This window comes from Myxococcales bacterium (assembly GCA_012517325.1).
Taxonomy (GTDB): domain Bacteria; phylum Lernaellota; class Lernaellaia; order Lernaellales; family Lernaellaceae; genus JAAYVF01.
This window is the reverse complement of sequence record JAAYVF010000013.1, coordinates 57,672-108,027: the sequence shown is the minus strand read 5'-3', so window position 1 is coordinate 108,027 and position 50,356 is coordinate 57,672. Positions and strand designations below refer to the sequence as shown.

At 60.6% G+C, this 50,356-nt stretch carries 41 protein-coding genes and 1 riboswitch (1 of these 42 running past the window's edge); of the genes, 22 read left to right on the top strand and 19 right to left on the bottom strand.

What is annotated here, in order from left to right; translation table 11 throughout:
• Nucleotides 1–324 precede the first annotated feature (324 nt).
• The 4 genes from GX444_03540 to GX444_03525 all read left to right on the top strand — a co-directional run bounded on the left by GX444_03540 (nucleotide 325) and on the right by GX444_03525 (nucleotide 2,932).
• The gene (locus GX444_03540) at nucleotides 325–1,278 is read left to right on the top strand and encodes an alpha/beta hydrolase (protein ID NLH47659.1); all 954 of its coding nucleotides are present in this window, start codon (nucleotides 325–327) and stop codon (nucleotides 1,276–1,278) included.
• A gap of 246 nt (nucleotides 1,279–1,524) precedes the next feature.
• A complete protein-coding gene (locus tag GX444_03535; protein ID NLH47658.1) occupies nucleotides 1,525–2,280 on the top strand; it encodes a hypothetical protein in 756 nt (251 codons plus the stop codon).
• 131 nt (nucleotides 2,281–2,411) lie between these two features.
• Complete coding sequence (locus GX444_03530; protein NLH47657.1) at nucleotides 2,412–2,714, top strand: hypothetical protein; 303 nt, start codon at nucleotides 2,412–2,414, stop codon at nucleotides 2,712–2,714.
• 14 nt (nucleotides 2,715–2,728) lie between these two features.
• Entirely contained in the window at nucleotides 2,729–2,932 is a 204-nt protein-coding gene (locus tag GX444_03525; protein NLH47656.1) for a hypothetical protein, read from the top strand.
• A 55-nt stretch (nucleotides 2,933–2,987) separates the two neighbouring features.
• On the opposite strand, the gene GX444_03520 is transcribed toward GX444_03525, so the two are convergent.
• Nucleotides 2,988–3,563: a LysE family transporter gene (locus tag GX444_03520; GenBank protein NLH47655.1), complete on the bottom strand. Its 576-nt coding sequence runs from the start codon at nucleotides 3,561–3,563 to the stop codon at nucleotides 2,988–2,990.
• Nucleotides 3,564–3,769: 206 nt separating this feature from the next.
• Here GX444_03520 and GX444_03515 point away from each other — a divergent pair, with 206 nt between their 5' ends.
• Both GX444_03515 and GX444_03510 read left to right on the top strand, forming a co-directional pair.
• Nucleotides 3,770–4,726 (top strand): hypothetical protein, encoded by a 957-nt coding sequence (locus GX444_03515; GenBank protein NLH47654.1) that lies wholly within the window; start codon nucleotides 3,770–3,772, stop codon nucleotides 4,724–4,726.
• A gap of 67 nt (nucleotides 4,727–4,793) precedes the next feature.
• A complete protein-coding gene (locus GX444_03510) occupies nucleotides 4,794–6,095 on the top strand; it encodes a hypothetical protein (GenBank protein NLH47653.1) in 1,302 nt (433 codons plus the stop codon).
• Nucleotides 6,096–6,153: 58 nt separating this feature from the next.
• On the opposite strand, the gene GX444_03505 is transcribed toward GX444_03510, so the two are convergent.
• The 3 genes from GX444_03505 to GX444_03495 form a co-directional block, all read right to left on the bottom strand.
• The gene (locus GX444_03505) at nucleotides 6,154–6,921 is read right to left on the bottom strand and encodes a hypothetical protein (protein ID NLH47652.1); all 768 of its coding nucleotides are present in this window, start codon (nucleotides 6,919–6,921) and stop codon (nucleotides 6,154–6,156) included.
• A gap of 68 nt (nucleotides 6,922–6,989) precedes the next feature.
• Nucleotides 6,990–7,067: riboswitch (cyclic di-GMP riboswitch) on the bottom strand.
• A 312-nt stretch (nucleotides 7,068–7,379) separates the two neighbouring features.
• Entirely contained in the window at nucleotides 7,380–7,622 is a 243-nt protein-coding gene (locus GX444_03500; protein NLH47651.1) for a PQQ-dependent sugar dehydrogenase, read from the bottom strand.
• Between the two features lie 48 nt (nucleotides 7,623–7,670).
• Nucleotides 7,671–8,024 (bottom strand): hypothetical protein, encoded by a 354-nt coding sequence (locus GX444_03495; protein NLH47650.1) that lies wholly within the window; start codon nucleotides 8,022–8,024, stop codon nucleotides 7,671–7,673.
• Nucleotides 8,025–8,204: 180 nt separating this feature from the next.
• Here GX444_03495 and GX444_03490 point away from each other — a divergent pair, with 180 nt between their 5' ends.
• The gene (locus GX444_03490) at nucleotides 8,205–8,861 is read left to right on the top strand and encodes a hypothetical protein (GenBank protein ID NLH47649.1); all 657 of its coding nucleotides are present in this window, start codon (nucleotides 8,205–8,207) and stop codon (nucleotides 8,859–8,861) included.
• Nucleotides 8,862–8,962: 101 nt separating this feature from the next.
• Here the strand turns inward: GX444_03490 and pepF are convergent, their stop codons facing one another.
• A complete protein-coding gene (gene pepF / locus GX444_03485) occupies nucleotides 8,963–10,873 on the bottom strand; it encodes an oligoendopeptidase F (protein NLH47648.1) in 1,911 nt (636 codons plus the stop codon).
• Nucleotides 10,874–10,976: 103 nt separating this feature from the next.
• On the bottom strand, nucleotides 10,977–12,953 hold the full coding sequence (locus GX444_03480; GenBank protein NLH47647.1) for a hypothetical protein: 1,977 nt from the start codon (nucleotides 12,951–12,953) through the stop codon (nucleotides 10,977–10,979).
• Between the two features lie 234 nt (nucleotides 12,954–13,187).
• Between GX444_03480 and GX444_03475 the strand changes: the two genes are divergently transcribed.
• The 4 genes from GX444_03475 to GX444_03460 all read left to right on the top strand — a co-directional run bounded on the left by GX444_03475 (nucleotide 13,188) and on the right by GX444_03460 (nucleotide 17,952).
• Nucleotides 13,188–14,531, top strand: a complete 1,344-nt coding sequence (locus tag GX444_03475) for a hypothetical protein (GenBank protein NLH47646.1) — start codon at nucleotides 13,188–13,190, stop codon at nucleotides 14,529–14,531.
• Between the two features lie 21 nt (nucleotides 14,532–14,552).
• Nucleotides 14,553–15,311 carry a hypothetical protein gene (locus tag GX444_03470; protein ID NLH47645.1) on the top strand — a complete coding sequence of 253 codons (759 nt, stop codon included), beginning with the start codon at nucleotides 14,553–14,555 and terminating at the stop codon, nucleotides 15,309–15,311.
• The gene (locus GX444_03465; GenBank protein NLH47644.1) at nucleotides 15,280–16,059 is read left to right on the top strand and encodes an HAD-IIB family hydrolase; all 780 of its coding nucleotides are present in this window, start codon (nucleotides 15,280–15,282) and stop codon (nucleotides 16,057–16,059) included. Before GX444_03470 ends, GX444_03465 begins: the two co-directional genes overlap by 32 nt.
• 669 nt (nucleotides 16,060–16,728) lie before the next feature.
• On the top strand, nucleotides 16,729–17,952 hold the full coding sequence (locus GX444_03460) for a hypothetical protein (GenBank protein ID NLH47643.1): 1,224 nt from the start codon (nucleotides 16,729–16,731) through the stop codon (nucleotides 17,950–17,952).
• Between the two features lie 63 nt (nucleotides 17,953–18,015).
• On the opposite strand, the gene GX444_03455 is transcribed toward GX444_03460, so the two are convergent.
• The 4 genes from GX444_03455 to GX444_03440 are packed head-to-tail and all read right to left on the bottom strand — an operon-like array spanning nucleotide 18,016 to nucleotide 23,806.
• Nucleotides 18,016–19,233 (bottom strand): hypothetical protein, encoded by a 1,218-nt coding sequence (locus tag GX444_03455; protein NLH47642.1) that lies wholly within the window; start codon nucleotides 19,231–19,233, stop codon nucleotides 18,016–18,018.
• On the bottom strand, nucleotides 19,230–21,122 hold the full coding sequence (locus GX444_03450) for a hypothetical protein (protein NLH47641.1): 1,893 nt from the start codon (nucleotides 21,120–21,122) through the stop codon (nucleotides 19,230–19,232). Before GX444_03450 ends, GX444_03455 begins: the two co-directional genes overlap by 4 nt.
• A 58-nt stretch (nucleotides 21,123–21,180) precedes the next feature.
• Nucleotides 21,181–22,320: a DUF819 family protein gene (locus tag GX444_03445; GenBank protein NLH47640.1), complete on the bottom strand. Its 1,140-nt coding sequence runs from the start codon at nucleotides 22,318–22,320 to the stop codon at nucleotides 21,181–21,183.
• A 28-nt stretch (nucleotides 22,321–22,348) separates the two neighbouring features.
• A complete protein-coding gene (locus tag GX444_03440; GenBank protein NLH47639.1) occupies nucleotides 22,349–23,806 on the bottom strand; it encodes an aspartate aminotransferase family protein in 1,458 nt (485 codons plus the stop codon).
• A gap of 224 nt (nucleotides 23,807–24,030) precedes the next feature.
• On the opposite strand from GX444_03440, the gene GX444_03435 reads away from it, so the two are divergent.
• Nucleotides 24,031–24,660 carry a TetR/AcrR family transcriptional regulator gene (locus GX444_03435; GenBank protein ID NLH47638.1) on the top strand — a complete coding sequence of 210 codons (630 nt, stop codon included), beginning with the start codon at nucleotides 24,031–24,033 and terminating at the stop codon, nucleotides 24,658–24,660.
• Here the strand turns inward: GX444_03435 and GX444_03430 are convergent.
• The 4 genes from GX444_03430 to GX444_03415 all read right to left on the bottom strand — a co-directional run bounded on the left by GX444_03430 (nucleotide 24,657) and on the right by GX444_03415 (nucleotide 30,055).
• Nucleotides 24,657–25,916 carry a hypothetical protein gene (locus GX444_03430; protein ID NLH47637.1) on the bottom strand — a complete coding sequence of 420 codons (1,260 nt, stop codon included), beginning with the start codon at nucleotides 25,914–25,916 and terminating at the stop codon, nucleotides 24,657–24,659. The two genes, GX444_03435 and GX444_03430, sit on opposite strands and share 4 nt — an antisense overlap.
• A 266-nt stretch (nucleotides 25,917–26,182) precedes the next feature.
• Entirely contained in the window at nucleotides 26,183–27,385 is a 1,203-nt protein-coding gene (locus tag GX444_03425; protein NLH47636.1) for an alcohol dehydrogenase catalytic domain-containing protein, read from the bottom strand.
• Nucleotides 27,386–27,389: 4 nt separating this feature from the next.
• The gene (locus GX444_03420) at nucleotides 27,390–28,622 is read right to left on the bottom strand and encodes an aspartate aminotransferase family protein (protein NLH47635.1); all 1,233 of its coding nucleotides are present in this window, start codon (nucleotides 28,620–28,622) and stop codon (nucleotides 27,390–27,392) included.
• Nucleotides 28,619–30,055: an aspartate aminotransferase family protein gene (locus GX444_03415; GenBank protein NLH47634.1), complete on the bottom strand. Its 1,437-nt coding sequence runs from the start codon at nucleotides 30,053–30,055 to the stop codon at nucleotides 28,619–28,621. Before GX444_03415 ends, GX444_03420 begins: the two co-directional genes overlap by 4 nt.
• A gap of 273 nt (nucleotides 30,056–30,328) precedes the next feature.
• Here GX444_03415 and GX444_03410 point away from each other — a divergent pair, with 273 nt between their 5' ends.
• A complete protein-coding gene (locus GX444_03410; protein NLH47633.1) occupies nucleotides 30,329–32,032 on the top strand; it encodes a hypothetical protein in 1,704 nt (567 codons plus the stop codon).
• 20 nt (nucleotides 32,033–32,052) lie between these two features.
• On the opposite strand, the gene GX444_03405 is transcribed toward GX444_03410, so the two are convergent.
• Together GX444_03405 and GX444_03400 are read right to left on the bottom strand one after the other, a co-directional pair.
• Entirely contained in the window at nucleotides 32,053–33,018 is a 966-nt protein-coding gene (locus GX444_03405) for an ammonia-forming cytochrome c nitrite reductase subunit c552 (protein NLH47632.1), read from the bottom strand.
• 198 nt (nucleotides 33,019–33,216) lie between these two features.
• Entirely contained in the window at nucleotides 33,217–34,221 is a 1,005-nt protein-coding gene (locus GX444_03400) for a nitronate monooxygenase (protein ID NLH47631.1), read from the bottom strand.
• 190 nt (nucleotides 34,222–34,411) lie between these two features.
• On the opposite strand from GX444_03400, the gene GX444_03395 reads away from it, so the two are divergent.
• Nucleotides 34,412–35,281 carry a hypothetical protein gene (locus GX444_03395; GenBank protein ID NLH47630.1) on the top strand — a complete coding sequence of 290 codons (870 nt, stop codon included), beginning with the start codon at nucleotides 34,412–34,414 and terminating at the stop codon, nucleotides 35,279–35,281.
• Nucleotides 35,282–35,462: 181 nt separating this feature from the next.
• Complete coding sequence (locus tag GX444_03390) at nucleotides 35,463–36,209, top strand: methyltransferase domain-containing protein (protein ID NLH47629.1); 747 nt, start codon at nucleotides 35,463–35,465, stop codon at nucleotides 36,207–36,209.
• Between the two features lie 58 nt (nucleotides 36,210–36,267).
• Here GX444_03390 and GX444_03385 read toward each other — a convergent pair whose 3' ends face one another.
• A complete protein-coding gene (locus tag GX444_03385) occupies nucleotides 36,268–39,591 on the bottom strand; it encodes a PAS domain S-box protein (protein NLH47628.1) in 3,324 nt (1,107 codons plus the stop codon).
• A gap of 341 nt (nucleotides 39,592–39,932) precedes the next feature.
• Here GX444_03385 and GX444_03380 point away from each other — a divergent pair, with 341 nt between their 5' ends.
• Together GX444_03380 and GX444_03375 are read left to right on the top strand one after the other, a co-directional pair.
• Nucleotides 39,933–41,807, top strand: a complete 1,875-nt coding sequence (locus GX444_03380; protein ID NLH47627.1) for a serine/threonine protein kinase — start codon at nucleotides 39,933–39,935, stop codon at nucleotides 41,805–41,807.
• Nucleotides 41,804–43,828: a hypothetical protein gene (locus GX444_03375; protein NLH47626.1), complete on the top strand. Its 2,025-nt coding sequence runs from the start codon at nucleotides 41,804–41,806 to the stop codon at nucleotides 43,826–43,828. Before GX444_03380 ends, GX444_03375 begins: the two co-directional genes overlap by 4 nt.
• A gap of 38 nt (nucleotides 43,829–43,866) precedes the next feature.
• Here GX444_03375 and GX444_03370 read toward each other — a convergent pair whose 3' ends face one another.
• The gene (locus GX444_03370; protein NLH47625.1) at nucleotides 43,867–44,793 is read right to left on the bottom strand and encodes an FHA domain-containing protein; all 927 of its coding nucleotides are present in this window, start codon (nucleotides 44,791–44,793) and stop codon (nucleotides 43,867–43,869) included.
• A gap of 191 nt (nucleotides 44,794–44,984) precedes the next feature.
• Between GX444_03370 and rplU the strand changes: the two genes are divergently transcribed.
• From rplU to GX444_03355, 3 genes are all read left to right on the top strand, one after another.
• Nucleotides 44,985–45,296, top strand: coding sequence for a 50S ribosomal protein L21 (rplU, locus tag GX444_03365; GenBank protein ID NLH47624.1), 312 nt, complete (start codon nucleotides 44,985–44,987; stop codon nucleotides 45,294–45,296).
• A 15-nt stretch (nucleotides 45,297–45,311) separates the two neighbouring features.
• On the top strand, nucleotides 45,312–45,602 hold the full coding sequence (gene rpmA, locus GX444_03360; protein ID NLH47623.1) for a 50S ribosomal protein L27: 291 nt from the start codon (nucleotides 45,312–45,314) through the stop codon (nucleotides 45,600–45,602).
• Between the two features lie 99 nt (nucleotides 45,603–45,701).
• Nucleotides 45,702–46,814 carry a hypothetical protein gene (locus tag GX444_03355; protein NLH47622.1) on the top strand — a complete coding sequence of 371 codons (1,113 nt, stop codon included), beginning with the start codon at nucleotides 45,702–45,704 and terminating at the stop codon, nucleotides 46,812–46,814.
• 24 nt (nucleotides 46,815–46,838) lie between these two features.
• Here the strand turns inward: GX444_03355 and GX444_03350 are convergent, their stop codons facing one another.
• Nucleotides 46,839–47,615 carry an inositol monophosphatase gene (locus tag GX444_03350; protein ID NLH47621.1) on the bottom strand — a complete coding sequence of 259 codons (777 nt, stop codon included), beginning with the start codon at nucleotides 47,613–47,615 and terminating at the stop codon, nucleotides 46,839–46,841.
• Between the two features lie 152 nt (nucleotides 47,616–47,767).
• Here GX444_03350 and GX444_03345 point away from each other — a divergent pair, with 152 nt between their 5' ends.
• Together GX444_03345 and GX444_03340 are read left to right on the top strand one after the other, a co-directional pair.
• The gene (locus tag GX444_03345) at nucleotides 47,768–49,645 is read left to right on the top strand and encodes a sulfatase (protein ID NLH47620.1); all 1,878 of its coding nucleotides are present in this window, start codon (nucleotides 47,768–47,770) and stop codon (nucleotides 49,643–49,645) included.
• A protein-coding gene (locus tag GX444_03340) for a sulfatase-like hydrolase/transferase (GenBank protein NLH47619.1) crosses the window boundary here: on the top strand, nucleotides 49,642–50,356 show its beginning. The gene runs 1,211 nt beyond the window's last position; 715 of the gene's 1,926 nt are visible here — the first part of the coding sequence; its start codon is at nucleotides 49,642–49,644; its stop codon lies beyond the right edge, outside the window. The genes GX444_03345 and GX444_03340 overlap by 4 nt, the downstream gene beginning before the upstream one ends.

Sequence of the window (50,356 nt, the reverse complement as noted above, 5' to 3'; positions counted from 1 at the left end):
GGAACTGCGCGCACCTCTCAAAGCCAGATGCAAAACGGAAAATCGAAAGGGAACAACCAACTGGACGTGGGTCTATCAGGCCTCGGCTCCGAACTCTACGTAACCAAGGGGACATTTTTGCTGCACAGTTAAGGGGACATATTGCCTAAGTATAAACACGCACGGCTTGTTTTACCGATCCGTCGCGCCATGGCCGGATCGGCAGGCAATAACGCCGATGGCGCATCGCTCGTCCAATGATCTGCCGGCGGCCGCTCGCTTGACAATTCGCCGGCGGCTTAGAATGCTGAAAGCCACTGCCATTTGAAGCGAGGTCCGCCGAAAATGAAAAAATGTTATGCCCACCATGGCCGTCGAACGGCGTGTGGCCGCTGGTTTTTGGCATTGCTCGCCCTGGTCACGCTGTTCGCTTGCGACGTGCCGGTCAAGCATTACGGGGCGCTGCTCGACGCGGAAATCTCGAGCCTGCGGGTGCTCGATCATCATCCGCGTCAATTCCCGGATATCGCCTACGTTCCGAACGGCAACGATTTTCAGCGGCTCGACCTGTACCGGCCGGCCGGCGAGGATCCCGCGCCGGTGATGGTCTTCATTCACGGCGGCTACTGGATGTCGGGCAGCCGGAAGGAATACGCGGCGCTGGCGGGAACGCTCTGTCCGCGCGGCTTCGTGACGATCCTGGTGGATTATCGCCTTTACCCGGACGTGACCTATCCGGCGTTCATGGAAGATTGCGCGGCGGCGCTCAATTGGGTCATGGCCAACGTGGCCGATTACGGCGGCGACCCGGATCGCGTGTTCGTCGCCGGTCATTCGGCGGGCGGGCACATCGTTGCGCTGATGGCTACCCATCCGCGTTTTCGGGGAATGCTGAAATTCGACCCGTTAAAGCTGCGCGGCGTCATTCCGCTGAGCGGCGCGTACGATTTCGTCACCGGCAATCGGCTGGACCTGCAAATCGTGCGGCAGGTCATGGTGACGCCGGAAAACTTCGACGACGCCCAACCGATCCGCCATGTCCGCGCCGATGTGCCGCCGATGCTGATGGTCAACGGCGATCGCGACAACCTGACCAGCGAGCCGCAGGCGGCGGCCTTCGCGCAGGCGATGCAGCAGGCCGGAGCACCCTTGCGGTACGTGAAAATCAAGGGCGGCGATCATCACTCGGTCGTGGTGGACATGGCGCCCGGTCACGAAGGACCGGCGCTGCGGGCGGTGCTGCAATTCATGAACGAACAACTGCAACAGCGCTCGGATCCGACCAAACCGGCGGCCTGAATTTGGCCGCGGCCGGCTCCTCACCCGCACGGCGCTGGAGGACCGGACCTTGCAAAGGGAATTTACCCGGCTATCGCCAAAATGCCGAAATCACGCAGTATCGGTTGTTGCCGCGTGTCTGGTAAAAATGGCTTTAACTTTCGCGCCGCCGGCCGGCTCTAAAGTTTATGGGTATCCGGAGAGGATGGGTGTAAGCTGACGGGGGCTGAACCAAAGGCGGCGCGGTTGCCGCCAGGAGGAGAAAAAATGAATCGATTGAGCAAAACGCTCATTTTTTTGGTTATCGCCGGGTCGCTGTCGCTGGCCGGAATGACGGCCTTCGCTCAGGATGCGCCCCCGGCCGCGGCGCCGGCCCCGGCCGGCATACAGAAGCAGGTCGAATTGCCGTGGTTCATCATGACGGTTAAGCCGATCTTCGGCGGCGGCGCCGGCTCGGTGGATTTCGAATGGGAGCTTAATAATCGCGCCGCCGAACACGATGAAACAGTCAATTTCCGGGGCGTGGGATACCTCGGCCTGTCGCCGGAAGCGTTTTTCATGCCGACCAAGGGCCGCCATTTCGTCATTTCGGCTTCCCTGCCGTTGATATCCGGCACGGGTAAATTCGCGGAAACCGATGATCCGGCGAAACGCATCGACGGCGACAAACTGCGCTTCAATGCCATCCACCTGGCGCTGGGCCTTGGTTACCAGTGGTATTTCGGCGCGGAACAACGCACCAACCTGATGCTGCTCAGCCACCTGGGCGGCGGCACGTTTCGTTATGCGGTCGAACACGACGGTGAGGAATATGTTTCCGATCCGTTGCGCAGTTGGTACTTCGACATCTCGATCGGCTCGACCCATCGCTTCGCCAATAACTTCATCCTCGGCGGCTCGCTGGATTTCTCGAACCTGGGATTCAGCGGCCAGTCCGCCGATGACGAATTCCTCGATGCCTATACGGAAGGCGGCCTGGGGTCGATGCGGCTGAACGCGATTCTCGGCTACGCGTTCTTCTGATTTCTCGCTCGCCTGAATAGGCCTCGGGCGCGGTTCGCCGCGCCCGTTGTTTGTTATGTGAGGAAATGAGAAAATTACTCCGGCGAGATGAAAAGCATAAAGAGACTGAAATGATTTGGAGGAAATCGGAAATGAATACATCGGCGAAGTATTTTCTGATTTTTCTGTTTGCATTGTTCGTCGTGTCATTGGTGAGTAATTGCGAAAATGACGATGACGACAACGACAACGATAACGACAACGACTCGGCGGCCATCGACGATGACGCGTCCTGGGAGGAGTGCCGAGATAATCAACCGCCGGAAATCCTCGGGCTGCAAATCAGCGTCAACGGTGAGGTCGTGCAAGAACCAGTTGAAGTGGTATTGTATGACAAGGTCGAACTGGCTTTGGAATACGTCGATCCGGATTGCAATCTCGAGGGGGGGGCTTAGGGCTTGATAATGGCTTGGGCCTTGACGGTTTGGCGTTTGTTGAAAACGCGGGATGTTCTAGCGAGGAAGAAGGCGAACCGCTGATCATTGAAACCGAAGGCTGGCATTTTATGGATTATCCCGATGCGGCGGATGATTATTTCCTGATTCTCGTGGATCACTGTTACGACGAGAGCGAGCCGTATCCCATCGATATCCTTTGCAAAGGAGAGAAATAAGAAACCAACATCAACCGGCGGGCGCGGTTCGCCGCGCCCGTTTTCATTTAATGGGTCAGCCCAGCCGCATGGCGCCGAAATAAACGAACAGGCCGCCGAAGAAGAGCAGGGCGGCGCCGCAAAAACCGATCAAACCGCGATAGAGTTTGTCGCTCAGGAATTTTTTTCCTCGCGATACGCCGAGGCTGACGAGCGAGTACCAGGCGAGGTCGGAGGAAATGTGGCCGAGGAAAAACGCGATCACCCCCGGCGCGCCGAATTCCAGGCCGACCAGAATGTAGGAAAAGCCGATGGTTGCCCACCAGATCGTCCAGTAGGGATTGGCGAGCGAGGCCAGGATGCCGGCCAGCACCGGGTGCAGCGAGCGCCGTGTCGCGGCCGCTTCGGTCTGGAGGGTCAGGGTCGGCGCCGAGCGCAGCATTCCCTGGCCCATCCAAAGCAGCATGACGCCGCCGCCCAGGCCGATGACGCCGATGACGCGGTTATCGGTCAGAAAATGCGCCACGCCAAGGGCCAGTGCGGCCACCAGCGTTCCTTCCAGAATGCCGTGGCCGAGCACCATCAGGGGGCCGGTTTTCGCCCCGCGTCGCGGCGTCTGGCTGATCGTCAGCGCCAGCATGGGGCCGGGCATCAGCGCGCCGGACAGGCCGATGACGAACGAGGTGAAAAACAATCCGGCCAGCTTGACGAGCAATTCCACGCCGCTTTCCCCCCGGGTGAAGAATCTCCCTCTATCATAGCCGATCGCGGACGAAAAGGCCGAAACTCCGCCTCCTTTTTATTTGATCCGGCAAAAATTCGTTTGCTCCCGAACCGCCGGAGGATTATTCTTTTCGCATGCCTCCCAAGGATATGGGTTCGCTTCGCCGATTCATGGAATCGGACTTTGCCGTGCCGGTGCTCGGCGGCGGCGGCATTGGCACCGGCTTGTACACGCTGCTGGTTTTCGTCACGGGCAGCCCGTTTCGGCTTACTTCCTATCTGGGATTTTTGGCGGTCATCATCCTGATTTCCTATTTCGTTCACCGGCAGATGAACCGCGTGGGCAGCGGCATGGGCGACCTGCTGTTCGGCACCGGCCGCAAGGTCGAGGATTCGTTCTACGAGCGCGAGGTCTGGAAGGAACACATCGCCAAGGCCGAGCGGGCGGAAAACTACTACGAACAGGCCAGCTTGCTGAAGGGCTACCTGCAAAGCGGCCTGATGGAATACCCCGTCACGGCGGCCATGAAGCTGGCGCAACTCTACGAAGAGAAGCTCATTCGCCCGCAGGACGCGCTGTACTGGTATCGCAAGGCGCTGACGCTGAGCGAGGAGGCCGGGGTGCACCGGGCGGAAGCGGAGAGCGCGATCGATCGGTTGCGCCTCGCCGCCTCGACTTCCGATCTGGATTACCGGCAACGGGAAGAAAAAATCGCCAAGGCCCTGGAAAATTCGGAATTCGAAAGCGCCATGGAGCAGGCGAAGGAATTACAGCGGTTGTATCCCAAACTGTCGTCGCCGGTCTTCTACCTGGGAGTGATCGCGTCGCGGTTGAACAACCACGCGCTGGCGGCGGCGCATTACCGCGAGGTCTTGGAGCGCGAGCCGGATCACGAGCGGGCGGCCTTCAACCTGGCGATCGCCTTTCAAAAAGCCGAGCGCGACCTGGAAGCCCGCGACGCCTGGCAGCGCTATTTGGAGCGTTTCGGCCAGACCGATTCCATTCATATCGAAACGGCGAAAAGCGCGCTGGTGGAATTGGCCCAAAAGCTCCAATCCGACCTTTCCACCGCCATGCACGAACCGGAATAACCGGTTTCGCGGTTTTTCTCCGCGCGGCCAAGTTTACTTTCCGCGGCCCCCGGCCATAATGAGCGGCATGAAAAAAATTCCGGTATTCCTGCTTCTTTTCTGTCTCGCCGGCGCGGCCTCTGCGGCGGCTCACGCTCCCGGCCCGGAAGACCACCGCGTCATTCTATCCGTGCGGGGCGATCGGATCGCCGTCGATTACGAAATTTTTTTCACCGCGAACCCGAGCGCGGCCGACGTTTCCGGCGCGGCCCATCTCGACCGAAACGATCGCGCGGCGCAACTGGCCGGCTTGCAGCGGCTGACGATCGACGGCCGCTTGATCGCGCTGCGTTTTTTAATCAGCGAGGAACGGCCCTCGAGTTGGCATTTTCGTTTCGATACCGGCCCTGCTTCGCTTACGGCGGGCGAGCATGAAATCGGTTATCGGGCTCACACGGCCCTCGTGGCGCGGACCTTTCAGTTGCGCCGGACGGCCGAGGACGGCAGCCGTCTGCTGGCCGATTCGACGCCCGAGACCGGCGGCGCGGAGTGGCGGGGTCGCGTCGCGGCGAGCGGGCGGGAACCCGCGGTCGCGACGACGGCCGTCGAAACGCCGAGCGGCCTGTGGGCCAACCTGATCGAGCGGGTGCGCGCGGGCGGAGGGTGGCCGTTCTGGATGATTACCGCAGCGCTGGCCTTCCTTTTCGGGCTGTTGCATGGTCTGGGGCCGGGGCACGGCAAAAACCTGGCCCTGGCATACTTTCTCGACCGGCAGGGAAATACCGCTGACGTGTTGGTTTTTGCGCTGACCACGGCTTTGTCGCATACGTTTCTGGCGTTTTGTCTGGCGTTCGCGGCGCGGTGGTGGCGAGCGGATCTATCCTCGGCGACGCTTTTGCCATGGCTGCAACTGGGCGCCGGTGGGTTGATGGCCGTCCTCGGCGCGTGGTTGTTGATTCACCGGCTGCCCGGTGTTCACGGGCATTTTTTCAGCGGTCATCCCCACGTGCATCCGCATCATCGCGGACCGGCGTTGCCGCCGGACAGCGCCGCGCCACCGCGGATCGAAAAGGCCCGTAAAAGGAAAACTGCTTTATTGGGATTGGCGGCGGGCGCCGCGCCTTGTCCCGAGGCTCTGGCGTTGCTGTTCGTCGCCATCGGCGCGAACCGGGCCGGTGTCGGTCTGTTTCTGCTCGTTTTCTTTTCCCTGGGGTTGTCGTCCGTTCTCGTCTTGGTCGGTCTGGCGGTGGTTCACGCGGGTGGCTGGCTGGCGCGGATTTTTCCGGAGCGCGAGTCCGGGCTGGTCCGTTGGTTGTCGCTGTTCTCGGCCGGCGCGGTGCTGGCGATCGGTTGCTGGTTCATCGGCGCTTCGGTGGCCGGCCTATTTTAAAACACCTCGCCCCGAAAGCCGCCGGGGCCTTCGGGGCAAAGAGAGGGTTGGTCAGTCGCTATTCTTGGTCGGGGCCGGCGCCCGGGAACTCGCCTTCCTCGCGGCTTTCGAGAATGTAGAGCACCAGCCATTTCGGCAGTTGACGGCCGTTTTCATCGAAGAACCGCGGAGCATCGCGGCCTTCCTCGGCTTCGCCGTCGTCGAACTGGTCGTTCGCGCCCATCGACGGCTCGTCACCGTAAGGATCCTCGCCCGGCTTCTTGGGGTCCGCGCCGGTTTCCGGAGCGCTGGCCGCTACGCCACTGGAAGCGCCGCCGTTCGCGCCCATCGACGGATCGTCATCGTCGTCGCCTTCGACGAAGTCATGCGGTTTGTCCGGGTTCACACCGACGTACCACGGGTCCGGGTCGGTGCTTTCGGTGCCCATCGCGGGGGCGTCGTCGTCGCCTTCGACGAAGTCATGCGGTTTGTTCGGGTTGACGCCGAGGTACGAATCTTCCGGGTCGGTGCTTTCGCAACCCATCGAGGGGGCGTCGTCGTCGCCTTCGACGAAGTCATGCGGTTTGTCCGGGTTGACGCCGAGGTACCAGGCGTCCGGGTCGGTGCTTTCGGTGCCCATCGCGGGGGCGTCGTCGTCGCCTTCGACGAAGTCATGAGGCTTGTTGGGGTTGATGCCCATCGAGGGGTCTTGGTCGTCGACGCTTTGCGCATCGGCCTGCGAGTCGAGGGCTACATCGCTGCCGGAGTCCTCGGCATTGTCGCAACCGAAAAACAGGAAAGCGAATACTACTACTACGAAAGCGGCATAAGTGGTGTGACGAGACATGGCAATTCCCTCCATTAGTCAAAACAGTTTACGTTTTGAGGGAACGGCCACGTTGGTTTGACCGTTCCTTCGGCAGCTGAGCCGTCTCCTTTCGGAGATCTCCAGCTTTGCGCCCCAGCCTCACGGCTGGTTTGCCTTTGTCACGGAACGTTGCCTTCTACCCGGAAGGCTTCCTCGCGACTCATTATTAACTATCGACCGAGCGAGCCATTGAGATAAGACTTTTTTTCATTTTTTTTCGAAGGCCAAAAATCTGCCGGGATTTTGAGGTATTCGGGCTGTTTTAGCGCTCTGGGGGCGGCGGGAGCGGGGGTAAAAAGATAAAAAAGCGGCCCCGTCGCCGGGACCGCTTTTCGCCGGGAAACCAACCCGGCATTTTTGTCTACGGCGTCAGCGGACGCCAATCCAAGGGAGGTTATCGATGAAGGCCAGCGCCTTCGTCGGGGAAGCCGGATGGATCAGAGCAAGTCCGGATTGATCGCCGGCGGACCGCCGATCCGGTTGAGGTGGAGAATTTTAACCCCCTGGTAGCTCGGCGGTTCGGCGGTTTCCCGCAAACCGGCGAAATGGGGGCAGAGCCGGGCCCACTCGTACAGGCAGATCCAATCGGGCGCTTCGGCCAGATGTTGTTTTCCTTGATCGAGCAACACTTCGCAATGGGTGGCGGCGTGGTCGCCGCGTAGCAAGAACGGACAAGCCATGTCGGTCTCCTTCATTCGGTAAAGTCTGATTTTACGAACGAACGACGATTAACCGGCCTGTTGATTCGACGGTGGCGCGTGTGGTGGATTGCCTGGTTGTTGAATGGAATGAAAGCCCCCCACAACCGTTTGGGATGGTATGGGGAAAGAGGTGATGAAGCTTGTTTGTTTCGGCGGTGGAGGGCTCTCGATATCTTTGGCGCGATCGATTGAACGGATGACGACTACCGGCTGCGAATCGGCCGAGACGGCGTCCTCGCTTTCCCAGGCGGCGTTATCTTCGATCGCCGGGGAGGTCTCGGTCAGGAAGTAGCCGGTAAGCGTGAACGCTCCGAAACCCAAGATCAAACCGCCGACGAGCACCAGATAGGGTCGGGAGTATTGGGCGATTGGAAGTTTCATTTCGGGTCGTTTCTCCGGGTTCATTAATAAGGACACAGGCCCGCCGAAAAGGTTTTATCCGGCTTTGAAAAAAAAGACAGCTCGCCATCGATTTGACATAATGAGTCAATCTATGGTCAAATATCAAAGCGATGATCGGGATGGCGCAAACCAGCCGAGGGGAGATCAAGCATAGCCAAGATGGTTTGGATTACCGCGATTGTTTTGCTTCTGGCGATCCTGCCGGGAGCCGCATCCCCGACAAGATACGAAGCCGGCGCCGATAATCTTTTCGTTATTACGGGTACGGCCAATGCGGAGTTTCCAATCCTGCTGCTGCCGGAAACCGAATACACATTCGCCTTCGATGTGTTCAATACCGCGGGTGGGGATATCGCGATCAAGCAGGTGGTCATTCAGTTGCCGTCGAGCGAGTACGACCTCGTTGATTTTTCGATTCCCGACGCCATCCACCAATACCATGAATGGCAAGTGGAAGTTGACGAGGAACTGAATACCTTAACCTGGACCTGTTCCTCGAGCGAAAATCCGGAGGAACAAGGCGATATTGCAGAGGGAGATTTACTGACTTTTGCTTTTACGGCTTTTACCGACATCACAGCAACGGACGGTTTTGGCTGGATATTGACTGGTGACGATAACCCCGAAACCGCCGAATCCGGGGTTTGGACTTTCGGTGTCGGCGCCGACGATGACGATTCCGCGCCGATCGACGATGACGACACCACAATCGACGACGACGATGCCGGGTCCGATGACGATACCGGGTCCGATGACGATACCGCTGACGGTGGCATCGTTGCCGATAAAGGTAGCGACGGCGGGTGCGGCTGCTGATTTGCGGCATTCGGTGAAACGAACGACGAGGCGCGGCGGGAGATAGAAAAAAACGGGACAGGCGAACCTGCCCCGTTTTTTATTTGCCGCGATGCGATGGTTTATTTCCCCGCTTTTTTTGCCTTTTCCATCTTGTCGAGCAGTTTTTCCATCTCGTCCATATAGCGGTTGGCGCGATCCATCAGCGCCTGGTAGGCGGCGGGATTGGTCATGTCGGCGCCGGCCTGCTGCAACAGGCGCACCGGGTTGTCCGAACCGCCGGCCTTGAGCAGATGGTTGTAGTACGCGTCGCGCGCGCCCGGTTCGCCGTCCAGGACTTTTTGCGACAGCAGGCTCGCGGCGGCGATGCTCGTCGAGTATTGGTAGACGTAATAGTTGTAGTAGAAGTGCGGGATGACCGACCATTCGGCGGCGATGAAATCGGGCACGTCGGCGACACCCTGGTCGTGGCCGTAGTACTGGCGGGCCAGATCGAGGAACATTTTGTTCAGCACGTCGTCGGTCAGCGCCTCACCCTTTTCGACCCGCTGATGGATCATCAGTTCGAATTCGGCGAACTGAATTTGGCGGAAGAAGGTGCCGCGGATCGAGTTGTCCAGGAAATTGCCGAGCAGGTAGAATTTTTCCTGGTCACTGGTCACCTTTTTCAGCATGTAATCGTTCATCAGGTTTTCGTTGAAGGTCGAGGCCACCTCGGCCACGAAAGTCGAGTAATCGGCGGTGGGAAAGGGCTGGTTCTTGTTGGAAAAGTACGAATGCATCGTGTGGCCCATCTCGTGCGCCAGCGTCAGCAGATCGCCGTACAAATCGTTGTAATTCAGCAGAATATAAGGATGGATCTCGTACGCCCAGCCGTTGCTGTACGCGCCCTGGTCCTTGCCGTCGTTCGGATAAACGTCGATCCAACGCTGCTGGAAGGCTTCGCGGACCGTGTTCACGTATTCCTCGCCCAGCGGCGCCAACGCCTGGAGCAGCAGTTCCTGCGCCTGGGGATAGGGCGCGGGAATGCTCACGTCGCGCGTGAACGGCAGGTAGATGTCGGTGTAGTCCAGTTTGGTCTTGCCCAGGGCCCGCGCCTTCAGTTTCAGGTAGCGGTGGAAGGTGCCGAAGTTCTGATGCGCGGCCTCGATCAGGCTCGTATAAATCCGCGTGTCGATGCCGGGGTAATCCAGCGCCGCAGCCAGGGTGGAATCGTAGTGGCGGGCCGTGGCGTTGAAGCGATGCGCTTTCATCTGCCCGTAGAGGATTTCCGCCAGCGTCCGCTTGAAACGATCGTACTGGCCGAACAGGGTCTTGAACGCCAGCACGCGGTCGGAGTCGACCAGGCTCTGGCGGAGCTTTTCGTAGGCGGCGTAGCTCATTTTGACTTTCGTGCCGTCGGTGAGCGTCACGGTGTCCTGCGTCAGATCGGCGTTGGTGAACAGGCTGTAGAGCGAATCGGGCTGACCGGTCAGGTCTTGCGCCGCCGCCATGATTTTTTCTTCCGGCTGCGACAGGATGTGCTTTTGGCGGCGGAAAGTTTCGCTCAATCCGAAACGGTAGTTTTTCAAGCCCGGATTCTTGGCCAGAAAGCCGTTCACTTTTTTCTGACCGAGCGCCACGATTTCCGGATCAATGAATGAGGCGATGCCGGAAAACTTGGTGCGGATCGTTTCGATCTCGGACTTGAGCGCCTTGCTTTCGGAGACGCGGGTGTCGCTGTCCACCGCCATGTAGGCGTAGGATTCCATCCGGCGCAGGCGGTTTTCGAGGCGGTAATAAAGGTCGAGCGCCTCCTGGAATTTTTTCGCGGAAAGGCCGAGCTTGCCTTTGTAAGCGCTCAGTTTCTCGGCGTCGGCCAGGAACCGGCTTTGTTCCTGTTTCAAAGCCTCCAACGTGGGGTAGAGCGGGGTGAGGTCCCATTTGTATTGGTCCGGGAATTCGCTCCGTTCCTTGGCGAAAAGCGCGACGGCCGGCAACAGCAGGCCGAGCAGCAAAACCGCAATGAGCAAACGTCGCAGGTTGATGTTCATTCGTGCATCCCTCGTGTTTTCGGTAGAAAAAAACCATTGCCGCGTGAAGGCAAAAATACTCGGATCGGCCGGCCGCAACAAGCCCGACGCGGCGAAGATCCGGTCAGGCCGAGCCATTCGCCGCCGGCGGCAACGCCGGAACGGCGGCCGCCTTGGCGCCGTCGGTGAATCCGGTGATCGGGAACGAAAAACCGAATTCGGCCCACTGCCCTGGCGCGGCTTTCGCCCATACCTTGCCGCCGTGCAACTCGACGATCTGGCGGCTGAGAAAGAGGCCCAGACCACTGCCGCGTTTGCCGTGGGTGGTGTCATTCCGCAACCGGATGAATTTGCCGAAAAGCTGTTTGCCTTCCTCCGGGGTAAACCCGTCGCCCTCGTTCCAGACGGTGAAAATCAGTTGCCCGTCTTTTTCCTGGGCACGTACCACGGCCCGGCCGCCCTCCCGGCCGTACTTGGCGGCGTTGGTCAGGTAATTGGATAACGCGATGCGCAGCAAGTCGGGATCGGCCTTGAGGTGCAATTTTTCCACGCACTGCGTTTCCAGGGTAATGTTGCGCGATTCGAACAGGGGGCCGGAAAGGTCGAGGCAGGGTTGGATGACCTCCCGGCAAATCTCGATGTCGGCGGGATTGGAATTGAGTTCCCCGCGTTCGACCCGAGCCAGGTCGAGGTAGTTTTTCACCATGTCGAGCAATTCCTCGGAATTGCGCTTGATCCGCACCAGAAGCTGCTTGACCTGCGGCGGCACCTCGCCGGTCAGCCCTTGCATCATCACGTCGATCAATCCCTGGTTGGCCGCCAGCGGCGAGCGCAACTCGTGGGTGACGAAGGCCAGCGTTTCCATGTAATTCCGGTTGACTTTTTGCAGCTCCTCGTTGCTTTCGCCGAGCCGGCGGTTCTGGTCCTGCAATTGCCGGTCGCGTTGAACGATCGCTTGACGCATTCGTTCGAACAGCCGCGAAAGCTGGCGCAACTCGCGGAACGTGCGCGCGGGCTTGACCGGCTCGTCCCAGTGGCCCTCGGCGATCAACACCGCTTGCCGGCCGAGCTTTCCGAGCGGCGCGAGCAGGCGATTCAGGAAATAGATCCCGAGCAGCAGCGCCGCCAGGAAGACCAGCCCGAGCGGCCCCAGAAACCGCCAGAGCAGCAATTTTTTCAGGTCGGTGTACGGCGCTTCCAACATGCCGACATACGTCATGCCGACGATCTTGCCGTCCGGGTCCGACAACGGCTGGTAGCCGCTGAGGTACCAGGCGTCGATCACCCAGGCGCGGTCGCGCCAGACGCCGCCCTTTTCCAGGACCTGTCGCCGGACCTCGTCGGAAACGAAGGTGCCCATGGCGCGTTGCCCGTCCTCGCGCAGCACGTTGGTGGCCGCGCGCTGGTCCTGCAGAAAAAAGGTGACGGTGCCGCGCGGTTTGCCGCCGTAAAGATCGCCGCCGAACAGCAGGTTGCGCAGTTGGTCGACGAGCGCGAAATTGTAATTGATGGCGCGACCGCCGTAGAGCAGGCCGATCACCCGTTTTTGCCCGTCGAAAATCGGCCGGGCCATCCACATGAACAAGGCTTCCGAACGGCCGCGGGATGCCGGCGATTCGCCGGTGCTCAGCGTCACCGCCTGACGCAGGGCCGGACCGCCCTCGAAAGCCAGGCGATTTTCATCCAGCAAAACGGTGCCCCACTCGAGCTTGCCGGCCAGCGCGCGGCGCAGGATCGGATCGGCGGCGATCGGCACCCGCCCGTCGAACTCCGGGTAGGAACCGGCGAGTGGTTGGCCTTCGACGTCGCAAGCGTTGAGCACCGTCAGGTCCAGTTCCCGGCGAAGTTGCGCCAGAAAACCGGAACGGTCGGCCGCCGCGACGGCAGTGAAATCGGCGGTCTGCGACTGCACCCGGCTGGCCAGCAGTTCGAGGCGTTGCTGATAGATCGTTTGCAGCGTCCGCAGATCTTGATTGGTGCGTTGCTGGGCTTCATGCACCACGCTGCGCTCGATACCGGACACGCCGAGCAGCGCGACCACGCCGGAGACGAGAATCACCAGAATCAGAAAACCGAGGAAGGATACCGTGCGAATCGACATCTCACCCGCCTGGTTGGGGCTGTTTGTTACGCCACTAAAATAAGGATTCGTGAGCAAAAGAAAACCGCCGCGCGAACTTTTCCTTCCCGGGAGAAAGCGGAGGAGAAAAGCGAGTCCATCCGAACGGTTGAAGCCGAAAGGCAGCGGCCGGACGCGGCCGGACGCGGATTTGACACCGGACGCGCGCGCCCCTAAACTTGCCGCCAGAATACCCCCCGGTTCTGGAGGTCGTGGATGCGTTTACGCCTTGTCGCGGTTTTGTTGTTTTTGACCATTACCCCGCTGTTTCTCGGCTGTAGCGAAAAATTCGATACGCGCGAGGACCCGACGCTGGAAGAAATCCTGCGGATCGGCAAGCGCTATCTCGTCGCTGGCGACGGTGGCAACGCGTCCGATGCCTTCGAGGCGGCGATCAAGCTTTCGCCGACCTGCGACGAGGCCAAATTCGGCCTGCTCATCTCGCGCAATATGCAGTTCATGAACCTGCTCAATCAGTTGGTGGCGTTCGCGAGCGGCGGTCTGGCGCAAACGATGCCCGCTGACCCGGGCGCCGGCCTGGATATGCAGGTTCTGGCCGAAAGCTCGAACCTGGGCGATTACATCCAAGAATTTCTGGGTGAAAGCGCCGAGGTCTGGTACCAGGCCTGCGAACAGCTTTACCTCGATTTGATGAACGACCCCGATCCTTCGTTCGAGATCGAAGGCTTTACGATGAAGCTGGAAGGCATCGTCACCTTCCAGTTCGGCGGCCGCCTGGATCGTTCCGATCTGCAATTTTTCGGCGTGCTCAACTCGCTGGTCGAGGCGGTGGTCAACATCGCGATGGCCCACGATCTGAACTACGACTTTTTCTCTCTGCAAATCCCGTCGCTGAATTTCGACCTCGGCGGCCTCGAGGATCTGGACCTGGAAGCGATTCAGGATCTGCTGGAACAGTTGGACCCGCTGATCGACCTCGTGGAAAGCCTGATCACTTACGAGGACAACCCGGATTTCCTGACCCTGAAAGGCGAGGACGGCGTCAAGCGGATGCAGGCCGCCGGAGTGCAACTCGGGCAGTTGTTCTATCGCCTGCACCTGCTCATCGACACGGCGTACCGCGAAACCGGTCCGCAGGAAGCGGGCACGGTGCATTTTATCGACGACAACATGGACGGGCAGGGCGACCGCCAACTCGAATCGCTGTTCATCCCGGGCTTCGGCGCACTGGAACCCGATCTGGTCAACGGCATCGACTCGCTGTGCATTCTGACCGCTCCCGCATTCTGGGACGAGACGGCCTACGACACTGATCCGACCCATGCGAACCCGTTTTATATTTCGTACGCGAACGACTTGCTGACCGCGCTCGACGTGCTGCCGATCGTCATCGACAAGGAAATGATCGAGGACCTGCTCGGCATCGACCTGAATTTCCTCGGCGATAATTTCGAGATCGTCATTTCCGAAATTCCCGAAATTCTGCCGATCGACGTCGGCCCGTGGTTCGCCTATCCCTCGATGACCGGCATCAAGGACCTGCTGCAATCGCTCGTCGATTTGTGGGACCTCGTCTACACACTGGTCGAAGGGCTCTAAGGGTCGCCGGTGGGCGCGGCGGTGAAGCGCCTGCTGCGCGGTTTCGGACATGCCTTCAAAGGATTGAACTACCTGCTGGGCCACCGCGATTTGTGGGGTCTGGCACTGTTGCCGATTCTGCTCGATATCCTGTTGTTCGCGGGTGGTTTCGGCGCCTTCATTTATTATTATCCGCAACTGCTGCACGCGATCGTTCCCGATCCGCAAGTCTGGTACCAATGGATTCTCTACGCGCTGGCGGCGGTCCTGCTGGTCGCGGCGTTCGCCCTGGCGGTCGTTTTCGGCTTCACGGCGGTCGGCTGCGTCATCGCCGCGCCGTTTCTCGACGCCTTGTCCGAAAAGGTGGAGATCCAGGAAGGCTGGCGCGCGCCGGCGACCACCGTGCGGCGGATCGTGGACGGCATCGTCAACAGCCTGCGCACAACGCTGGTCGTGGTCGCGCTGTTTCTGGCGACCGAAGCGGCTTTGCTGCTGTTGCTGCTGATCCCCGTCGTCGGATCGGCCGTTTACGCGGTCTTGGCGCCGCTGGCCGGCGGTTTTTTCCTGGCCGTGCAGTTTTTCGATCTGCCCCTCAGCCGCCGGTCGCTGTCGGCCGGCGCGAAAATCGCCTACTTGTGGCGGCGCAAGACGGAAACCGTCGGCTTCGGCCTCGCGGTTTTTCTCTCGACGCTGGTGCCTCTGGCCAACCTCCTGATTCTGCCCGTGGCGGCGATCGGCGCGACCCTGCTGCTGCGGCAATGGGAAAAAGATGAACCACGAACGACCGTATCCGGCGAGTGACCTGCCCGAGGCCCACCTGCGCGCGCTGCGCCTGCTGGCCTCCGACGTCGATGACACCCTGAGCACCGACGGACGTATCCCGTCCGACATTCTGGCGGCTTTCGAGCGGCTGCGGCGCGGCGGCCTGCTGATCTGGCTGGTCACCGGGCGCTGCGCGTCGTGGGGCCAGGCCTTGTCGCGCTATCTGCCGGTGGACGGCGTCGTCGCGGAAAACGGCGGGGTGATCTGCCGGGGCGAACAATTGACGCCGCTGGCCGACCTGTCGTTGATCGGCGAAGGGCGGAGCCGCCTGCGGGATGCTTACGAGGCGATTCGACGGCAGGTGCCGCGCGTCCGCCGGACCGACGACAATCTCGGGCGACTGACCGACTGGGCGATCGATCGCGCCGCGTTGAGCGACGACGAGGTGAGCCGGGTCGCCGATCTCGCGAACGCCCAGGGTTTGAGGATGATCGCCAGTTCGATCCATCTGCATCTGTTCGCCGGCGAGCACACCAAGGCGACGGCGGTCGGTCGCGTCTGCGACGAGTTGGGTTTGCGGGATCGCCGGGAAGTGCTGACGATGGGCGACAGCACGAACGACGAGCCGCTGTTCGACCCCGCGCAATTCCCGCTGTCCGCCGGCGTCGCCAACGTCGAGAAGTATCTGCCGCGGCTGATCCACAAGCCGTTGTTCATTCTGCCGCGGCCGCACTCCGCCGGCGCGCTCTGGCTCTTGAACCGCATCCTGGTTTGCCGAGGATTGTAGACGGCTTGGTTCATCGTCGCCGACTTTCCGTGCGCCAGCCGGAACCCACATAACTGCCGACATGGATGCTTCATGCCATAGGCATGATTGAAAATAGCCCAGCGTTTCAACGCTGGGTTTCGGTTCGCGGTATTTTTCTTCGTGCCGTAGGTACGTCCGTATGATCTCCCATATTTTTCGTTGCGAACCATGTGTCGAGGCACGTCCCTGACGGGACGAAACAATCCGCGGCGTTCATCCCCAGCGTTGAAACGCTGGGCTAGATTCAATCGTCACTGACGGGATGTTAGGAAATATCGAAAACCCTTACCGTCGTTCCGTGCGCCAGCCGGTAACCACGCCGGGAGCGCAAGCGACCTGACTGGTGTAGGAGCGGCTTAGCAGCCGCGATAAAACCTTACGTCGTCTTTCCGTGCGCCAGCCGGAAACCACGCCGCCGCTCACCAACCCATCACTACCAATGGGCTTTGGAAATTCTCTGATTTACAAGCCTTGACTTTGACAACGCAACATAGTGTTATTTGTCCATGTGTTGGGGAATAATCGAAAAGACATTTGTGAGGATTCCGAGGGTGGTCGAAGAATGGAATTAAATAATGCTCCGAAAATTCCAATTTTTATATACTGCCCCCGGAAATCTCGGAATTCCCCTGATGGGTTTGGTGAATCATGATTAAAATCCGACCTATAGCAATACTTATACTGTTATTGCTGATTATCACCCTGGAAAGCAGTTGGGGAGATCAGAAATTTTATGTGGCCAAGTTGGATAAAAACGGTGATGTCGAATGGGAATTTTTTCCTCCCTCATCCGATTATTGGGATCGGCAGTTGCTGCTTTGCGCGGATGATGAAGTGTATTTGGCTGGCGAAAAATCGATCATGCGCATTAGTGAGAATGGCGACATGGAGTGGCTTGCCGATTACAATGGGCAATTCGGAAATTTAACCTGTGACGAGGATGGCGGAATTATTCTATTATCATCGACGATTGGGCCGACCAAGGTTGCGACGATTCAACGATTTACCGCCTCAGGCGATCTGACAATAAATATTGATTATCAAGCCAGCCAGCAGTGCGATTTCCGGGGAGAATTTTATCGGATCAACGAGACGACAAATGCGATGATATGGAAAATGAACGAACAATCATGTGCCGACGAATTGATTGTGCTCGATTCCGAAATGAATGAGAAATGGCGTCTTGAAGGTAATAATTCCGATGCCGATTGGATAACGCTGATTCGAGTGGTGCCGGCCGTTGACGGTTCATTCTTTTTACTGAGTGAAGGTGAGGACGGAGCAAAAATACAAAAATTCTCGGAAAACGGGGGAATCTTCTGGTCTTTGTTACTGCCATTTAACAATCTTTACCCGACCAAAACAGTAGTGGACACTGCCGAGTGGTATTCGGTATTGGCAGAATTGACAACGAGTCGTTTTTTCATCGGGGGCATTGACGAAGCGGAACTATTAAATAGTGGGGAGCCTATACCGATTCGCATTCAAGAGTATTCGCTGGAAGGATTGTTGCTGCGGCAAGGTGATTTAATAACCGATCATTCTTGGCTCAATCTTGTCGATATGACCGTAGGATGGGAAATGGATATAAACATCCTGGCGGAAGGAGGATATTTCTCGGACTCGGAGATGCCAATAACAAATATCATGGCAAGTAAAATGAATGTTGATGGAAACATGCAATGGATATATGAATACGACTGCGGCGATCAATTGGTTGACGTGCCTTACTATCTTCAAAATGACAGTCAGGGCAGCATCTACTTCAATGGGATTGTCTGCCGGGAAAATGACGAACCGAATTTCGACGATGATACAGCAGACGACAATACGGAAGAAGATAACGATGCCGACCAAGGCTGCGGCTGCTGATCCCGCATCCCTATCAAACAAAAAGGGCCCCTCGCGAGAGGAGCCATTGTTCGATCGAATTCTTTACCAAAATTTCATCAGCACGCGGGTGCCGGCGCTGAGCACGTCGGCGGCGCGGCAGTTCTTGCCCGGAATCCAGGTCAGGTTGCGGTAGGCGACGTACGGTTGCAGCGGTGCGCCGAGTCGCAGGAGGCTGAGCACCATCTGCCCGTTGAGCATGTTCTTGTAGCCGGGCCGCCAGAGGCGCTCGCGGTCGTAGTCCCAGATTTCGGAATCGGACTGCCAGTCGGTTTGCTGCAGGTAGATGAACGAATAGCGGAACGAGAACGTCAGCAACGGCGGCAGCGCTTTGGCCTTTTCGACGTCGCCCTTGGTCAGCCAGGTGCCGAGGGCCGGCCCCTTCCAGGGCACGATGTCGGTCTGGACCGACCCACCGGTGAAGTCGCCGCCGTCGATGGTGTAGTACTTGCCGGTGAACGGCCGGTAGTTCAGCAGCAGCGGGTTTTTCTTGCCTTCGGGCGACTCATAGCGGTGCGGCAGCAGGAATTCGTAAAACGCGTCGACGCCCACCAGCAGGCGGCCGTCGAGGCTTTCCTTGAACGACTTGTCGAGCGACACGTGGAAGCCGAGGTCGCCGTTCGAATGGAGATCCCACGAGGTAGTGCCGGCGGTGACGACTTCCTCGGGATCGGGCTGCTTGCCGGTTGGCAAGGCGACGGTCATCATGCCGGCCATGGCCAGCCCTAGCTTTTCCCAGCTCTGGTAACCGTCGGTGAAGCGCCAGCGCGTCCCGAGTTGGATGTCGCCCAGGACGCCTTCGTTGCCGCGCCACTTTCCCGGCTTGGGCTGGCCCATGCTGCCCGCCCAATCCCAAAAATCCTGCTCGCTGTAGCTGCGGCCGAGGTTCCAATTGTAATCGCCCTTGTCCCACTGAAAATCCGGGTCGATTTTCGTGTACAGGACGACGGGAACGCCGATGCCGGCGGAAAGGTTGTCGAAAATGCCGTATTGAAGCTGGCTGACGAGGATGCCGAATTCGGTCCGCGCCTTGGGAATCAGCGTGCCCTGCAGGCCGGCGCCCGGCTCGTAGCGCTTTACTTCCTCGATCAGCGGCACCTTGCGGCCGTCGTCGTCGTAGGCGCTGTTGAGGTAGGAATACAGGTAACTGACGTCGAGCATGAAGGCGCCTTGCGGCAGGGTTTCGGTGAAGCCCGCCCAGGCGGCGCCGGCGGTCAGGCAAAGCATCAGGCCAAGGAGGCCGGCAACGAGGCGTTGGTTCATCGCGCGGTCCCTCCCTGGAAGCGTTTTTTGAGATCGAAGGCGCGGAACCCGGCATCGGTGGCGGGAACCTCGCCGGCGGCGACGAACATTTTCAGCGTTTGCGGCTCGAAGACCGCGGCCACCATGCTGTCGCGTTGATCCGCCAGTGCCTTGCGGCCGAGGATGTTCATGATCCGCTGGCGGTCCAGTTGGCCGTACTCGGCCGCCAGGGCGTCGCCGGCGTTGTAGAAGGCGCGCAGGGAGCGGAAGTAAAAACTGCTCCAGTAGCGTTGCGGCTGAATGTTGAAAGTGACGAGCTCGTAACCGATCTCGTTGAGGTCTTTCTGGTAGTGCGAGGCGATGCGCAGGTCGTCGGGGCCGACGCTGCCGTAAAGGCGGCCCGCGGCGTCCCGATTTTCCGGGTTGTCGGGATCGGCGGAGTAGGTATAGAAACCGCCCTCCGGCCGCGCGGTGATGTCGGAATCGATTTCGGCCGCGGCCATGTCACCGTTCGCGTCGGCCAGCAGGAAGTTCCAGCCGAACGAGGCGGGGGTTGCGCGCAGGTAATCCAGCCCTTCGGCCACCTGGCCGTAGTATTTCAGCATTTCCCGGCCCATGAAGCCGGCCGGCACGCCGTGCGGGGTGAGTTTGGCGAAAATCAGCCCCTCGTTGAACGACTGCGTGAACGGGTTGTTGAGGGTGTCGCTGGTGTCGAAGAAATAGGTGAAGCCGCGGCTGTTGATGCCGCTGAGGCCCCAGATCACGCCGGTATAGCCCAATACCGCGAACGGCGCGCCGTCATTCGGGTGGTGGATGATCAGCGTCACGTGCTTGTGCATGGTGTTGCTGTCGATCATCGCGAAGTGATGGGCCACGTACAGGTTGCCGTCGCGGGTCGCCGAGCCGCGCACCGCGAACCCGTAGGACGGCGGCTGGGTGCGGCCGTCGTCCAAACCCCGGTTCGGCACTTCCGCCGGGCGGGCGCCGTAGCCGGCGGTGGTGAAGGTGATGCGTTCGTCGCGCATCGGGCGGGGGTGGTAGGGCTTGATCCGCTCGATTTCGGTCAGATCCGTCGCCTGCAGGATCAGCGAAACGACGCTGGCGGGCGGTAGGCCCTCGGGCGGGGTGAAGACGACCTCGATGGTCTTGCCGTCGCGCGCGTACGGGCTGGTTTCAATGCTCGGATCGCCGGCCAGATAGAGCTTGTCGTCGAGCTGAATCCGGATGGAATCGGGAGACACACCCGGCTTGTCGTCGTCGAGGATGAACCGCAGCTTCGCGTCGAGCGGCACTTCACTCATGTGCGCGAAGGGCGAGGGCTCGTAGGGTTTCTGCCGGCCTTCCGCCGGTTCGTCGATTTCACCGTCGCCGTCGTTGTCGATGCCGTCCTGGTCCAGGTCGCCGACGAACTCGAACCATTCCAGCCGCGGCCCCTGCACGAGACGGATGTAGAAGGTGATGCCGCGGAAGCCCATCAGCGTGTCGAAAAACGTGTTGAGCAGCAGGATTTCCTCGTAGGGCATGCCGGAGCCGTCGGCGAGCCCGCGCATCTCGTCCAGGTACTCCTGGGGGATGAATTCGGCGAAGATGCGCGCCGATTCGAGCATCATCTGGTGGGGGAATTTGCCGTCGCCGTACACATCCTCGTCCTGGTAGGGCATCAGCACCGAACTGACGTCGTCGCGGTCGCGGTTCAGGTAGGGGAAGATCGAGTTGGTGAGCAGCATGGTGTAGAACGACCGGATCTTGTCCGCGAAGTGAACGCCTTGTTGATAGCCTCGTTCATAGGGAGTACCGCTGACCTCCAGAACCTCGAAATAGTCCGGCTGTTTGGTTTCCGCCGCGCAACCGGTCAACAAGGCCGGGAGCAGCAACGCGGCCAGGGCGATGAGCAAATGACGCGAAAACAACCGGGACACCGGGTGGGTTGGAGTGGGCAGATGTTTCAGGGTCTTGCTCCTTTCGTGTTTAGAGCAGCAACCAGGTGACGGCGGCGCCGATGTAGTTGGCGATCGCGTAGCCGATCAAGCCGCTGGCGATGCCCGAAACCAGAATTTCCTTGTTGCGCAAAGCCATCGCGACCGACGGCACGAACGGCGGCGAGAAAATCGCGGCGACCGAGGTGATGATCGCGGTGTCGCGGTCGATGCGGAACAGCCAGCACGTCACCATGTGCAGCGCCACCGAGCCGATGATCACCACGGCGTCGAAAATGAAAATCATCAGCGAGGAGCCGAACAGCTTGCCCAAGTCGGCGGTGAAGCCCAGCGAGCAGAAAAATGAAACCATCAGGTATTGGCCCAGGCCCTGGGTGCCCGGCCAGGCGCGGATCCGCCGGTTGAACGACGCCAGAATGCCCAGCGTCGTGATGATCAGGACGAAGACCGCGTCCTGCGAGCTCGCCGGCAGATAGCCTTTGACGAGCAGGCCGGCCGCGACGATCAGCAACGTCAGACCGGTGATGAGCAGCAGCGGCCGCCAGGGCGGCAGGCGGTTGTCGAAGGCACCGTCCCACGATTCGCCGTCGCCGACCGGACCCGTCCCGGGCGCGTACGGAAAAGGCCGCAAAAACAGGCCGAAGAGCCGTCCCGCCACGGTCATCAGAAACGCCAGGTAGGCGAACGACCAGATCATGTCGGCGGTGTTGAGCATGACGAAGATGTCGGGCTTGGCGTTGACCATGATGCCGACGGCGTTCATGTTGCCCGTGCCGCCGATGTAGACGCCGGTGAGCATGCCCGCCATTTGCGCGGTGTCGGCCAGGTAGGGGCGGAAGGCGTAGTGCGCGCCGATCGCCGCGATCACCACCGTGACCGACGCGAGCGTGAAGGCCAGCATCGTCGAGCCGGCGAGCCGGAACCAGCCGATGAAATCGACGGAATAAAGCAGCATCGGGATGGCCAGGGCCACGGCGACGCCGCAGAGGGTCATGTTGAAATTCCGGTCGAAATCCACGAAGGGTTGATTGATCAGGATCATGCCGGCGAGGTAGCAGACCACGACCGGGCTGAGCGAGCGGATGATTTTGGAACGCTTGGCCAGCCGCAGCACGACGGCCGGCGTGATGAAACAGAAAGCGGCTTGAAAAATCCAGATGGCGATCTTCATTGCTGTCGGTTCCGCCGATCCCGGTTGGTTATCGTTTCAGGGTTTCGTTCCAGAATTTTTCGGCTTTTTTCTTCAGTTCCAGGTAATACAGGCCCGCCTTCATCGACCAATCGTCGGCGTTTTGCCCGGCTTCCGGATCGATCATCTTGGGCGCCGCGCCGTAAAGGTCCATGACCATCTGCAGAACCTTCTGGCGGATCATGCCCCGCAGCGGCACGTGCGAGATCAGGCCGTACATCGCGGCGCCGCCCTGGCCGGCCAGCTCGGGATGTGCTTTGACGAATGCCACGGATTCGCGCAAGTCCTTGAGGTACAGGTCGATCACCTTGCCGTGGTGCGGCGTGACCATCGCGTGGAGGCTGTCGGGCTTCTGCTGGCGGTCGATGTGCCAGCCCCGTTTTTCGAGTTGATCGCCGACCGCGAAAACGTTCAGGTCCGGCGACTTGGAACGGTAGGCGAGAATCGCGCCGTGCGGCTTGCCCAGCACCTCCAACTCGGGAATCGCGGCGATGCCGTCGCGCATTTGCTTCACCGAGGCCATGATCCGCCGCGCGTTTTCCAGATAGCCGGTCTCGCCCTGCGCCTGCATCGCCGCCCAGGCGGCGGCAATGCTGCCGCCCGGCCGGGTGCCGAGCAGCGCGGGGGAAAAGAAAATGCCGCCCGGCCAGTTTTCGCTGATGAAGAATTGGTGTTTCAGGTAGTCCATGTTCCGGTAGACGATCGTCGAGGCGCCCTTGGCGGCGAAGCCGTATTTGTGCACGTCGGCCGACATGGAGGTGACGCCCGGCACGCGGAAATCGAAGACCGGCACGTCGTGCCCCAATTTCTCCACGAACGGCAGCAGAAAGCCGCCCAGGCAGGCGTCGACGTGGAAGGGCAGGTTGTGCCGCAGCGCCACGCGGCCGATTTCCTCGATCGGATCGACGACCCCGAACGGGTAGCACGGCGCCGACGCCGCCAGCAGGACGGTGTGTCGGTTGATCAGCTTCTTCATCGCCTTGACGTCGACGCGGTAATCCTTGCCGAGCGGGGCGTGCACCAGCTTGACGCCGAAGTACTCGGCCGCCTTTTCGAAGGCGACGTGAATGGTTTCCGGCGCGACCATTTCCGGCCGGCGGACGCCGCGTTTCGCGCGGGCCAGGTCGCGATAGGTTTTAACCGCCAGCAGGCAGCTTTCGGTGCCGCCGGAAGTCATCGTGCCGACGGCTTCCTCGTCGCCGGGGAGCATGACGGCAGTCATGCGGATGACCTCGGATTCGAAGCGCTTGAGGCTGAGAAAGGCCATCGGGTTGAGTCCGTTTTCCGAGAAAAACAGGTTGTAGGCTTTTTGCAGAAAATCAGTGTGCTCGTCGTTCAGATAATAGACGAGGCTCCAGGTTTTGCCGCTCAGATAGTCGGCGTCCTTTTCGCGGTAGCTTTGCATCTGTTGGAGGATTTGCTTTTTATCCCGGCCGTGTTCCGGCAGACGCACGGTTGTTTCGCTCATTCCCTGCTCCTCGACGCCGATCCGGACCGGACCGTCGCGCGCTGTTTTTCACCGATCGCCGAGTCTGCCGAATCAGGCGGCAAACCGATGGCGCGGAATGGATGGATCGGCCGAAGCGGCCGACTCCGAAAAAAATAAGGATTTATGTTGAGCATCCGCTCGCGTTTTGCTATGTTAGAGTAATCGAAAATGGCCCAACAACTCGCATTTCCGGGAGATCTTCAATGAGCCGCACTCCCCTGATTCGCCCGCGCAAACAACCGAAGCAGCGACGTTCCATGGCCATGGTGGACGCCATTCTCGAGGCGACCGCTCAGGTTTTAATCCAAGACGGTTACGAGCGGGCGACCACCAACAAGATCGCCGCCAAGGCCGGCGTGAGCATCGGCTCGCTTTATCAATATTTCCCCAACAAGGAAGCCCTGGTCGCCGCCCTCAACACCCGCCTGGGGTTGTTGGAATTGGAGATGATCCGGGCCAAGTTCGCCGAAATCGAAGGGCAGCCGATTCCCCAGGCGATCGCCACGCTGGTGACGGCGATGGTCGAGCTGCATCGCCTGGAGCCGCGGCTGCACCGCGTGCTGGTCGAGCAGGTGCCGCGGGTGGGCGATCTGAAGAAAATCAGTGAAATCGATGAAAACATCCGCGACCTGATGCGCGACTACCTGGGCCGCCGGTATCCGAAGCTGCCGCCCGCCGAGTTGAACCTGACGATCTTCGTGATTTTCAATATCGTCGAAACCCTGACGCACAACGCGGTTTTGCATCACCCCGAACTGCTGACCGACGACCGCCTGGCCGCCGACATTTGCGGAGTGATCGAAGCCTATCTGGTGCAAAAAGCGCCCCGTTAGCGTTCCAACAAGCCGCGCAGGAAGTCACCCGGATTTTCCCAAACCGCCACGACCCATTCCAAAATCCGGCGCAACCCGTCGGGCGCCGGGTCGGCGAAAAACTCGCCGATGTCGATGCCGATGAACCCCGGAAAGCCGCTGATCGTGATCGGGCCGAGTTCAAACGGCAGCACACCCAGAACCCGCAACAGGTCGTTCAATTCGCTGAGGGTGAAGAGGTATTCGGTATTTGGCGTGGGATCGAGGGACGACCCTTCGTAAAAAACCAGCGACAGCGAATAGACCAGATCGCTGACCGCGAGGGCCAGATCCGGTTGCAACTCCAGCGTCTCGCCGACCTGCACGCCGTCGATGCCGAGGTCGAAACGGCCGTTGCCGTTCCGGTCGCTGAAGGCGATCGGCGCGTCGGGATCGAGCGGCTCGGTGGCGAGCTTGGCGAATGCTTCTTCGAGGCGGGCGCCGGCGTTGCCCAGTTGAATGCCGGCCTGTTGCATTTGCGCCACGCCGTCGAAGCGGTCGAGATAGAGAAAATTGGGATACGTCGGGCTGTCGAGCAAATCGCCGAGCAGCTCGAACACGAAGCTGATGATATCCATGGTGTCGGTCAGTTCGCCGGTCGCCGGCAAGCGCAGTTTGGTGTAATCGAATTCGAAATTGTGCGCCAGCAGGAGCCGCATCAGGCCGTCGGCGATCGCGTTGAGGCCGCCGATCACCGCCAGTTCCGGCGGGCCGAAATCGCCGCCGAAAGCCAGGATTTCGATGTCCGCCATGACCAGCCGATAGTCGTCCAGACGAATCCGGGCGTCGGTCCGGTCGCGCAATTGTTGATAATAGTAATCGCTTTCCGCGAGCTGGGATTCCACTTCCTGGAAAATGTATTCTTGGATGACGTTGCCGCTGGCGGGCGGCGCGGGCGGTTCGTAAGCCGCGTTGGCCTTGTCGTCGGGTTGGTCGGCGAAGGAAATGCTGTTGATGGTGCCGATGATCTGATCGATGAAGTTGAACAGGCGCATCGGGCCGGCCAGCACCAGGCCGTACTGCGCTTCGACGTTGGTCGGGTCCAGGGCCAGGGCTTCGTTGAACGCCCGGGCGGCATCGGCCGCCTGGTTCGCGGTCAGGTACTGTTTGCCGGTGGCGACGTAATCGCCGGCCGACGGCGAGGCGTCGTCCCGGCCGTTGTCGTCGGCGCAGGACGCCAGGAGCAGACAAAAAAGCAGAAACCACCAGCCTCGGCGTAACCAGGAATGTCGCGGCAAGGTTTTCCCCCTTCTCGTCGGGTTGACGGCCCGGACCCCGGCCGTTTCCCCCGCTGGCTCGAACCCGGCGACGAAATTGCAAACCACCGCCGCCGGCGTTTCATTTGTCAGAGAACTTCGATCGAATTTTCTTTATCTGCATCGTTGAATGGTTCTTTTTTATATCAGGATCGGGATCGATCGCCAAGGGGTTTGAACGAACAATCAAAAAAAAATTGTGATATTTCCCGCCGGCCGGGAAAGGAGCGGCGGCGCGGGTTGCGGAATCAGTCGTGTTCCAGGACGATTTTGATCGCCTTGGCGTGCGTTTTGTCGAGGAACGTACGTACCGCGTCCTTGTACCGGCGCATCGGAAAACGATGGGTGATGAGGCCGTTGACCGGGAATTTCGGATCCAGCAGCAATTGCGCCGCGTGTTCGAACGAAGTCTTCCCGTCCGCTTCGGTCGCGTGGCAGTTGATGCCCGTCACGCGGATTTCCTGATGCCAGATCGGCGAGTAATCGAGTTTACCCGGCTGAAAATTGATGCCCAGGATGACTACGCTGCCGCCGCCGCGCGCCCAGCGCAACGCGTCATGCAGGCTTTGATCGTTGCCCACCGTGTCGTAGATGACGTCGAAGCCGCCCAGTAGAATCCGGTTGCCGAAATAGCCCTTGAAGGCGCGGGCGTGCGTCAACCGCGCCAGGGCGTCGTAGGTGTCCTCGCGGTCGCTGACCACGTGCGCCGCCCCGGCCCGCGCCGCCGCCTCGGCCTGGTAGGGATACCGCGCCAGGCAGGTGATTTCCGCTTCGGGCGCCAGGGCCTTGGCGATGGCCGTGGTCAGCAGGCCGATCGTTCCCGCGCCGATGACCAAAACGCGATCGCCCGGCCGTGGCGTGCTTTTACAAACGCCGTGCAGAGCGCTGGCCGTGGGCTCGAGCAGCAGCGCCCGGTCCAGCGACAGCGTGGGCGGAATTTTAAACGGCTGTGAACGATGCATGACCATGAATGGCGAAAAGCCGCCGCCGACGTCGCGTAGCGGTAGATTTTTTTGCCCGAGGTTTTCGCAACGCATGTAATGGCCGGCCCGGCATTGGGGGCAGGGCGGGTCGATCTCCAGTTGAAAACACGAAGGCCAATCGATGCGCATCGCCACCCGGTCGCCCGGACGGAATTCGCCGGCGTCGGCGCCGGCTTCCACCACCTCGCCGACCAGTTCGTGGCCGAGAAACTTGCGCGCGATGCCGGGCGTGGCGGCGGGAAAACAGCCCGGATCCATGTCCATGAAAATCAGATGCATATCGGTGCCGCACAAGCCGCAGGCCTGGTTCTTCACCTTGAGCCAGCGCGAATTCGGCAGCCGGGGTTCCGGCACTTCCGCGTAGCGAACCGGTGAGATCCGGGATAATGGAGCCAGCTTGTCGAACTTGGACGCCGCCTTGACGGCCAGAATGCGCGGCAAATCGTTGTCGAAAAACAAAGCTTTCATGCGCTCAGACTCCGGCGGCCGCTTTTTCCACGGCTTGCAGCAGGCGATCCGCCTCGGCTTGGCCGATCGTCAGGTTGGGTCGCAGGACCACGGTGTTGGTCGCCACCTTGCCGGGCACGGCCAACACGCCATGCGCCGCGAGCCGGCGACAGAAAGCCTCGGCTTCCGCGGGCCCCGCGAAGGCGAGGGAGTAAAGCAACCCGTCACCCGCGATGGATTCGATCAGGCGCGAATGGCGCGCGGCGATGGTTTGCAATTTTTCCTGCAGGGAACGACCAAGGGCGGCGGCGTTTTCCCAGGGCGCGACGGCCGCGTAGATTTCCAGGGCGCGGGCGCCGATCCGGCAACCCAGGTCGCTGCCGCCGAAGGTCGAAAGGTGAATCAGCGGATGGGCGTTCATGAATTTGTTGATGGCCGGCGTGAAGAGGGTCGCGGCGATCGGGAAAACGCCGGCCCCCAACGCCTCGCCGATGATCAGCACGTCCGGTTCGATGCCGGCGTGTTCGAACGCGAAACGTTTGCCGGTCCGCCCCAGGCCGGTCTGCGTTTCGTCGAGCACCAAGAGCACGCCGGTTTCGGTGCACAGCCGCCGCAGGGCGCGCAGGTAATCGGCGGAGGCCGGCCGGCAATGGTTTTCCGTTTGTCTCGGTTCGAGGAAAACGGCCGCGGTGCGCGGGCCGATCGCCGCGCGCGCCGCCGCCGCGTCGCCGAAGGGGATGATTTTCGTTTCCGGCACCAGCGGCGCGAAATCCCGCTTATCGGCCCGGGTTGAGAGGCTGACCGCGAAACCGGTCTGCCCGAACCAGGAGCCTTCCGGGGCGATCAATTCCGGCCGGCGGGTATAGCCGCGCGCCAGCTTGCAGGCGAAATCGAACGCTTCGCCGCGCACGACGCTGAACATCGTGCATTCCAGGGCGCCGGGGACGAAAGCGGCCAGCGCGGCCGCCAGCCGCGCCTTCTCGCGCGAGATCATCGGAAAATTGCCCTGGTCCGTCTCGCGCATCGCCTGCCGCAATTCGGCGAGCAGTTCGGGCTGCCGCCGGCCCAGGTTGTAGATACCGGCCGAGGAATAGCAGTCGAGGTATTGCCGGCCGTCCTGATCGTAAACGTCGGGGCCCTCGCGTCGCGACTCGATGAAGTCGTGACCCAGCGCCCGCAGCCGCGCCACCTGCGCGGGCGAAACGAAGCGCGCATAATCGTCCAGCAAAGCCTGCCGGGTCGGTTGATTCGCGCTCATGGCCGGCCTCCTTTCCCCGCGCCGGGGCGGGTGAAGGCGTCCTCGACCTTGCGGATCCAGTTGAACAGCACGGTCTGGACGCGCTCGCTGTTGAGCATTTTGAGCACCGGCGGAATCTTCGCGGCGGGCAGCGCGAGCGGCAGCAGTTGCTTCATCGCCGCGACGGCCTGGCGGATGATGGCGATCACCCGGTCCATTTCCTCGTGCGTCACCACCAGCGGCATCATGAAGCGCATCACCTGCGGCGCGTTGCCGGAGTAGGCGGCGAAAATGCCGTTCTTGGCGAGCGCGTCGGACATCATCGGCCCCATGAATTCGTGCAGGTACTCGATGCCGATCATCAACCCGCGCCCGCGCACGTCCTTGACGATCGCCGGATTCTCGCTTTGCAGGGTCAGCAAGGCGTCCTTGAGACGGGCGCCCATCTGGGCGGCGTTTTCCCACAAGCGCTGCGTCGTCAGGAAATCGAGAACCGCCAGCGATACCCGGCAGGCGAGGTCGGAGCCGCCGGTGTAGGTGTAATGAAATTCCGGATTCCGCTCGACGTAACCGGTGAGTTGCGCGGTGTCGCGGTACAGCATCGCCGCGTTGGGAAAGATGCCGCCGCTCAGCGACTTGCCCACGGTCATGATGTCGGGCACGACGCCGGAATACTCGCTGGCGAACAAGCGGCCGGTGCGGCCGAAGCCGGTCTGGATTTCGTCGAAAATCAGCACGCTTCCCAGGCGGTCGCAGAGTTCGCGCAAGCCGCGCAGATAGTCGTCGTCGGCCACGAAGATGCCCGCCTCGCCCTGAATCGGTTCGATGATGATCGCCGCGGTGCGTTCCGAGGCCGCCTGTCGCATCGCTTTCAGATCGTTGAAGGGCACGAATTGGAATTCCGGAATCAGCGGCTCGCAATAGTGGCGGTAATGTTCCTTGCCGTTGGCGCCCAACGCGAAGCCGGTGTGGCCGTGGTAACCTTTGATCGTCGAGATGATCTCGGCGCGGCCCGTCGCGCCGCGCGCCAGCTTGATCGCGCCGTCCACCGCGTCGCCGCCGCCGGCCGCGAACAGCACGCGGTTCAGATCGCCGGGCGCCAGTTCGACCAGCCGTTTGGCCAGCGCGACTTTCGCCGGCGAAATCAGATGGTGGTCGCCCATGTCCAGTTCCGCGGTCGCCCGTTCCAGCGCGGCCAGCACCGCCGGGTTATGCCGCCCGACGTTGAAACTGCCCGCCGAGGTGAAGCAGTCGATGAACGGCTTGACGCTCACCGGATCGACGAATCGGATGCCGAGCCGTTCGGTTTCGAGCACGTCGAGATGGCCGGCTTTCAGGTACTTCACCTGACCCCGATTCAAATAGCGCCCGAACGTCCGTTCCAGTTCGGCCTTTTCCTTACGCGTCATCGCGGCGCCGGTTTTTTTCGCCGGCAAGGTCTGCTGGTCCGACATGGGAATCGCCCTTCTTTTCCGGTTGCTGGTAGGAGAGTTTGAAAATACCTTGCCTGCTCGTTCGGGGAAAGAGGGTGGCTAGGCCGGCCCGGAAATTTTCTCGTTTTTCCCCATCTCTGAAGGTCTATCTTGAAATAAGCATTGCGGGCGAATAATATTACTTCCGCAACCTCATCTTCGATGTCTCTTCATCAAGCTTGTCCGCCGGATGGTTGGCCCGGGGACGCGATTGTGCGTCGCGGCCCGATGTGATTTTTCGTGGAGAAATTCACAGTGCAAAGCATCCCGGTCTGGAATCACCTCCCCCGCGCGCGAATGACCCAGGCGATCCTGGTGGTCTGTGTTTGTTTGGTGGCCGGGAAAATCATCGGCCTGGGAACTTTCGAGGATGCGTACATCACCTTTCGTTGTTCCGAAAATTTCGCCCTGGGTCATGGCCTGAATTACAATCCGGGCGAACGGGTCGAGTCCTCCTCCACTTTCTTTTATGCCCTGTTGGTCGGCGCGGTCGAGCGTTGGTTGCGGTTGAATCCGATCCTAACCGGTAACGCGCTGAATTTCTCCGCCTTGCTGTTTATCCTCTGGATGTTGGCCCAGCGCGCCCGGCCACCGGAAGAGGGGATGTCGGCCCGAGCCGTCGCCGTCGGCTTTTGGTACGCCGCGACACATCCGGCCCTCTGGGCGTATGCACATTCCGGCATGGAAACCGTCTTTTTTACCGGCCTGATGTTCGCCGGCTTTCTCGGCTTGTTGGAGATGGTTGAAACCGGGCGTGGCGCCGGGCGCGCCGGTCTGCTGTTCGGCCTGGCGGCGATCACCCGAATGGAAGCGACGGCGTTCATGGGCCTGGCGGCCGGTTTGGCCGTTTGCTTTGGGCCAAAGGAACGCCGGCTGATCGGGCCGCTTTGGTTGCTGCTCTGCTTCGTGGCGGTTTTCGCGCCGGTGCTGGCCTGGCGGTGGACCTACTACGGCTATCCGTTCCCGATCTCGTATTACGTGAAGGTGGACGGCGGCGGCCTGTTGCTCGCCAAGCGAGGGCTTTTTTACGTTTTCACGTGGTTGATTCTCAACCCGTTCGGCACGGCGACCTTGGGGCTGGGCATCCGGTTTATTCATCGGCGGACGGCGTTGCCGCGACGGGTGACGATCGGATTGATTTGGATCGCGGCCTATCTGGCCTATGTCCTTTCCGTTGGCGGCGATTACCTGCCGTTCGGGCGCTTTCTGGTGCCGATCATTCCGGTTTTGTCGTTGATCGGCGCCGATCTCTGGCCGCGCTGGGTCGAGGAGCGGGCGGCTCAGGCGAACCCGTCGCGCCGCCTGACGCGCCGGCGGATCATCGCCTATCTCGCCGTCAGCCAGGTTTGGGCGGTGATTTTTCCGTTTCAGTTTTTCGGTCTCCTGCACGAATTGGGTACTGCCAGCACCTGGCGGCAGGTCGGCAAGGCGATTCACCGCCGGATTCCCGACCGCGACGTCACGCTGTTTTCCTTTACGGCGGGGGCGTTGCCTTATTACGCCAAGCTGAGATGCCATGACGGCCTGGGCCTGACCGATCCGGTCTTGGCCCATAAAAAAGTCGAGTTGGGCAAGGGGATCCCCGGTCATGAAAAGGCGGACGTCCGCCGGATTTTTGATTTGCGACCCGACCTCATCGCTTATCAGTCTTTCGGTAAAAAGGTCCGCATCAGAACGCTGCCGCACTATGTGACGGATGAATCCGGGCAAAAGGTGTTCGTCGATGCCGGCGGCAAGGCGCATCCGCTCAAGGCGCGGCCGAATCATCAGGGCGAAACGGACCTGTTCAGCCAGCATGAAATCATGATGAGTCTATTCGCATCCGAGGAATTTTTATCGCGCTACCAACTGATGAAACTCAAGGATCCTGCCTTGCAAGCGCTTTTCTTCGTTCGCCGCGACGCCAAGCCGCGGCTCAAGGCGGCCTTCGTGCCGTTCGCGGCGCCGGACGAAAACTGAAGGCCGGCCGGCGACTCATTTCAGAGGGCTTGTTTGGCCGCCGGTTCCTTTTCCGGTTCGTCCTTTAATTCCGGCGCGATTTGCGGAACGAATTTCGGATCGCGCAAGGCGACTTGCCCCTGCTGCGCGTAGTCAATCGCCAACCCGAGCAGCCGCGTCGTTTCCTGCGCGGCATGGAACCCCGTCGAATTCTCCGCCTCGACGAAATCCAGCAGGAACTGCGCGCGCCGCTGCAATTGCCGCGCGGTCGCCAATTCGGCGTCGCTCCGGCCGGCCTCGCGGGCGGCCTTGAGATCGCCGATCAACGCCACCAGCGAATCGAGGGCCGCGTCGCGCAGCATGAAAAAACGCCGCTGAATCGTCTCGACGCGCTCTTTCAATTCCTCTTCCGGGAACCGGTGGCACGATTGGCACGCGTTGTTGATGTTCAGCAGCGGACTGCGGACGTGATGGTCGCTGATTTTCATCGCGCCCTCGCGCAGATAGGGCATGTGGCAGTCGGCGCAGGCCACGCCCGCCTTGGCATGAACACCTTGGCTCCAAACCTCGAATTCCGGATGCTGCGCCTTGAGCACTGCGGCGCCGGTATCGGCATGAACCCAATCCTTGAACTCGGCTTCGTCGTAGTAGGCGAGAATCTGCTCGGCCTTGATTCCCTTGGCCCACGGGAAGGTCAGTTGTTTATCGGTTCCCTTGAAGTAGTACTCGACGTGGCACTGGGCGCAGACGTAAGTGCGCATTTCCTGCCGCGTCGCCGACTTGTTGACGTCGTAATCGACGATCCCCTGCGACGCCTTGAGGGCGCGGAGGCCCGCGATGAAAGCCGGCCGCGTGATGCGCAGTTGCATGGTTTTCGGATCGTGGCAGTCGATGCAGGCGATCGGGAACTTGACGAGCTTACGGGCTTCGTCCCACGGCATTTGATTGATTTTTTCGAATCCCTTGGACAGATCGCCGTCGCCGAGTTTCCCATAGACGACGTACATGGAAGCGTGACAATTCAAACAGGAACCCGGCGATGCCTTTTGGGGCGGGGCGATCAGACAGGGAGCGATCGTTCATGGCGGTCCTACCTCCTGATGCACGGCGAATGATGATGTCGCAATAATAAAAGGATAAACATTCCGTCGGCGGGAATCAACCAATTGCGGTTATTTCGGTATTGTCCGGTCCGAAATCGGCGCTCAGGCCATGGCGCGTCCGGCAGCCTCGCGCAAATGCGTCTGGGCGTCGGCGACGATCCGCTCGATCAGTTCGGCAACGGGCGGGACGTCGTGGATGCGGCCGATCGACTGGCCCACCGTCAACAGCGCCTCCTCGGCATTGCCGTTTTGCCAGACTTCCCGGGCGCGTTGGCCCGAGATCAGCGGGAATAGCTGCGAGAAGTCGGCGCCGCCCGCTTTTTCGATTTCCTCGATCTGGCGGACAATGCCGTTGCGCAGGGCGCGCACTTGCAGGCCGAAACTGCCCAGCAATTCGCGCAGGTTCAGCGAGGTATCCATTTCGTTCTTGTCCAGAATCATCTGGTGGATGTTCGGGTGCACGGCGCATTCTTGCGTGGCCAGGAAACGCGTCGCCATCATGATGCCGTCGGCGCCCAGGGCCAATGCAGCGGCGAGACTGCGACCGTCGACCATGCCGCCCGCCGCCAGGATCGGGAGATCCACTTCCTCGGCGACCTTCGGCAGCAGGACGATCGTGGAGACGTTGTCCCGGTGCGGAAAGCCGCCCTCCTCGAAGCCGGCGACCGTCACGGCGTCGTAGCCGACCTTCTGGGCGTGCACGGCGTGTTTGACCGTGCCCACCTTGTGCAGCACCTTCACGCCGCTTTCCTTGGCCAGCGGCAGCAGATCCTTGCCCAGGAAGCTGTCGACCGGCGCGCCGGCGATTTCGATCGCCGTTACCTGGCGTTCGCAACAGACGCGGAAAAACTCGCGCAGCAGTTCGACGGGCAAGCGGATCGAGGGCATGGTGGTGATGTTGACGATGAACGGCTTGGCGGTCAGTTCGCGCGTGCGATCGATGGCCGCGCGCAGTTCGTCGCCGCTGTTGTAATTGCCCGAAGTCAGATTGCCCATGGCGCCGGTGTTGCTGATGGCCGCCGCCAGTTCCGGCGTGGCCAGCCACAACATGCCGCCGCATTGAATGGGATATTGGATGCCGAACAGTTCGGTGATGCGAGTCTTCATCTGGTCCTCTTTCCGCGGATGGTTGCTTGATGGAGCCCATTGCTGTTGAAAGCGATTTTGCGTCGTTTGTCAACAGAATGAGATCACCGGCCGGATGAGGTGGATTGTCGCTTGCCGATCCGGCGTTTTTCTGGCATCTTCAATCTTCCGGTTACTTGAATCGCCAATACCGTCACCTGAGGAGACACCGATGAACCGCACTTTTTGGATCTTTCTGTTCACCGCGATCATTTTGTTCGGCGGCGCGATCCTGGCTTCGGCCGAGGACGCCTTTTATATCTATCAACCCGGCAACTTTTTCGGCGCGCAAGGCGATCTGACCTTGGAAACCGAAACGGCCTACGGCACGCGCGAGGCGCGGCTGTTGGGCGAGGACGCCTTCGAGCAAAGTCTGCGGCTGCGGGTCAGCGGCACCGATTGGCTTTCCTTCGAGGCTTGGGGCGGCATGGTGTTCCAGACCAACGAGGAAGTGAAGGAAGAAAATGGCGCACAGGACGCCGCGTTTGCGGGCGACGTCTACGCGCGGGCACTGAATCAGGACGATCACTACATCAACCTGAGCCTCGGCCTCGGCTATCTTTACGACTATCAGCAAACCTCCATTCCGCGCGCCCGGATCGCCATCAGCCGGTCCTGGGGTAACTTCGACGTGACCTTGGGCGCCGTGGGCGAAATCCCGCTCGAAGGCGAGGAAGAAGAAGAGGAAGAAGAGGGCGAGGAAGGCGAGGAAGCAGCCGAAGAAGAGGAAGGGACTTACGACGAAGTGGACCTTGCCTTCAACGCCGCGGCTTCGTATGGCTTCACCGACTGGTTCCGGCTCGGCGCCGAGGCAGTGCTGGAAGACACCGAGGGCTTCTGGGAAGAAGAGGAAGCCGAGGGCGGCGCGAAACTGGTGACCGGTCCGACCGCGTCTTTCGCGGCGACCGATCAGTTCCACATCCGCCTGAACACGGCGGCCGTGGTGCCGATCACCACCAACAATCAGACCCGCGTGGTCGGCGGCTCGAACCAGAACGACACCGGCTTCATGGGCCGCATGACGCTGGCGTATCGGTTCTGACCAGCGCTTAATTTTTCGAACGCTCGGTGGGGCGGCCGGTGACGGCCGCCCTTCTTCTTTGGCGTCCCGAACCGCGCGCCCTTTCAAATTGACCCAAGCTTTGCCCGGCATTACGCTGATTCTACTGGTTTTTATAAACGTTGCCGAAGCCTGACAAGGTTCAGTAAAAGGAGTAGCCATGTTGGATATCCCGCGTATCTTCAACATTTCCGAAAGCGCTCACCGCATCCATAACCCGTTCACACCGGAAAAGCTCGCCACTCTCGGCGCGGTGTTGCGCCTGGAATCGGGGACTCGGGTGCTCGACCTCGGCAGCGGGTCGGGCGAGATGCTGTGTACCTGGGCCCGCGATTACGGAATCCGCGGCATCGGCATCGACCTGAGCCGCTTGTTCTCCGAGCAGGCGAAACGCCGGGCGGAAGAACTCGGTGTCGCCGATCGCGTCGAATTCATCCACGGCGACGCGGCCGGCTACATCACCGATGAAAAGGTCGGGGTGGCCGCCTGTGCCGGCGCGACGTGGATCGGCGGGGGAGTCGCCGGCACCATCGAGCTTCTGGCCAAGAGTCTCCGCTTCGGAGGAATCATCCTCATCGGCGAGCCCTACTGGCTGCGGTTGCCGCCGACGGAAGAAGTTGCCAAAGGATGCGGCGCCGAATCCATCGCCGACTTTCTCATGCTTCCAGAACTTGTCGCGTCTTTCGGCGATCTCGGCTACGACGTGGTGGAAATGGTACTGGCTGACCGGGAGGGCTGGGATCGGTACGAGGCGGCCAAGTGGCTCACCATGCGTCGCTGGCTCGAAGCGAATCCCGACGATGATTTCGCAACGGAGGTTCGAACCCGACTGACCTTGGAGCCAAAACGCTACGTCGCGTACACGCGTGAATATCTTGGCTGGGGCGTGTTCGCGCTGATGGCGCGGTGAGGTGAAGCGGCAGGCGTCGCAACGCGGATGTCAGGGGGGCGGCCGGCGGCGGTCGCCCTTATACTTTGGCGTCCAAGACCGCGCGCACTTTCTTCAGCAGGTTTTCGAGGGTGAAAGGTTTTTGAATGAAATTGGCGGCGTCTTCCAGTACGCCATGGTGGGCGATGATCGCCTCGGAATAGCCCGACATATAGAGCAGCTTCAGTTGCGGGCGCTGGGTTTGGAGGATTTTGAATAGTTCCTTGCCATTCATCTGCGGCATGATCACATCGGTCAGCAACAGGTCGATGGATTCGGGGTGCTGGCGGCTGATCTGCACGGCGGCCTCGCCCTGCGAGGCTTCGACGACGTGATAGCCGTGCAAGGTCAACAGCTTCCGGGTCAAGCTGCGGACCATGTCCTCGTCCTCGACCAGTAAAATCGTTTCTTTGCCGCGCGGCAGGTTGCTCGCCGGGGCCGCCGGCCGCGCCTGCGCCTCTTCCTCGTCCTGGCGGGGCAGGTAGATTTTGATCGTCGTGCCGAGGCCGGCTTCCGAATATACGTTGATATACCCGTCGTTCTGTTTAACGATGCCGTAGACCATCGCCAGACCCAGCCCCGTTCCCTTCCCCTGCGCCTTCGTGGTGAAAAACGGTTCGAACAGGTGCTTGATCGTTTCCTTGTCGATGCCGCTGCCGCTGTCGCTGATGCTGAGCCGGATGTAGGCGCCGGGAGGAATCTCCGCGGATTTGTTCAGCGGCGAGGAATCGATCCAGAAATTCTGGGTCTCGATGACCAGTTTACCGCCTTGCGGCATGGCGTCGCGCGCGTTGACCATCAGGTTGATCATCATTTGATCGAATTGATGCGGATCGATTTTCGTCAGGCCCAGTTTTTCACTCAGCTTGAATTCGAATTGGATGTCCTCGCCGACCAGCCGACCGGCCATTTTCCTCATTTCGGTGATGAGTTGATTGATGTTGAGTACCTGCGGCGCGATCACCTGTTTGCGGCTGAAGGCCAGCAACTGTTGCGTCAATCCGGCGGCCCGGTCGGCGGCTTTGCGGATTTCCAGCACTTCGTTTCGCGAACCGTCGGCTTCCGGCATGGTTTGCAGCAGTAGTTCGGAGTAGCCCTGGATGCCGGTCAGGATGTTGTTGAAGTCGTGCGCGATCCCGCCTGCCAGGCGGCCGATGGCGTCCATTTTCTGCTCCTGGGACAATTGGGCCTGCAACGCCGACTTTTCCAACTCGGCTTGTTGGCGCTCGGTGATGTCGTGGGCAAAGGCGAAGCAGTACTCGGTGCCTTCGAACTGTTGATAGGAGAAAGTAATGTCCAGCGGGACGTATTCGCCGTCTTGCTTGAGGAGGGAGGTTTCGATGGAGATGGTGCCCAGCGCCTTGGCTTTTCGCCATTGCTCGGCCCAAGCCTCCGGGGAGAGGGAGGGATTGAGGACGAAGACGTTCTTTTGCAGCATTTCTTCCAACGAATAGCCGAGCAGGGCGCCGACGGCTTCGTTGACGTAAATGATCCGGCCGTCCGGCGCGATCCAGAAAATCGCCTCGGCGGCGTGATCGATGGAAAATTGCATCAGTCGCAACCGCTCTTCGGTCCGCTTGCGCTCGGTGATGTCCGAGAACAGCACGGCGAAGCGGCCGCGGCCCGGCGAAAAGACGGAAATGGCGAAGTGTTTTTGGAAAACCGTCGAATAGTAGTCGAAGAATTCCGGCTGTCCGGTGAACGCCACCTTGGCGTAAATGTCGATGTAGCTGGAGGGGGTCACGTCGTCCACTACCGAGGCCTTCGAACCGATGGCCGCTTCCCGCGGGCGGTTCAGGATTTGCTCATAAGCCGGGTTGACGTCGAGCACCTGGTAATCGAGCGGCCGCCCGTTGTCGTCGAAGAGGATCTCGTACAGCGCCATGCCCTCGCTCATCGTGGTGTAGAGCATGCGGTATTTCTTTTCGCTGTATTTGAGCGCTTCCTCGGCCCGCTTGCGCTCGGTGATGTCGCGGGCGACGCTGAGCACCGCCGTTTTGCCCCCGTAGTCCAGCAGTCGGCTGTTGAGTTCAACCAACATTTGCGTGCCGTCCTTGGCGATGTGGATGGCGTCGGAAAAGAGCTGGCCGCGCTCTTTCAGGCGGGCGATGCGCAGCGGGAACGGCAGCCCGAATTCACCGTCCTCGATGTGGTCGATTTGCGTATGCTGCAATTCTTCCCGCGTGTATTTCAGGCGTTCGCAGGCCGCCTGATTGGCTTCGAGTATGTTGCCTTCGGCGTCGTGAATGAAAATCGCGTCGCTGGCGCTGTCGAACAACGTGCGATACCGCGCTTCCGATTCGCGCCAGGCCAGTTGCGATTTGCCGAGCGTCTCCAGCATGCGATTGAGTTCGACCGATAAACCGGTCAATTCGTCGCCGCCGGATAATTCGATGCGGGCGTTGGGGTCGCCGCTGGCGCCGATTTCGCGGACGCGCTGGTGCAGGAAGTCCAGCCGGTTGAGCACCGTCTGACGCAGCAGAATATAGGTCATCAAACCGAAACAAAGCCCCAGGGTCGCCAGCGAAAGGAGAATGTAAGTCAGGCTGTCGATGCCGCGCTGGTAAATCGTGCGGGGCAGATCGACCCGCATCAGCAGCGCCGGCCGGCCGTAGATGTCGTTGAGGAAACAATAGCCGGAGATGACTTTTCCCGATTGGACGAGCGTTTGCACCGGCTCTCGCGGGTTGATCGTCGGGCGGATACGGGCGAAATCGGCCGGCGGATTCGGATCGTCGAGACGCTGCAGCTTGATTGTCGTTTGCGTGATTTCCGCCAGCCGCAGAATATAGCTGGCGCGCAGAAATCGTCCCATCAGCAGGGTGCCTTGAATCGGCCCCTCGTTGTTGGAAGTGACGATCGGGCGCGTGGCCACCACCATTTCCGAATCCGGCAACAGGAACAAGCCGACATGGGAATCCTGCGGCGTCGCCAGATTCAGCAGCGGCTCCCCCGGATGGAGGATTTCGAGGATTTTCGGCGGAATCGGGATTTCCTTTCCCGATTGAAGGTCGAAGGTCTTGCCGGTGACCATTTTCGCGTTTTTGTCGATCACCATGATGAGGTTCATTCGCAGGCTGACGAAGCTCGTATTCATCATGTTGGATTGGATATAGGCGGGATTGTGATCCTGGACGAACTGGTAGGTGTCGTCCCAGGCGGACCAATCGGAGGCCATCGACCGGACTTCTTTGAACATTTCCTGCATGGTGGAAGCGACTTGCAGCGTGCTCTTTTTTACGGAAGCGCGTTCCAATTCGTTAAAACTATGCAGCAGAAAGATGCGGGAGCCGAGGTACAGAACCAGAATCAATACCAAAACAACCAAAGCCAGGGCGGCAATGATTTTTTTCGATATCGACAAAATATTTCCTTTCCGGCAAGGGCCTCATGATCGCGGTTGAGGGGATCCGATTCAAGGCCGACGACTTTGATCGCGGGGGGATTGTAACCCGCGAACGCTCCTCCAATCGAGCCGGTTTTTTTCTTGGCAAGTCGGGGAATAGTTAGATTATTTTTACAGTACACCCTTCCGACCCAACTGCCTCAAGGTTTTTTATCGGTACAAAGAGATTGAAAAAACACCATTTTTTCTCAGGGGGAGGATTTTTTTTGCTCTTGCATCTTCGCCGGAAAAACCATTATGAAAGAAAAGGATTATTCGGGAGAAAATCGTTTCGGACCGTCGAAACGCACTGGAGTCCGATGAGCGAAACGCGACAGCCACCTTTGCTTTTTCAGCAGATAGAACCGGGCATCGTGCTGGCCGGCCGGTATCGGATATTATCGAGCATCGGCAAGGGCGGGATGGGCTTCGTTTACGCCGCGCAGGAGGAAAGCCTCGGCATCAAGCGGATGGTGGCGATCAAGGTGATGCCGCCGCAGATGATGATGGACGAGGGATTGCTGCGGCGTTTTCGCGAAGAGATCAAAATCGCCTCCGGCCTCGATCACCCGAACATCGTGCCGATCTACAGCCTGGGCGAGCACCACGGCGTCTATTTCTACGTGATGAAACTGCTCGACGGCGCGACCGCCTATCAAAAACTGCACAAGGACGGGCCGTTCGCCGAGGCCGAGGTGCGCCGGCTGATCGCCCCGATCGCCCGCGCCCTGCATTACGCGCATTCCAAGGGCGTGATCCATCGCGATGTGAAGAGCAACAATATCCACATCAGCGTGGACGGTTTCCCGACGCTGATGGATTTCGGCATCGCGCGCGGCGCGGAAGCCAGCGAATTGACGTTGCCGGGGCAGGTGGTCGGCACCGCCGAATACATGAGCCCGGAACAATGGTACGGCGAGGTCGACGGGCGCAGCGATATCTACAGCCTGGGGATCGTGCTGTTCGAACTGGCCACCGGGCAATTGCCGTTTCGCAGCAAACACACCTTCGAATTGATGAAGCTGCACCAGGAGGTGCCGGCGCCGTCGCCGCGTTCGGTGGCGCCGCAAATCTCGCCGGCGCTGGAACGGCTGATCCTGAAATGCATCGCCAAGGATCCGGCCGCCCGCTTTGCGACGGCGCAATTGGTGGCCGAGGCGCTGGAAAGCCCGTACGATCCGAACGAGGTGAGCGCGGCGGTCGAAATCGTGGCGCCGGCGGCGGACGGCGGCGAGGCGCCGTTGTCCGGTTCGCATACCCTGCTGCAGGAAAGCCCGGTCGCCGAACTGACCGGCGCGGATAAGAAGGTCTGGCATCTGTGCGTTCAAGCCGACGAGGCCTACGCATCCGGCCAGATCGATGTCGCGATCAAACTGATCGGCAAGGCGGGCAAACTCTCGCCCGACAGCAACCAGGTCGCGACCCGTCGCACCAAGTACACCAAAATGAAGGAACTGACCGAGCAGATCCTCGCGCGGGCACGGAAAAAACTGGCGGACGGGTATCCCAAACAGGCGATCGTCGATTGCGAAAACGTGTTGCGCTGCATTCCCTCGCCATCGGCCGTGGCGCTCATCAATCAAGCGCAGCGGCAGATCGCCGAGGCCGAAAAACTGGTCGAAAAAGCCCAGCAACTGCGCGCCGCCGGAAAAATCAAGGCCTTTACCAAAAGCATCGCCGCCGCCCAGCGGTTGAATGCCGAACTGGAATACACCTCCGGCACCGCGATTCGCCCGCGCCCGCAGCCGGTCAAGGCGCCAAAGCCGGTCAAGAAGAAAACCGGGCCGCCGATTTTCACCCGCGCGCGGGTCATCGGGCTGTCGATTTTTATCGCGGTGGTCGTTTTGGTGCTCGGTATCAAGCCCGGGCTGCTCTACCTGGCGGACAGCCGCTTCATACAAAACACAGAGGATTCCCTCTTCCTATCGCCGGCAAGCGCCTATCAATTGTACAAAATATCGAGCTTTTTGGGCTTCAATGCCGGCCAGGCGGAGGAACGACTGCGGCTGATCCAACTCAAAGCGAAAAACCACTACGTCAATCAGGCCAATCAGGCTGTGCAGTCCAATGACCTGGGACTGGCCGTTGAAATGTTGAATAAGGCTTTGAAGCACGATCCGACCGACGCCAAACTCCGCGATACGTTGGATCTGTTGCAAGCCAAATATCAAGTACAGAAAAGTATTGGAAAATGAAGTATTTTTTACCGCTTCTCTTGTTGGTCTTGTTCGCGTTGTTTCTCGGTTGCGACGGCGACGACGACTCCGATTCAAGTCCGGAGCAGCCTCAAGACGACGACAACGATTCCGCTGGCAGTGGAACTGACGACGATGACGATAACAACGACGATGACAATGACGATGATGACGACGCCAGCCCACCCGAATATCCCGAAACCTGCGCCTCCGGCCCGGCGCTGTCGTTTCAATTGAATTCGACGCCGCGGGTCGTGCCGTTTCCCAACGACTTGTACACCGTGACGGACCCGCTTTCGCCGACCGGACGGCGCGTGCGGATCGATGGGGATACCGCCCGCCCGTTGGGTGACCTGGCGGCCAAGCCCTGGCTGGGTTTTCTGACCGACGCCTACAACGAGTTGACCGGTTTTTCGCCGTTAGCCGATTTCTACCTGCCCGTGGGCGTCGAGCCGGGTGAAACCGGCTTGCCGGCGCCGGACGACCCGGCGGTTACTGACGGCGTATTTCTGATGCTGGACGATCCGGAAAGTCCGCTCGACGGCGAACTGACGCCGCTGGCGGCCGTCTGGCGGGCTCCCGATCTGCATCTGACGCCGTGGTTTCCGTTGCGGGAAAAGACGCATTATTTGCTGGTCGCGACGCGGGCACTGCAACCGAAATCGGCCGGCTGTTACCGGGCATCGTCGAGCATGCGCGATCTCTGGACCGCTTGGGCGACGGATGACGAAACCGGGGATGGGGCGCGCTATTCGCCGATTTTGAAACGGCTGGCGGAGAAAGGTATCCCGCCCGAAAACATTTTGGCGCTGGCCGATTTCACCACCGGTTGGTTCACCCGCGATCTGACACAGGCGCTGGCCGTACTGAACGAAATGGCCGCCGCCGACCCGCCGGCCTTCGCCGACTGGGAAATCGTACCCGACACCGATCCGCGACTCTTCGCGACCGCCCAGGCCACGTTCGAAGTGCCGATTTTCAAGCCGGACGGCGGGGCTTGGCAACTCGACGCCGAGGGCCGGCCGCTGGTGGATCATTACGAAACCGTGCCGGCCTATTTCACGTTGCCGGCGGCGGACGCGAATCCCGACGGTCAGCCGTATCCGATCTTGATTTTCGAGCACGGCCTGTTCAACGACAAACACGAGATGCGGCCGCCGTTCACCACCGAAATCGCCGCGCAAGGGTTCGCGACAGTCGGCATCGACGCGCTCTGCCACGGCGACCGCCTGCCGCCGGGAACGGGTGAAATCGGACAGATCCTTTGTTTTTACGACATTTTCCATCCCCTAGCGTGGCGCGACAACTTCCGGGAAAGCGTGGCCAATCTGATGTGGCTGCGGTTGGCGCTCAACTCGTTGGCCGAGGTCGACCTGGATGAAAACGGAATTCCGGATTTCGACGTCGAACGCGTATACAGCCTGGGCGCCTCTTTCGGATCGATTCTCAACGGCACCCTGGGTTCGGTCGATCCCGACTTCGAGGCGGTCGCCCTGGCGGCGGCCGGGGCCAAATTGACCTCCATCGTGCGCGAGGGCGAGGCGGCCGAGTATTTCGACCTGATCGAAACGATCGAGCAATTGCTGCTGCCGGGCGAGCCGATCACCGATTTCCTGCAACTGGTGTTGTTCGGCATGCTCCAAGCCATTCTGGATCCGGCGGATTCGGCCAACTACTTGAATCACCTGGTTAAAGACCCGTTGCCGTCCATGAACGGCTTCATTCCGCAAGTGATGCAGCAGGGCAGCGCCGACGACGAAACCATCGGTGGCCCGTCGGGAGGTTGGCTGTGCCGGTCGGCGGGGTGGCCGCAGATCGAGCCCGTCGTCTGGGACGCCGGGGTCGGGCAGGTGGCCGCGCCATATTCCGGTTCGGGGTATTACCAGTTCGATACCGAGGAACACACCCTGATTTTCGACGATGACGAACTGGGCATCGCCGCCCGCGAACAGGTCATTCACTACCTGCGTACCCACCTGGACGACGGTGTCGGCGAGATCATCGATCCACTGGCGCAATAATTTGTATTTGATTTATAAATCGATTAGTTGGGCAGACTTCAATTCAACCCGTACAGCACGAAAATGATGATCAGCAGCGCCAGCGCGGCGATGCCGACGGTGACCCAGACGCCGTATTTGGCCAGCCAGGATACGACCGCGGGCGGCTCGGCCGGCAGTTCGGCCGGCGGAGTGTAAGAATCCCCTTTGGTTTCCAGCGGATAGACGAATTTCATCTTCGTGCCGCCCAACACCAGCACGTCTTTGTGATGCAGCGGGTGGGTGTGGACGATCTTGTTATTAAGGATGGAACCGTTGCGGCTGCCTTCATCGGTGAAGATGATGCTGGCGCCGTCCACCTCGACGGTGGCGTGCACGCCGCTGATCATCGGGTCGGCGAGGTGGATGTTGCAATTGCCGCCGCGACCGATGCGGTGTTCGCCGGGCGTCAGCAGAAACTTCTTGCCTTTGTCCGGGCCGTAAATCACTTCCAGGCTCGGGTGAATCTTCAGGTTGATCTTCTTCTGGTAGATGTTTTCGAGCAGTTGCTCCTTGTCGGCGACCATGGTGGTGGCGATCTGGTCGGACGGGGGAGGCATCTGGTCGAGCAGACTATCGAAACTCTGTGTCATATCGCGAAGTTGATCGACCGTCAGCATGGTCGTCAGTTGCAGATTTTCCTCTTCCGGCAGGTCTTCGACGGACCGGAGATAAAATTGGTTCGACCCGATGATGAGCTCGGCGCCGACGGTCACGTCGATCATGTCCTTCACCCGGACATTGTTGACGAATGTGCCGTTGGCCGAATCCTCGTCCTTGATTTTCACCTGGGCGTTCATCACGTACAGGCGGCAATGGTGGCGGGACACGTCTTCATCCTGCAGCACGATATCGCTGCTCGGATCGCGGCCGATGGTCGTTTTCACCTTGACGAGGGGAAAAACCAGCTTGCGGCCTAGGTCGTCGCTGGATTCCAACTGAAACATGGGGTCTCCCTTTGTTTCCGCAATCTCGGGCGGATGGGACCGGTTCGCTCCGCCGATTCAGGCCATCATTCTACAGGCGCGGGATTTTTCACACCCATACCACGAAAAAATAAAACGGAAAATGCCCTTGACAAAAAATGTGCTTTTCATTATTTTCTGCCGCTCCAAGTCTTTCGATAAGGAATGGGCCTATGTATGCATTGATTGAAACCGGCGGACAGCAATTCAAGGTTCAGGAAGGCGACCTCCTGAAAGTCGAGAAACTGGCCGGCGGCGTCGGCGACAAGGTTGAGTTGGATAAGGTCATGATGATTCGCGGCGAGTCCGACACCAAGATCGGCGCTCCCTATCTGGCGGGCGCGAAGGTGATCGGCGAGATCGTCGCCCAGGGCAAGGCGCGCAAGGTCGTGATTTTCAAGTACCGCCGCCGCAAGGGCTTCCAGAAGAAGCGGGGTCATCGGCAACCGTTCACTCAACTGAAAATCGCCCAGATTCTGGGATAAGCGAGGAGAGACGCCATGGCTCACAAGAAAGCGGGCGGCAGCAGTCGGAACGGTCGTGACAGCCAGGGCCGGCGCTACGGCGTGAAAGCCTATGACGGCGAATTGGTCACCGGCGGCACGATCATCATCCGCCAACTCGGAACCCTCATCCATCCGGGATTGAACGTGGGCATGGGCCGCGATTACAGCCTTTTTGCCAAGATTCCCGGCCGCGTGAAGTTCACCCGTTGGGGCAAGGATCGTAAAAAAGCGCACATCATTCCGATCGAAGAGGCGTTGAACGAGACGGCTCCCGTGAAAAATTAGCTAATAAAATCGACATATAACCCAAACGCCGCCTGGCTACGGGCGGCTTTTTTTATGGGGATGGGCCCGCGAGCGATCGCGGTGCAGTGGAGACTTACAATGACACGCAAACCCCGTTGGTTCATGCTGATGTGCCTGATGGGGATTGTCATGTCGCTGGCCACCTGCGGCGAGCAGGGAGACGACGATTCGACCGACGACGACGACGACTCCGATTCGGATGATGACGACACCCTGACCGACGATGATTCGATACCCGCCGATGACGATGATGACAACGACGACGACAACAACGACAACGACAACGACAATGACGACGACACTGTCGCCGACGACGATAACAACAACGATGACAACGACGACAACGACGACAACGACGACGACAGTTTCCCGGCTTGCGAACAATACGCGACGCCGCTGGCCGTCGGCCGCCTCGACTCCGCCGATCTGGACGAGACTTCCGGCATCGCGGTCAGCCTGAAAAATCCCGGCGTGTTATGGGCACATAATGATTCCGGTGACGGCGCGTATCTGTATGCGTTCGATCTGGAGGGCGCGTATCTGGGCCGGGTGACGCTGGCCGGCGTGACCGCGGTGGATTGGGAAGACATGGCGGTCGGTCCGTGCGACGGCGACGAATGCCTGTATGTAGGCGACATCGGCGACAACGGCGCGGGGCGCACGGATTGCGGGGTTTATCGCGCGGTCGAGCCGGAAGTGAACCCGTACGTGCCGTTCGGCGAAATCGCACTGGACAGCTGGGAGCATTTCGCGTTCAGCTATCCGGACGGCCCGCGCGACGCCGAGGCCTTGGCCGTGCACCCCGACGGTTCGGTTTACATCTTCGGCAAGTATCCCGGCGGCACGAGCGCGATGTACGTTTTTCCCGAACTGAATCCGGATGAGCCGGTGGTCCTCGAGCACCTGGGCGATTTGGAGACCGGCGGCGCGCTGGCGATCGTGACGGGGGCCGATATTCATCGCGACGGAACGCGGCTGCTGTTGCGCACCTACATTTCCGTGCTGGAGTGGCGGCTGGCGGCCGGCGAACCGTTCATCAACATTCTGGAAGCCGAACGCCGCAGTCAACCGTTCGGGTTGGAATTGCAGGGCGAGGCGGTGGCCTACGATCCGGCGACCGGCAACTACCTGCACGCCGCGGAAGGCTCACGGTCGATGCTCTATCGCGTCGCTTGCCAAGCGTTTCACTAAAGAAAAACGTTCGGCGGGCGCGGGCTATTTTTTGCCGCCCAGCAACGCCAGCAAATCCTGATGCAGCAGGCCGTTGGTGGCGACCACATCCGGTTGCAGCAGGTTGACCGGCTCACCGGCCAGGTTGGTCACCGTGCCGCCCGCTTCCCGGCAGATGAGAATCCCCGCCGCCACGTCCCAGGGCATCAACGACATTTCCCAGTAGCCGTCCCAACGCCCGGCGGCGGTCCAGCACAGATCCAGCGACGCCACACCGACCCGCCGCACGTCCTGGACTTCCATGAGCACGCGATCGTGCTCGGCCAGGTTGTTGTGCTTCAAGGTGCGGCGCGCGTAGGGAAAACCCGTCGCCAGCATCGCTTCGGACAATTTGTCCGTCCGGCTGACGCGCAACGGCTGACCGTTGAGCGTGGCGCCGAACCCACGGCGGGCGGCGAAGGTCTGCCCCAATTGCGGCGCATGCACGACGCCGACCCGCAACTCGCCGTCCAATACCAGACCCAGACTGACGGCGAAAATCCAGAATCCATGCGCATAGTTGTTGGTGCCGTCGAGCGGATCAACGTACCAACAGCGCGTGTTTTCGCCCTTGACGAACGAGCCTTCCTCGGCGATCACCTCGTCGCCCGGTCGGGCGGCGGTCAGGCGCTTGAAGATCAATTCCTCGGCGGCCTGATCGGCATCGGTGACGAGATTCTTGTCGCCCTTGTGATGGACGGCGGCCTTGCCGAAATGGCTTTGCAGCAATTCGCCGGCTTCGAGGGCGATTTCGAGCGCGAGGGTCAAGTCCGAGATGCTCACGATACCTCCGGAAGGTTGCTCTGCGACGATCGTAACAAAATCCCAGTTTCCCGCAATGACATCTACATCCGGCGAAGGACGCGACGCGGCCGTCCGCTTGCCGCCGGCCGTCGATCCGCGCTAAGTTCACTTGCTTTCGCGGGGAGGAATGAATGACGCGCTTACGGCTGGCGGCCGTTACCGGCGGACAGACGGCGATTACAGCCTGGTGCCTGACGATCGCCGCCGGCCTGGGGCGCGGGCTCTGGCTTTCCCGCGCGGCGGGTTATTGGCGCGAACCATGGACGCGACTGGCCGCGCTGACGATGGCCGAAGCCGCCGAAACCGGGCTGCTGGCCGGGTTCGCGCTCGCCCTGTTGTTGGGCGTTTCGGCGGCCGCGAACGCCGCTTTGTTCCGGCGACGGGCGGCGGGTTTCGCGGCTTCGAGCGGCATGATCGTGGCGGGCGCCGTCGGTTTCGCCGTTCTGCAACGCGGCTTTGCCGCACATTTCGCCGCGTTCCTGCCGGCGGCCTACGCCACCGCGCCGGGCATTTCACCGGAAACGGTCTGGCGGGTCTTCCTACCACCGCTCGTCGAACGGATCGCCACGGCCGATCCCTGGCCGCATTGGCAGACGTTCGTCCTCGGTCTGGGGGGGTTGTTTATCGCCGGTCTGCTTGGCGGCGGCCTGACCGCGTTGATCCTTTCGGTTTTGAAACGTCCGCGGCCGGAAACGATCGCGCTACGGTGGCCGTGGCCGGCCGTGCTGGCCGTGGCGCTCGGCGCCACCGCCGCGACGATGACCCTGCCGTCGTTTGCCAAGAGCGACGGCAAGCATCCGGATGTGATCCTCATCAGCATCGATACGCTGCGGGCCGACAGCGTCGGCGCCTACGGCGCCTCGCCGTCGGTGACTCCCCGGCTCGACGAACTGGCGGCGGGGGCCGATCTTTATCGGCGCGTCTATGCGCCGTCGTCCTGGACGATTCCCAGCCACGCCAGTCTGTTGACCGGCCTGGCGCCTTGGCGCCACGGCGCCGAGACCATGGACGCGCGGCTGCCGGAGGAAATCGTGACCCTGGCAGAGCGGTTCGCCGCCGCGGGCTACGATACCGCCGCGTTCGTCAATTCCTTCCTGCTCAGCCCGCGCTACGGTTTCGGCCAGGGCTTTCGCCGTTACGTGACGATGCCCGAGGAAAGCGGCGCGGCGGTGGCGGACGAGGCGGCGCGCTGGCTGACCGGGCGGAGCGGCCGGCCGGTCTTTTTATTCGTGCATCTGTTCGATCCGCATTGGCCGTACGGCGACCCCGCTTCGTCGCTGCCGGGCGCCGGCGCCAAGGATTTTCACGCCTTCGTCGAACAGGCGCTGCCGACCGGTGAAGCCGATCGAGCCGCCTGGCGCGGGCAATACCTGGCCGATGTGGCACGGGCCGACCGCGCCGCCGGCCGGGTGTTCGACGCCCTGCGCGCCGCCGGTCGCTGGGAAAAGGCCTGGGTGATCGTGACCGGCGATCACGGCGAGGAATTCTGGGAGCACGGTTTTCTGGGCCACGCGATCACCCTCTACGAGGAGGTCTTGCGCGTCCCGCTGCTCGTCAAGCGGCCGGAACAAGCAGCGGCCGCCGCGATCGAGCGCACCGTGTCCTTGCTGGACGTGCCGGCGACCCTGGTGAACGAACTGGCGTTGCCGGGTAAGGCCGACGGGGATGGCTTGCCGCTGACCGTCGACGCCGGCGCGAGTCGCGATTTCCTGGCCGCGTCGAGACTGTGGGGATCGCCGCGTTTCGCCTTGATCCGCGACTGTCGGAAGGGTATAACCGACTACCAATGGCGCTTCGGCGCTTTCGGCGGGGAAAGCCCGCCGCGGTTTTATGATCTGTGTAGCGATCCGGTCGAGTCGGCGAATCTTTATCGGAATTCGTTCAGCGAACAGTGGATGGCCGGCCTGTTTTCCCTGGCCGGTCGTCTGGGCGGAGTATTCTCACCGCAGGCCGCCGAGCCGCGATCGCTAGAAAAAGAACAATTGCGGACGCTGGGATACATTCAATGAGCCGTTCAACTTGGTCTGCCACGGTGGTCAAATTGCTTCCCGCCACGGCGAGTTTCCTGGCCTTCGGAATCCTGTCCGGCGCGGTGGTGGGTTTGATTCAGGGCCTGGTGGATATTTTCCAGTCGGCGGCGTTTCCGTTCGGCCTGACGCGGCTGGCGTTGGAAACGCTATCGCGGGATATCGGCGACTGCCTGGTCTGGGGAGTCATTTCCGGGCTGGTGATCGCGATCTATGGATTTCTATTGATGTTGTTGACCGGCAGCGGTCGGCGGGCCGTGATGACTTTCGGGTTCATGCTGCTGGTGTGGCTGGGCATGCTCGGCATCGGGGCGCTGCGCCTCCTATCCAGCTTGGGCACCAAGTTGCCGTTGCCCTACCAGGAGCAGGTGACGCCGAAAATCTTCTTTTCCCGGTTCATCTGGCCGTTGGTGTCGTTCACCATCGACATTCGCCCCGGCCTGGTGCTGTTCATCCTTTTCCTCAGTCTGGCCATTCCCTTCGGGGTGGGCTTCGGTCTTTACCGGCTGCTGCGCAAACGCCTGCCGGAAACGCCGTTCCGCCGCGTTCCGTCACTCGCCATGACGCGCCGGTCCGCGGTGCCGGTCGCAGTGACGCTGGCGGTGATCCTCGGTCTGGTTCTCTTGCCGTCGCTGCTGGGCCGGCCGAAGGGCGTTCCGAACGTGCTTCTGATCAGCATCGATACGTTACGCG

Excerpts from the sequence above, each read along its gene's own strand:
- GX444_03540 (NLH47659.1), top strand. The coding sequence starts at position 325 with ATGAAAAAATGTTATGCCCACCATGGCCGTCGAACGGCGTGTGGCCGC.
- GX444_03535 (NLH47658.1), top strand. The coding sequence starts at position 1,525 with ATGAATCGATTGAGCAAAACGCTCATTTTTTTGGTTATCGCCGGGTCG.
- GX444_03530 (NLH47657.1), top strand. The coding sequence starts at position 2,412 with ATGAATACATCGGCGAAGTATTTTCTGATTTTTCTGTTTGCATTGTTC.
- GX444_03520 (NLH47655.1), bottom strand. The coding sequence starts at position 3,563 with ATGCCCGGCCCCATGCTGGCGCTGACGATCAGCCAGACGCCGCGACGC.
- GX444_03515 (NLH47654.1), top strand. The coding sequence starts at position 3,770 with ATGCCTCCCAAGGATATGGGTTCGCTTCGCCGATTCATGGAATCGGAC.
- GX444_03510 (NLH47653.1), top strand. The coding sequence starts at position 4,794 with ATGAAAAAAATTCCGGTATTCCTGCTTCTTTTCTGTCTCGCCGGCGCG.
- GX444_03505 (NLH47652.1), bottom strand. The coding sequence starts at position 6,921 with ATGTCTCGTCACACCACTTATGCCGCTTTCGTAGTAGTAGTATTCGCT.
- GX444_03500 (NLH47651.1), bottom strand. The coding sequence starts at position 7,622 with ATGGCTTGTCCGTTCTTGCTACGCGGCGACCACGCCGCCACCCATTGC.
- GX444_03495 (NLH47650.1), bottom strand. The coding sequence starts at position 8,024 with ATGAAACTTCCAATCGCCCAATACTCCCGACCCTATCTGGTGCTCGTC.
- GX444_03490 (NLH47649.1), top strand. The coding sequence starts at position 8,205 with ATGGTTTGGATTACCGCGATTGTTTTGCTTCTGGCGATCCTGCCGGGA.
- pepF (NLH47648.1), bottom strand. The coding sequence starts at position 10,873 with ATGAACATCAACCTGCGACGTTTGCTCATTGCGGTTTTGCTGCTCGGC.
- GX444_03480 (NLH47647.1), bottom strand. The coding sequence starts at position 12,953 with ATGTCGATTCGCACGGTATCCTTCCTCGGTTTTCTGATTCTGGTGATT.
- GX444_03475 (NLH47646.1), top strand. The coding sequence starts at position 13,188 with ATGCGTTTACGCCTTGTCGCGGTTTTGTTGTTTTTGACCATTACCCCG.
- GX444_03465 (NLH47644.1), top strand. The coding sequence starts at position 15,280 with ATGAACCACGAACGACCGTATCCGGCGAGTGACCTGCCCGAGGCCCAC.
- GX444_03460 (NLH47643.1), top strand. The coding sequence starts at position 16,729 with ATGATTAAAATCCGACCTATAGCAATACTTATACTGTTATTGCTGATT.
- GX444_03455 (NLH47642.1), bottom strand. The coding sequence starts at position 19,233 with ATGAACCAACGCCTCGTTGCCGGCCTCCTTGGCCTGATGCTTTGCCTG.
- GX444_03445 (NLH47640.1), bottom strand. The coding sequence starts at position 22,320 with ATGAAGATCGCCATCTGGATTTTTCAAGCCGCTTTCTGTTTCATCACG.
- GX444_03440 (NLH47639.1), bottom strand. The coding sequence starts at position 23,806 with ATGAGCGAAACAACCGTGCGTCTGCCGGAACACGGCCGGGATAAAAAG.
- GX444_03435 (NLH47638.1), top strand. The coding sequence starts at position 24,031 with ATGAGCCGCACTCCCCTGATTCGCCCGCGCAAACAACCGAAGCAGCGA.
- GX444_03425 (NLH47636.1), bottom strand. The coding sequence starts at position 27,385 with ATGAAAGCTTTGTTTTTCGACAACGATTTGCCGCGCATTCTGGCCGTC.
- GX444_03420 (NLH47635.1), bottom strand. The coding sequence starts at position 28,622 with ATGAGCGCGAATCAACCGACCCGGCAGGCTTTGCTGGACGATTATGCG.
- GX444_03415 (NLH47634.1), bottom strand. The coding sequence starts at position 30,055 with ATGTCGGACCAGCAGACCTTGCCGGCGAAAAAAACCGGCGCCGCGATG.
- GX444_03405 (NLH47632.1), bottom strand. The coding sequence starts at position 33,018 with ATGTACGTCGTCTATGGGAAACTCGGCGACGGCGATCTGTCCAAGGGA.
- GX444_03400 (NLH47631.1), bottom strand. The coding sequence starts at position 34,221 with ATGAAGACTCGCATCACCGAACTGTTCGGCATCCAATATCCCATTCAA.
- GX444_03395 (NLH47630.1), top strand. The coding sequence starts at position 34,412 with ATGAACCGCACTTTTTGGATCTTTCTGTTCACCGCGATCATTTTGTTC.
- GX444_03380 (NLH47627.1), top strand. The coding sequence starts at position 39,933 with ATGAGCGAAACGCGACAGCCACCTTTGCTTTTTCAGCAGATAGAACCG.
- GX444_03375 (NLH47626.1), top strand. The coding sequence starts at position 41,804 with ATGAAGTATTTTTTACCGCTTCTCTTGTTGGTCTTGTTCGCGTTGTTT.
- GX444_03370 (NLH47625.1), bottom strand. The coding sequence starts at position 44,793 with ATGTTTCAGTTGGAATCCAGCGACGACCTAGGCCGCAAGCTGGTTTTT.
- rplU (NLH47624.1), top strand. The coding sequence starts at position 44,985 with ATGTATGCATTGATTGAAACCGGCGGACAGCAATTCAAGGTTCAGGAA.
- rpmA (NLH47623.1), top strand. The coding sequence starts at position 45,312 with ATGGCTCACAAGAAAGCGGGCGGCAGCAGTCGGAACGGTCGTGACAGC.
- GX444_03355 (NLH47622.1), top strand. The coding sequence starts at position 45,702 with ATGACACGCAAACCCCGTTGGTTCATGCTGATGTGCCTGATGGGGATT.
- GX444_03345 (NLH47620.1), top strand. The coding sequence starts at position 47,768 with ATGACGCGCTTACGGCTGGCGGCCGTTACCGGCGGACAGACGGCGATT.